The sequence below is a fragment of the Pseudomonas sp. ICMP 3272 genome, from assembly GCF_001466905.1.
In the GTDB taxonomy this organism is placed as follows: domain Bacteria; phylum Pseudomonadota; class Gammaproteobacteria; order Pseudomonadales; family Pseudomonadaceae; genus Aquipseudomonas; species Aquipseudomonas amygdali.
The window spans coordinates 57,349-113,852 of the sequence record NZ_LKEK01000038.1 but is presented as its reverse complement, the minus strand read 5'-3'; the positions used below and the strand labels follow the sequence as shown (position 1 = coordinate 113,852).

General features: G+C 57.7%; 52 protein-coding genes, 2 tRNA genes and 2 pseudogenes (1 of these 56 running past the window's edge). 22 read left to right on the top strand and 34 right to left on the bottom strand.

Features of this window, described 5'->3' with window-relative positions; genetic code table 11:
* On the bottom strand, positions 1-761 hold the 5' portion of the coding sequence (locus AO068_RS06305; protein WP_058407931.1) for a hypothetical protein. It extends 61 nt beyond the left edge of the window; the window shows 761 of its 822 coding nt (coding positions 1-761); it begins with the start codon at positions 759-761; the stop codon falls past the left edge of the window.
* 175 nt (positions 762-936) lie between these two features.
* Between AO068_RS06305 and AO068_RS06300 the strand changes: the two genes are divergently transcribed.
* Positions 937-2,865 carry a RecQ family ATP-dependent DNA helicase gene (locus AO068_RS06300; RefSeq protein ID WP_058407930.1) on the top strand — a complete coding sequence of 643 codons (1,929 nt, stop codon included), beginning with the start codon at positions 937-939 and terminating at the stop codon, positions 2,863-2,865.
* 66 nt (positions 2,866-2,931) lie between these two features.
* Here the strand turns inward: AO068_RS06300 and AO068_RS06295 are convergent, their stop codons facing one another.
* The 5 genes from AO068_RS06295 to yrfG all read right to left on the bottom strand — a co-directional run bounded on the left by AO068_RS06295 (position 2,932) and on the right by yrfG (position 8,476).
* Complete coding sequence (locus tag AO068_RS06295; RefSeq protein ID WP_002551428.1) at positions 2,932-3,393, bottom strand: glycine zipper domain-containing protein; 462 nt, start codon at positions 3,391-3,393, stop codon at positions 2,932-2,934.
* Positions 3,394-3,602: 209 nt separating this feature from the next.
* Positions 3,603-5,939, bottom strand: a complete 2,337-nt coding sequence (locus tag AO068_RS06290; protein WP_005734100.1) for an FdhF/YdeP family oxidoreductase — start codon at positions 5,937-5,939, stop codon at positions 3,603-3,605.
* Positions 5,936-6,772 (bottom strand): formate dehydrogenase accessory sulfurtransferase FdhD, encoded by an 837-nt coding sequence (fdhD, locus tag AO068_RS06285; RefSeq protein WP_058407929.1) that lies wholly within the window; start codon positions 6,770-6,772, stop codon positions 5,936-5,938. The genes AO068_RS06290 and fdhD overlap by 4 nt, the downstream gene beginning before the upstream one ends.
* 103 nt (positions 6,773-6,875) lie before the next feature.
* Positions 6,876-7,757 (bottom strand): LysR family transcriptional regulator, encoded by an 882-nt coding sequence (locus AO068_RS06280; protein ID WP_002551430.1) that lies wholly within the window; start codon positions 7,755-7,757, stop codon positions 6,876-6,878.
* 47 nt (positions 7,758-7,804) lie between these two features.
* Positions 7,805-8,476 carry a GMP/IMP nucleotidase gene (gene yrfG, locus AO068_RS06275; RefSeq protein ID WP_058407928.1) on the bottom strand — a complete coding sequence of 224 codons (672 nt, stop codon included), beginning with the start codon at positions 8,474-8,476 and terminating at the stop codon, positions 7,805-7,807.
* A gap of 96 nt (positions 8,477-8,572) precedes the next feature.
* Here yrfG and nudE point away from each other — a divergent pair, with 96 nt between their 5' ends.
* Both nudE and cysQ read left to right on the top strand, forming a co-directional pair.
* Positions 8,573-9,139: an ADP compounds hydrolase NudE gene (gene nudE, locus AO068_RS06270; RefSeq protein WP_058407927.1), complete on the top strand. Its 567-nt coding sequence runs from the start codon at positions 8,573-8,575 to the stop codon at positions 9,137-9,139.
* Complete coding sequence (gene cysQ, locus AO068_RS06265) at positions 9,136-9,978, top strand: 3'(2'),5'-bisphosphate nucleotidase CysQ (protein ID WP_058407926.1); 843 nt, start codon at positions 9,136-9,138, stop codon at positions 9,976-9,978. Before nudE ends, cysQ begins: the two co-directional genes overlap by 4 nt.
* A gap of 312 nt (positions 9,979-10,290) precedes the next feature.
* Here the strand turns inward: cysQ and AO068_RS06260 are convergent, their stop codons facing one another.
* The 5 genes from AO068_RS06260 to rfbB form a co-directional block, all read right to left on the bottom strand.
* Positions 10,291-10,764 (bottom strand): thioesterase domain-containing protein, encoded by a 474-nt coding sequence (locus AO068_RS06260; RefSeq protein ID WP_058407925.1) that lies wholly within the window; start codon positions 10,762-10,764, stop codon positions 10,291-10,293.
* Positions 10,751-12,136: a sigma-54-dependent transcriptional regulator gene (locus tag AO068_RS06255; protein WP_058407924.1), complete on the bottom strand. Its 1,386-nt coding sequence runs from the start codon at positions 12,134-12,136 to the stop codon at positions 10,751-10,753. The genes AO068_RS06260 and AO068_RS06255 overlap by 14 nt, the downstream gene beginning before the upstream one ends.
* Complete coding sequence (locus AO068_RS06250; protein WP_054996741.1) at positions 12,133-13,950, bottom strand: sensor histidine kinase; 1,818 nt, start codon at positions 13,948-13,950, stop codon at positions 12,133-12,135. Before AO068_RS06250 ends, AO068_RS06255 begins: the two co-directional genes overlap by 4 nt.
* Before the next feature lie 164 nt (positions 13,951-14,114).
* A complete protein-coding gene (gene rfbC / locus AO068_RS06245) occupies positions 14,115-14,660 on the bottom strand; it encodes a dTDP-4-dehydrorhamnose 3,5-epimerase (RefSeq protein WP_058407923.1) in 546 nt (181 codons plus the stop codon).
* 80 nt (positions 14,661-14,740) lie between these two features.
* Positions 14,741-15,823: a dTDP-glucose 4,6-dehydratase gene (gene rfbB, locus AO068_RS06240; RefSeq protein WP_058407922.1), complete on the bottom strand. Its 1,083-nt coding sequence runs from the start codon at positions 15,821-15,823 to the stop codon at positions 14,741-14,743.
* A 227-nt stretch (positions 15,824-16,050) separates the two neighbouring features.
* Here rfbB and AO068_RS06235 point away from each other — a divergent pair, with 227 nt between their 5' ends.
* The 5 genes from AO068_RS06235 (at position 16,051) to AO068_RS06220 (ending at position 23,380) form a co-directional block, all read left to right on the top strand.
* Entirely contained in the window at positions 16,051-18,963 is a 2,913-nt protein-coding gene (locus tag AO068_RS06235; RefSeq protein WP_058407921.1) for an aminotransferase, read from the top strand.
* Positions 18,964-19,444: 481 nt separating this feature from the next.
* Complete coding sequence (gene aguB, locus AO068_RS06230) at positions 19,445-20,323, top strand: N-carbamoylputrescine amidase (protein WP_004654103.1); 879 nt, start codon at positions 19,445-19,447, stop codon at positions 20,321-20,323.
* 5 nt (positions 20,324-20,328) lie between these two features.
* Positions 20,329-21,435 (top strand): agmatine deiminase, encoded by a 1,107-nt coding sequence (gene aguA / locus AO068_RS06225; RefSeq protein WP_058407920.1) that lies wholly within the window; start codon positions 20,329-20,331, stop codon positions 21,433-21,435.
* A 222-nt stretch (positions 21,436-21,657) separates the two neighbouring features.
* Positions 21,658-21,891, top strand: coding sequence for a hypothetical protein (locus tag AO068_RS28940; protein ID WP_080394820.1), 234 nt, complete (start codon positions 21,658-21,660; stop codon positions 21,889-21,891).
* A 214-nt stretch (positions 21,892-22,105) separates the two neighbouring features.
* Complete coding sequence (locus AO068_RS06220) at positions 22,106-23,380, top strand: OprD family porin (RefSeq protein WP_004667253.1); 1,275 nt, start codon at positions 22,106-22,108, stop codon at positions 23,378-23,380.
* A gap of 37 nt (positions 23,381-23,417) precedes the next feature.
* On the opposite strand, the gene AO068_RS06215 is transcribed toward AO068_RS06220, so the two are convergent.
* Positions 23,418-23,912, bottom strand: a complete 495-nt coding sequence (locus AO068_RS06215) for a hypothetical protein (protein WP_058400036.1) — start codon at positions 23,910-23,912, stop codon at positions 23,418-23,420.
* 159 nt (positions 23,913-24,071) lie between these two features.
* On the opposite strand from AO068_RS06215, the gene AO068_RS06210 reads away from it, so the two are divergent.
* The 7 genes and pseudogenes from AO068_RS06210 to AO068_RS29195 form a co-directional block, all read left to right on the top strand.
* Positions 24,072-24,620 (top strand): GNAT family N-acetyltransferase, encoded by a 549-nt coding sequence (locus tag AO068_RS06210; RefSeq protein ID WP_058407919.1) that lies wholly within the window; start codon positions 24,072-24,074, stop codon positions 24,618-24,620.
* Between the two features lie 157 nt (positions 24,621-24,777).
* On the top strand, positions 24,778-25,410 hold the full coding sequence (locus tag AO068_RS06205; RefSeq protein WP_058407918.1) for a DUF4062 domain-containing protein: 633 nt from the start codon (positions 24,778-24,780) through the stop codon (positions 25,408-25,410).
* Positions 25,403-26,842: an RNA-binding domain-containing protein gene (locus tag AO068_RS06200; protein WP_058407917.1), complete on the top strand. Its 1,440-nt coding sequence runs from the start codon at positions 25,403-25,405 to the stop codon at positions 26,840-26,842. The genes AO068_RS06205 and AO068_RS06200 overlap by 8 nt, the downstream gene beginning before the upstream one ends.
* A 98-nt stretch (positions 26,843-26,940) precedes the next feature.
* A complete protein-coding gene (locus AO068_RS06195; RefSeq protein WP_058407916.1) occupies positions 26,941-27,414 on the top strand; it encodes a GNAT family N-acetyltransferase in 474 nt (157 codons plus the stop codon).
* Between the two features lie 163 nt (positions 27,415-27,577).
* On the top strand, positions 27,578-27,817 hold the full coding sequence (locus tag AO068_RS06190; protein ID WP_058407915.1) for a type II toxin-antitoxin system RelB/DinJ family antitoxin: 240 nt from the start codon (positions 27,578-27,580) through the stop codon (positions 27,815-27,817).
* Positions 27,807-28,097: a type II toxin-antitoxin system RelE family toxin gene (locus tag AO068_RS06185; protein WP_010434526.1), complete on the top strand. Its 291-nt coding sequence runs from the start codon at positions 27,807-27,809 to the stop codon at positions 28,095-28,097. Before AO068_RS06190 ends, AO068_RS06185 begins: the two co-directional genes overlap by 11 nt.
* A 74-nt stretch (positions 28,098-28,171) precedes the next feature.
* Positions 28,172-28,303, top strand: a pseudogene (locus AO068_RS29195) (GNAT family N-acetyltransferase); the annotation flags it as partial.
* 10 nt (positions 28,304-28,313) lie between these two features.
* Here the strand turns inward: AO068_RS29195 and AO068_RS06180 are convergent.
* The 3 genes from AO068_RS06180 to AO068_RS06170 all read right to left on the bottom strand — a co-directional run bounded on the left by AO068_RS06180 (position 28,314) and on the right by AO068_RS06170 (position 31,256).
* Positions 28,314-29,051 carry a hypothetical protein gene (locus tag AO068_RS06180; RefSeq protein ID WP_058407914.1) on the bottom strand — a complete coding sequence of 246 codons (738 nt, stop codon included), beginning with the start codon at positions 29,049-29,051 and terminating at the stop codon, positions 28,314-28,316.
* A gap of 145 nt (positions 29,052-29,196) precedes the next feature.
* A complete protein-coding gene (locus AO068_RS06175; RefSeq protein ID WP_058407913.1) occupies positions 29,197-30,282 on the bottom strand; it encodes a type I restriction endonuclease in 1,086 nt (361 codons plus the stop codon).
* A 551-nt stretch (positions 30,283-30,833) separates the two neighbouring features.
* On the bottom strand, positions 30,834-31,256 hold the full coding sequence (locus tag AO068_RS06170; protein ID WP_005746664.1) for a DUF1493 family protein: 423 nt from the start codon (positions 31,254-31,256) through the stop codon (positions 30,834-30,836).
* Positions 31,257-31,445: 189 nt separating this feature from the next.
* Between AO068_RS06170 and AO068_RS06165 the strand changes: the two genes are divergently transcribed.
* Positions 31,446-31,787 carry a DUF5713 family protein gene (locus AO068_RS06165; RefSeq protein ID WP_058407912.1) on the top strand — a complete coding sequence of 114 codons (342 nt, stop codon included), beginning with the start codon at positions 31,446-31,448 and terminating at the stop codon, positions 31,785-31,787.
* A gap of 101 nt (positions 31,788-31,888) precedes the next feature.
* On the top strand, positions 31,889-32,503 hold the full coding sequence (locus AO068_RS06160; RefSeq protein WP_058407911.1) for a histidine phosphatase family protein: 615 nt from the start codon (positions 31,889-31,891) through the stop codon (positions 32,501-32,503).
* 56 nt (positions 32,504-32,559) lie between these two features.
* Here AO068_RS06160 and AO068_RS06155 read toward each other — a convergent pair whose 3' ends face one another.
* On the bottom strand, positions 32,560-32,922 hold the full coding sequence (locus tag AO068_RS06155; protein WP_058407910.1) for an addiction module antidote protein: 363 nt from the start codon (positions 32,920-32,922) through the stop codon (positions 32,560-32,562).
* Positions 32,898-33,221: a type II toxin-antitoxin system RelE/ParE family toxin gene (locus AO068_RS06150; protein WP_058407909.1), complete on the bottom strand. Its 324-nt coding sequence runs from the start codon at positions 33,219-33,221 to the stop codon at positions 32,898-32,900. The genes AO068_RS06155 and AO068_RS06150 overlap by 25 nt, the downstream gene beginning before the upstream one ends.
* 672 nt (positions 33,222-33,893) lie before the next feature.
* On the opposite strand from AO068_RS06150, the gene AO068_RS06145 reads away from it, so the two are divergent.
* Positions 33,894-34,493 carry a hypothetical protein gene (locus AO068_RS06145; RefSeq protein ID WP_235592548.1) on the top strand — a complete coding sequence of 200 codons (600 nt, stop codon included), beginning with the start codon at positions 33,894-33,896 and terminating at the stop codon, positions 34,491-34,493.
* Positions 34,494-34,517: 24 nt separating this feature from the next.
* Here AO068_RS06145 and AO068_RS28985 read toward each other — a convergent pair whose 3' ends face one another.
* From AO068_RS28985 to AO068_RS06120, 3 genes and pseudogenes are all read right to left on the bottom strand, one after another.
* Positions 34,518-35,450, bottom strand: a complete 933-nt coding sequence (locus AO068_RS28985; RefSeq protein ID WP_177342346.1) for a hypothetical protein — start codon at positions 35,448-35,450, stop codon at positions 34,518-34,520.
* Positions 35,451-35,820: 370 nt separating this feature from the next.
* A pseudogene (locus tag AO068_RS29190) lies at positions 35,821-36,735 on the bottom strand (site-specific integrase).
* Between the two features lie 1,963 nt (positions 36,736-38,698).
* A tRNA-Thr gene (locus AO068_RS06120) sits at positions 38,699-38,774 on the bottom strand.
* A 152-nt stretch (positions 38,775-38,926) separates the two neighbouring features.
* Between AO068_RS06120 and AO068_RS29185 the strand changes: the two genes are divergently transcribed.
* The 3 genes from AO068_RS29185 (at position 38,927) to AO068_RS06105 (ending at position 41,295) form a co-directional block, all read left to right on the top strand.
* Positions 38,927-39,121, top strand: a complete 195-nt coding sequence (locus AO068_RS29185; protein ID WP_058407906.1) for a hypothetical protein — start codon at positions 38,927-38,929, stop codon at positions 39,119-39,121.
* A 411-nt stretch (positions 39,122-39,532) separates the two neighbouring features.
* Positions 39,533-40,540 (top strand): J domain-containing protein, encoded by a 1,008-nt coding sequence (locus AO068_RS06110; RefSeq protein WP_058407905.1) that lies wholly within the window; start codon positions 39,533-39,535, stop codon positions 40,538-40,540.
* A 431-nt stretch (positions 40,541-40,971) separates the two neighbouring features.
* On the top strand, positions 40,972-41,295 hold the full coding sequence (locus AO068_RS06105; protein WP_058407904.1) for a DUF6124 family protein: 324 nt from the start codon (positions 40,972-40,974) through the stop codon (positions 41,293-41,295).
* A gap of 295 nt (positions 41,296-41,590) precedes the next feature.
* Here AO068_RS06105 and AO068_RS06100 read toward each other — a convergent pair whose 3' ends face one another.
* The 5 genes from AO068_RS06100 to AO068_RS06080 all read right to left on the bottom strand — a co-directional run bounded on the left by AO068_RS06100 (position 41,591) and on the right by AO068_RS06080 (position 45,863).
* Positions 41,591-42,862: a methyltransferase gene (locus AO068_RS06100; RefSeq protein ID WP_058407903.1), complete on the bottom strand. Its 1,272-nt coding sequence runs from the start codon at positions 42,860-42,862 to the stop codon at positions 41,591-41,593.
* A 1-nt stretch (position 42,863) separates the two neighbouring features.
* Complete coding sequence (locus AO068_RS06095; protein WP_005730196.1) at positions 42,864-43,553, bottom strand: ABC transporter permease; 690 nt, start codon at positions 43,551-43,553, stop codon at positions 42,864-42,866.
* On the bottom strand, positions 43,550-44,245 hold the full coding sequence (locus AO068_RS06090) for an ABC transporter permease (RefSeq protein ID WP_058407902.1): 696 nt from the start codon (positions 44,243-44,245) through the stop codon (positions 43,550-43,552). The genes AO068_RS06095 and AO068_RS06090 overlap by 4 nt, the downstream gene beginning before the upstream one ends.
* A gap of 66 nt (positions 44,246-44,311) precedes the next feature.
* The gene (locus AO068_RS06085; RefSeq protein ID WP_057402191.1) at positions 44,312-45,076 is read right to left on the bottom strand and encodes an ABC transporter substrate-binding protein; all 765 of its coding nucleotides are present in this window, start codon (positions 45,074-45,076) and stop codon (positions 44,312-44,314) included.
* Positions 45,077-45,089: 13 nt separating this feature from the next.
* Positions 45,090-45,863, bottom strand: coding sequence for an ABC transporter ATP-binding protein (locus AO068_RS06080; protein WP_011169804.1), 774 nt, complete (start codon positions 45,861-45,863; stop codon positions 45,090-45,092).
* Positions 45,864-46,387: 524 nt separating this feature from the next.
* Here AO068_RS06080 and gabP point away from each other — a divergent pair.
* Positions 46,388-47,779: a GABA permease gene (gabP, locus tag AO068_RS06075; RefSeq protein WP_058407901.1), complete on the top strand. Its 1,392-nt coding sequence runs from the start codon at positions 46,388-46,390 to the stop codon at positions 47,777-47,779.
* Between the two features lie 56 nt (positions 47,780-47,835).
* Here gabP and AO068_RS06070 read toward each other — a convergent pair whose 3' ends face one another.
* The 9 genes from AO068_RS06070 to AO068_RS06030 form a co-directional block, all read right to left on the bottom strand.
* Positions 47,836-48,321: a hypothetical protein gene (locus tag AO068_RS06070; RefSeq protein ID WP_058407900.1), complete on the bottom strand. Its 486-nt coding sequence runs from the start codon at positions 48,319-48,321 to the stop codon at positions 47,836-47,838.
* A 141-nt stretch (positions 48,322-48,462) separates the two neighbouring features.
* Positions 48,463-49,809, bottom strand: a complete 1,347-nt coding sequence (locus AO068_RS29485; RefSeq protein WP_054995674.1) for a methyl-accepting chemotaxis protein — start codon at positions 49,807-49,809, stop codon at positions 48,463-48,465.
* Positions 49,810-50,121: 312 nt separating this feature from the next.
* On the bottom strand, positions 50,122-50,400 hold the full coding sequence (locus AO068_RS06060) for a hypothetical protein (protein WP_005748012.1): 279 nt from the start codon (positions 50,398-50,400) through the stop codon (positions 50,122-50,124).
* A 266-nt stretch (positions 50,401-50,666) separates the two neighbouring features.
* Positions 50,667-51,569 (bottom strand): hypothetical protein, encoded by a 903-nt coding sequence (locus AO068_RS06055; RefSeq protein ID WP_058407899.1) that lies wholly within the window; start codon positions 51,567-51,569, stop codon positions 50,667-50,669.
* Positions 51,562-52,134 (bottom strand): DUF6932 family protein, encoded by a 573-nt coding sequence (locus tag AO068_RS06050; RefSeq protein ID WP_223886377.1) that lies wholly within the window; start codon positions 52,132-52,134, stop codon positions 51,562-51,564. Before AO068_RS06050 ends, AO068_RS06055 begins: the two co-directional genes overlap by 8 nt.
* Positions 52,135-52,597: 463 nt before the next feature.
* Positions 52,598-52,673, bottom strand: a tRNA-Phe gene (locus AO068_RS06045).
* 101 nt (positions 52,674-52,774) lie between these two features.
* A complete protein-coding gene (locus AO068_RS06040) occupies positions 52,775-53,047 on the bottom strand; it encodes an oxidative damage protection protein (protein ID WP_002555777.1) in 273 nt (90 codons plus the stop codon).
* The gene (gene mutY, locus AO068_RS06035; RefSeq protein WP_003372219.1) at positions 53,044-54,111 is read right to left on the bottom strand and encodes an A/G-specific adenine glycosylase; all 1,068 of its coding nucleotides are present in this window, start codon (positions 54,109-54,111) and stop codon (positions 53,044-53,046) included. Before mutY ends, AO068_RS06040 begins: the two co-directional genes overlap by 4 nt.
* 96 nt (positions 54,112-54,207) lie before the next feature.
* Positions 54,208-56,433: an AsmA family protein gene (locus AO068_RS06030; RefSeq protein WP_058407898.1), complete on the bottom strand. Its 2,226-nt coding sequence runs from the start codon at positions 56,431-56,433 to the stop codon at positions 54,208-54,210.
* Positions 56,434-56,504: the final 71 nt, after the last annotated feature.

Here is a 56,504-nt window from a genome sequence, read left to right as displayed (position 1 = left end):
TCGCGATTTCGGGCAGCACGTTTGGTCCACTCCCGGCATTCCTCCTTGAAGTTGACCTGCGCAGCCTTGCGACACTCGCGCCGTTCGAATGAGCGAATGGCGAAGTTTTCGCAGACGCTGTCGCCGTCGATGGTGTTGCCGTAAACCCGCCACTGCGCCCGATAGCGGTTTCTGCCGTCCCATTCACGGATGGAGGCCGTTGCGACGCTGTAGGGCCGAGCCGGGCGAGCGGGGTTGCGTGCAGCGTTGGCCTTGAAGTCGGCCATGTAGTCTGCGGACACCATGCCTTTCGCCGGTTCTGCCTGAGCGGGACGAGGGACCTGGCCAAAGCGACAGTTCAACACGCTCTCATCAATGACATTGCCGCTTTTCATGCAGTTATCCAGCGGCTGCACGGCGGCGGGCTGTTCCCTGGTTGCGGCGACAGGTAAAAGGTCGGGTGCCTTGGTCGACGGCGCCGGCGCGGGGCTTGCCACCATTGTCGGTTCGCTGTCGATCATGGTGGTCTCTGGTTCAGGTGCAGGTCGCTCGACAGGTGGTGCCAGTGCCACCTTTGGGCTTCGTGCATGACACACAACCAACCCGGCCAGGCAACCCGTAACGATAAGGCCTGCCAGCCATAGCCAGTAGGACCGCGACTTGTCCGGTCGAGCGCTGAGTTTACGGCTTGGATGTGCGCCCAGAACGACATCGACCTGGCCCGGCACAAGGCGCTGAATGCGGATGATCCCGTCGTCTTCGGGTTGCTGTGTGGAATCCATTCCTGCTCCAGATCAAGCGGTATGAAGGTGAGCGCCGCGCCTGCTGACGCAGCAGGCATGAAATCTCAACGTTATCGGCCACGCGCCGTGTTTCTGTAACGCTTTGGTGGTGTATGCATTTGGCCTGTCGCGCTAAGGTTGGGACCGTTTTGTTTGACTGATGGATGAACCGCGAATGCACCAGCGTCTTGAGCAGGTTTTTGGTTACACGCAGTTCCGGCCAGGCCAGGAGGCAGCGATCAGCGCCGTGCTGGCCGGACGCTCGGCTGCGGCAATTTTCCCGACGGGCTCAGGCAAGTCGCTATGTTACCAATTGCCTGCGCTACTGCTGCCCAATCTGACGCTGGTGGTTTCGCCGTTGCTGGCGCTGATCCAGGATCAGCTTGCCTTTTTGCACCGCCACGGCATTGCCGCAGCAAGCATTGATTCGGCGCAAAGCCGCGATGACGTCGCCGACGTCATCGCACGCGCACGCTCCGGAGAGCTGAAGATCCTGATGATCTCGGTCGAGCGCCTCAAGAACGAACGTTTCCGCAACTTCATCGCCCAGGTGCCGATTTCCTTGCTGGTGGTCGACGAGGCGCACTGTATTTCGGAGTGGGGGCATAACTTCCGGCCTGATTATCTGAAGCTGCCGGACTACCAGCGCGAATTCAACATCCCTCAGGCACTGCTGCTGACCGCGACCGCGACACCGCAGGTCATTACCGACATGCAGGACAAATTCGCCATTGCCCCGGAGGACGTCATCACCACCGGCTTCTACCGCGCCAACCTGCACCTGTTGGTCAGGCCGGTCAGCGGGCGTGACAAAAGGCGCATGCTGGTCGAGTGGCTCAATGAGCGGCGCGGCCAACCGACAATCGTTTACGTGACGCTGCAAAAGACCGCCGAGCATGTCGCCGCGCACCTTGAGCAGAATGGCCTGCCCGCCAGTGCTTACCATGCCGGGCTGCCCAATGATCAGCGCGAGTCGATTCAGAAGCGTTTCATGGGCGGCAGCCTGAACTGCATCGTGGCGACCATTGCGTTCGGAATGGGTATCGACAAAAGCGACATCCGTAATGTGGTGCATTTCGACCTGCCCAAATCCATCGAGAACTACAGCCAGGAAATCGGCCGGGCAGGGCGCGATGGTGGTGCCTCGGATTGTCTGGTGCTGGCCAACCGCGACAGCCTCAATGTGCTGGAAAACTTTGTGTATGGCGACACGCCGGAGCGCGAAGGTATCGCCCGTGTGCTGGCGGATCTGCTCGATGCACGCCATGACGGGCAGTGGGAGTTTCTGCTCGGGCCGCTGGCGGATCTCAGCAATATCCGTCAGCTACCGTTGAAGACCCTGCTGGTGCAGCTGGAACTGCGCGGAATCATCGCACCGCGTTACGCTTACTTCGCCGAGTACCGCTTCAAGTTTCTGCTTCAGCCGCACGACCTGATGGCGCGTTTCGAGGGTGAGCGGCGCGAATTCGTTCAGGCGTTGATCGATACGTCCAGCCGGGCGCGTACCTGGGCCACGGTCAACTTTGACGCGATGTACCAGCAATACGGTGCCGAGCGTGGGCGGGTGGTCAAGGCGCTGGATTACTTTCAGGAAAAGGGCTGGATCGAGCTCGAAAGCAAGCAGATGACCGAGGTCTACAGCGTGTTGCGCAGTGACTTTGACCCGCAGGCGCTGAGCGTCGAGCTGCACGATTATTTCGCCCACCACGAGGCCACTGAAGTTGCGCGCATTCATGCAATGCTTGAGGTGTTCTCCAGTGATCAGTGCCTGACTCATCGATTGGCGCGCTACTTCGGTGATCACAATGCGCCCGAGCAATGCGGCCATTGCTCGGTCTGTCACGGTCAGATCGCCCATCTTCCACAGCCTCCAGCGTTGGAGCCTCTGGAGGGCCGGGATTTTCAGCAGGTGTGCGGCGATTTTATCCACAAGCATCAGGACTACACCGGCCAGCCGCCCAGCGCCGAATGCCTGACGCGCTTTCTGTGCGGCATCAGCGTGCCTTTGTTCACCAAACTCAAGGCTCGCGCCACCGGCGGTTTTGCCTTGCTGGAGGATTATCCGTATGCGCAGGTGAGGGCGTGGGTGCAGGCGATGCTCTAAAACAAACCCGGCCGCTCAAGAGCGGCCGGTTTTGATTCATCAGTAAATCAGTAAATAGCGGCTGTATCAGTCACGATGACGACGATGGCCGTGGTGCTTCGGGCGACGGTCATGATCGCGGTAGTAGCGACGATCATCACGGCCACCTCGATAACGACGATCATCGCTGCGGCTTTCGTTGCCCATGTAGTTGCCAAGTGCGGCACCACCACCGCCGCCCACCGCCGAGCCGATCAGGCTGCCGGTGCTGCCGCCAACGCTGCGGCCTACAACGTTACCGCCTGCTGCGCCCAGACCGCCGCCAATGGCTGCTTCTGTACGGTTGCGACGGTCTGCACCGACCGCACCGCCAGCTGCGCCACCCAGGCCAGCGCCAATCGCTGAACCGGTGCTGCCGCCGAGCTGTTGACCGACGACCGAGCCGAGTACCCCACCCAATGCTCCGCCTGCGCCTGATTCGAGGTTGCCTGCAGAGGCTGCACCGCTGATCAAGGCAAGAGACAACAACAGTATCGAGGAATACTTCATGTATGGAATCTCATAGGGATGACGGCGCGATCTTGGTGTCAAGTGAAGAATGTAGCAATGCAAATCCGACGAGTAACACGATTGCCACACAAACTGCTAAGTTATTGTTTTGGCTAAGGAACTTAAGTCGGAAAAGAGAGTCTGAGGTTACTTGTGAAAGGCCCGTTTCCAGCGAAACGGGCCTTTTTTGTGGGCGTCTTTTAAGGACGTCAGATGATGCGGGCGGACTCTGCCGATCGCTCAAGACGGATGGCTACGAACTTCGACGTTGGCGTGCTGCTGCCATCGCCAACGCTTTCCAGCGGTACCAGCGGGTTGACCTCTGGGTAGTAGGCCGCAGCCTGACCGGCCGGAATGTCGAACGCCAGCAGGGTGAAGCCTTTGACGCGGCGCTCGCGGTTGTCGCTCCAGATTGAGATCACGTCAGCTTTCTGACCCGGCTGAAAGCCCAGACGAATGATGTCGGCTTCGTTGACGAACAGCACATCACGCTGGCCTTTGACGCCGCGATAACGGTCGTCCAGGCCATAGATGGTGGTGTTGTACTGATCGTGCGAGCGCATCGATTGCATGATCAGGTCCGGAATCTGCCCGGTCGAGCTGATGTCTTCATGGATCAGGCTCAGCGGCAACGCGTTGGACTTGAAGTTGGCGCGCGTCGAGGCTGTGTTCCAGCGGCGTGCACCGGCGGCGTTGCCCAGGTAGAAGCCACCCGGATGTTTTACGCGCTCGTTGAAGTCCTTGAAACCGGGGATGGTATCGGCGATCAGGTCGCGAATGCGGTCGTAGTCTTCGACCAGCCACAACCAGTCCACAGGTGCCTTGCCCAGTGTTGCGTTGGCGATACCGGCGATGATCGCAGGCTCGGAACGCATCTGCTTCGACGACGGCTTCAACTGTCCGTTGGACGCGTGGACCATGCTGAACGAATCTTCCACCGTCACGGCTTGTGGGCCGTTGGCCTGGATGTCGATGTCGGTACGGCCGAAGCACGGCAGGATCAGCGCGTCCTTACCATGGAACAGGTGGCTGCGGTTCAGTTTGGTGCTGATCTGTACGGTCAGGTCGCAGTTGCTGAGGGCTTCTGCAGTGCGATGGCTGTCCGGTGTTGCCTGGGCGAAGTTGCCGCCCAGCGCGATGAACACCTTGGCGCGACCTTCGGCCATGGCGTGAATGGCTTCGACCACGTTGTGGCCATTTTCGCGGGGCACTTTGAACTGGAAGCGTTTCTCCAGAGCATCGAGCAGGAACACCGGTGGGCGCTCGTTGATGCCCATGGTGCGGTCACCCTGCACGTTACTGTGACCGCGCACCGGGCACAGGCCTGCGCCTGGACGGCCAATGTTGCCGCGCAGCAGCATCAGGTTGGCGATTTCCTGAATGGTCGCAACCGAATGGCGGTGCTGGGTGATACCCATTGCCCAGCACATGATGACGTTCTTGCCCTTGGCGTACATGCGTGCTGACTGTTCGATGTCAGTAAGCGGCAGGCCGGACTGCTCGACAATCTCGTCCCAGGACGTGTCATCGATGGCGGCCAGGTATTCAAGCACGCCTTCGGTGTGTTCGTTGAGGAACGCGTGATCAAAGACCGACGGCTCATTCGCCAGCTGTGCATCACGCTCCCATTGCAGCAGGAACTTGGCCATGCCGCGCAACAGCGCCATGTCGCCGCCCAGGGCAGGGCGGAAGTAGGCGGTGTTGGTCGGACGGTCACCGTTGGTGAGCATTTCGACCGGGTGCTGAGGGTGCTGGAAACGCTCCAGACCACGCTCTTTCAACGGGTTGACGCACACCACCTGCGCGCCGCGTTGTACCGCTTCACGCAGGGGTTCCAGCATGCGCGGGTGGTTGGTGCCGGGGTTCTGGCCGAGGACGAAGATGGCGTCGGCGTGTTCGAAGTCTTCGAACGTCACGGTGCCCTTGCCCACGCCGACGCTTTGCGACAGCGCTACACCACTGGCTTCGTGGCACATGTTCGAGCAGTCCGGGAAGTTGTTGGTGCCATAGGCGCGCACGAACAACTGATACAGGTACGCCGCTTCGTTGCTGGCGCGACCCGAGGTGTAGAACTCGGCCATGTTCGGGCTGGGCAGGTTCTTCAGGTGCTTGGCGATCAGCGCGAATGCGTTGTCCCAGCTGATCGGCTTGTAACGGTCAGTTTCGGCATCGTAGGCCAGAGGCTCGGTCAGGCGGCCCTGATACTCAAGCCAGTAGTCGCTCTGCTCCAGCAATGCACTGACGCTGTAGCGGGCGAAGAAGGCCGGATCGACACGGCGTTTGGTGGCTTCCCAGTTGACCGCCTTGGCGCCGTTCTCGCAGAACTTGACCATGCCGCTTTCCGGCGAATCGCCCCACGCGCAGCCAGGGCAGTCGAAGCCGCCATTCTGGTTGGTCTTGAGCATCATGCGCAGGTTCTTCAGCGCGTTGTCACTGCCCAGCCAGTGTTGCGTCACGCTGATCAGTGCGCCCCAGCCGCCTGCCGCACCTTTGTATGGCTTGTAGCGGGGGATAGGTGTCTTGTCGGCTTGATGATGAGTGCTCACGCTTGAATCTCCATCGCAGGGCTATAGACCCGCGGCGCACTGTGCTGCGGCAGGTGAATTAAATTGAGGTTGTGGCGGCGGGCCCATTGCAGGGCCAGGCCGGTGGGCGACGACAGGCTGACCAGGGTCTGGATGCCGGCGCGCAATACTTTCTGAATCAGTTCCAGGCTGCAGCGGCTGGTCACGATGGCGACGCCGCCTGCCAAGGGGATGTCCTGACGGATCAATGCGCCGATCAGCTTGTCCAGCGCGTTATGGCGGCCAATGTCTTCACGTCCCAGCAACAGCTGGCCGTTACCGTCCATGAACACCGCAGCATGCACAGCGCCACAATGGCGGCCAAGCGGCTGGAACTCACCGATGCGCTGACGCAGGCCTTCCAGCCACTCAATCGGCGGCAAGGTTGCGCCGGGCAACACGTTCAGCTCGGGCAGTGCCTGCTCTACCGCTTCAACGCCACAGAGCCCGCAACCGCTGGTGCCGGCCAGTTGCCGACGTTGTTGCTTGAGTTCCCAGAAGGCACGGCTGGCGATTTCGACTTCGGCCTGCATCGCCGAGTCGCAACCGCTGATTTTGAAGTCGTAGATTTCGTCCTGCGAGGCAATGATGCCGCTGCCCAGGCTGAAGCCGACGATAAAGTCTTCCAGATCGGTGGGGCTGACCAGCATGACTGCCTGGCTGATGCCGTTGTAGGCAATCGCCAGTGCCACTTCTTCGGCAAGTTCGTTACGTGCAGAGTCCGTGCCCTCGAGGTTCGAGTAGCTGTAAGACTGGCTTGCTTCGGGGGCTGGCGTAGCAAAGGACGCCGAGCTGACCTTGCGCGTAACGGGCATGGGCTGAAATACCGGCAGAATGACATCTGCAAGACTAGGCCCGTTCTGGTAAGCCGTCTAATCGCTAGTGCTGATGTGCCGATAGATGACGTCGATCAACGCTCTAGCGCGGCATTTCTGCTACCAGTGCAAAGCAGGCTTCAGCCAGTGCCGAGCGCGGTGCACTGCGGCGCATGATCAACCCCAGCCGGGCCAGCGTACGGGCGTCGGCGATCGGGTGCAGGCGCAAATGCTCGGTGAGCGTTTCCAGGCCGCCATCCAGCGGCATGATCGCGCAGCAAAAACCGCCATGGACGGCCTGCAGCAACTGATGAACGGCATCGGTCTGGATCAATGGATTGGGCTGAAGGCCACGGCTGTGGAAGTTGTGATCGATCGATTGGCGAAAATGCATGCCGCTGGTCAGAGTGCCCAGCGGCAATTCGACCAGATCGGCCCAACTCAACGGTTCGTCACCAAAGGTAAAGTGCCGACGGTCATACAGCAGCCCCATGCGCGTGTCGTCCAGGGTCAGCGAGTCGAAGCGTTCGGTGTCCAGCCGTTCCAGGTACGAAACGCCCAGATCGATACGATTGCTCGCCAGTTGTTCCAGCACCTGCTCGGAACTCAGTGACGACAGCTCGAAGCGCAGATTGGGGTGCATCTGGTGCAGCCGGTGCAGCAATGGCAGCGGATCGAAGCTCGACAGCGGCACTACACCCAAGCGCAGTGTGCCGACCAGATGCCCCCGGCAGGCAGCCGCTTCCGCCTGCAGGCCGTCGTAGGCCGCCAGTACCGTGCGTGCCCAGGCCAACACGCGTTCGCCAGGCGCAGTAAAGCCTTCAAAACGCTGGCCCCGATTGACCAGGGGCAAACCGAGCTCTTCTTCCAGATTGCGCAGGCGCATCGACAAGGTGGGCTGGGTGATATTGCAACGCGCAGCCGCATGGCCGAAGTGCCTCGTTTCATCGAGGGCGATCAGAAACTTAAGTTGCTTGATGTCCATATTCACTCCGCTGGGCCGTCCAGACAGCCGATTCTACGCGTTCAGGCTTAAGGATGGAGCACGCCCTTGATCAGCTCCCGATAATCGTCCACCGCAGCGAACTCTTCAGTGTCTTTCGGGCCTTTCTGGCTGTTGGGCTGGCTGACAGCCAGCAAATGGGCTACACCAAAGTGGCGGGCGCTGCGCAGGATCGGCAAGGTGTCGTCGATAAACAGACTGCGTGCCGGGTCGAAGGCTGTTTCGGCCTTCAAGGCGTCCCAGAAATGCTGGCTTTCCTTGGGAAAGCCGTAATCGTGAGAGCTGATCAGGCGTTCGAAATAAGGCGCCAGCTCGATTCGCTCCATCTTCAGCGACAACGAATCGCGGTGCGCGTTGGTGATCATGATCACCCGTTTGCCCGCTTGCTTGATGGCGGCGAGAAAGGTCTCGGCGTCCGGGCGCAGTGCAATCATGTGCGCAATTTCGCGTTTCAGGTCGCGAACCGACAGTTTAAGCTCGGCGCTCCAGAAGTCCAGGCAGTACCAATTGAGCGTGCCCGCGTTGTTTTCGAACAGCGGTTTCAACTCCAGCCAGGCCATGGCGAAGCTGATGCCGTGTAGCTCGGCATACCGCTGCGGCAGGTGTTGCATCCAGAAGTGTTCGTCGTAATGCAGGTCGAGCAACGTGCCGTCCATATCCAGCAGGACGGTATCGATTTCGCTCCAGGGCATGGAAAGCATTCAGGCCTCGTCAGGGGTTGAGAGCGGGTAAGCATATCCGACACAGACATCGGGAAAAGCTCGGTATAGTACCTCGTTCATGTAAAGGAGCCTGTCATGCGTCAGAAACCTACCGTACTTGCCCGTGCAATTGTCGCCAGTAGTCGTCTGTTCCGCGTTGAAGAGCTGCAACTGCGCTTTGCCAATGGCGTCGAGCGGACCTACGAGCGTCTGGCCAGCCGGGGGACGGGGCCCGGCGCGGTGATGATCGTGGCCATGCTCGATGCCAACCACGCGGTATTGATCGAAGAATATTGCGGTGGTACCGATGCCTACGAGCTGTCCCTGCCCAAGGGGCTGATCGAGCCCGGCGAAGACGTGCTGGCAGCCGCCAACCGCGAACTCAAGGAAGAAGCCGGTTTTGGTGCCCGGCAACTGGAATTGTTGACTGAACTGTCGCTGTCCCCCGGTTACATGAGCCAGAAAATTCAGGTGGTCCTCGCCACTGACCTTTATGAAGAGCGGCTGGAAGGCGACGAGCCCGAGCCAATCCGGGTCGACCGGATCAACCTGCGCGAGCTGTCGAGTCTTGCGCAGAATGCCCAGTTCAGTGAAGGCAGGGCGCTTGCTGCGCTGTACCTGACCCGTGACCTGCTAGCCCAGCGTGGATTGTTCCAGCCATGACCGATTCGTTACAAAACCTGCCACATCCGCTGCTCGCCCCGGTGATTGAACTGGCCCGCCTGGCGGGCGAGGTGATCCTGCCGTTCTGGCGAGCCAATGTCACCGTCACCACCAAGACCGACGACTCGCCAGTGACCGCCGCCGACCTGGCAGCCCACCAGGTTTTGGTCGAGGGCTTGCAGGCGCTTGATCCGAGCATTCATGTGCTCTCTGAAGAAGATGCCGACATCCCGCTCAGCGAGCGAGCGAAATGGGAGCGCTGGTGGCTGGTCGATCCGCTGGACGGCACCAAGGAGTTCATCTCCGGCAGTGAAGAGTTCACCGTCAACGTCGCGCTGATTGAACACGGCCGTGTGGTGTTCGGTGTGGTGTCGATGCCCACCAACAACCGTTGTTACTTCGGCGGTGCAGGGCTGGGTGCCTGGCGCAGCGATGACATCGACCACATCCAGCCGATTGCCGTGCGCACTCAGCCGGGCGAAGGGCAGACCTTTACCGTGGTCGCCAGCCGCCGCCATTCCAGTCCGGAGCAGGAGCATTTGCTGGCTGGCCTGTCGAGCGGGTTTGGGCATTTGCAGCTGACCAATATCGGCAGCTCATTGAAATTCTGCCTGCTGGCCGAAGGTGCTGCCGATTGCTACCCGCGACTGGCCCCGACTTCGCAATGGGACACCGCTGCGGCGCAAGGCGTGCTTGAAGGCGCTGGTGGCGAAGTTCTGCAACTGGACGGCAAACCGTTCAGCTACCCGGCACGCGAATCGCTGCTCAACCCGTTCTTCCTGGCGTTGCCTGCCAACGCCGAATGGCGCGACAAACTGCTGGTGCTTGCGCAGTCCTGAGGCCGGCTTCAAGGCCTCTGCCCGGCGGGCGTGGGAGCGAGCCGGGCGACGCTTCGCGTGCTCGCGAAGGTGATTGTTCAAGCGATGAATTTTCGCAGATTGCACTGGCCTCTTCGCGAGCAAGCTCGCTCCCACAGGTCTGCGTACAGTGCATCCAATGCGTGCAGCCTCACTGGCGCAACACGAACTGCTCGACAAAGCGCACGGCCTGTTCTTCGCTTGATACAAGTATGCAGGGGCGAGCGCGCTCCCACAGGTCTGCATATGGGGGTGAGACAGTTTCACCAGTGCATCAACTGCGCGCAGCCTCACTCACCTGTGCAACACAAACTGCCCGACAAAACGAACAGCCTGTTCTTTGCTGTCCTGCTCGCTGATGCCGGTGTGCAGGGTCAGGCGGGCGCGGCCTCGGCGTTGGTAGGTGGCGATGAATTTGTCCCACTGCGCCAGCTCTGGCGCGTCGCAGCGGACGATGGCGTCGCTGCGTACCGGCAGTGGATAACTGATCTGCCCGTCCTGAATCACGATATGCCCATCGCTGATCCCGGCCTCGCGTAGCCGCAGGTGCAGCCAGCCCCAGCCCGCCAACACTGCGCCGCAATACAGGCTGCCGCCGAACAGCGTGTTCTTGTGATTGACGTTGGGTGCCAGTGGCAGGTGCAGGCGCAGAGTCTGGTTGTGCCAGTCGATCACGCGCATGCCCATTTCGCGGGTCAGCGGAATGTCGTGGTGCAGCACCTGCTCAAGCTCGCGGGCTGCGTCATGCTCAGGCTCAATCGTTGTCATCGGAAGCTCCGCTGCTGTCGCCAAACGTCAGGCCGTGTTTACGCAGTTTGTCGTGCAGGGTTTTGCGCGGCACACCCAGCGCTTCCGCCAGGCTGCGAACCGAACTGTGCGGCCGAGCCAGCTCGGCGGCGATCAAGGCCCGTTCGAAGCTTTCCACCTGATCACTCAAGCCGCCGCCCGGCGGTGGTGCCTGCTCTGCATCGCCGCCTTCCAGCTCCAGCTCGAGACCCAGCGCAAAGCGTTCGGCAGCGTTTTGCAGTTCCCGGACGTTGCCCGGCCAGTTATGACGCAACAACAGCGCCCGCTGGCCGGGCTTGAGTTCGTGCTTGGGAATGCCGTGGCGCATGCTCGCCGCATCAGCGTAATGTTCGAACAGCATCAGCGCGTCTTCGCCACGTTCGCGCAGCGGTGGGATACGCAGCGAGGCCACGTTCAGCCGGTAATACAAGTCCGCCCGGAAGCGGCCCTGATCAGCCGCCTGCCGCAGGTCCTCCTTGGTCGCCGCAATGATGCGGATGTCCAGCGGGATCTGCTGATTGCTGCCCATCCGCTCGACCACGCGCTCCTGCAACAGGCGCAGCAGTTTGACCTGTACGTCCAGGCTCATGCTTTCGATTTCATCGAGGAACAGTGTGCCGCCGTTGGCAAACTCGAACTTGCCGATACGTCGCTTCTGCGCGCCGGTAAAGGCACCGGGCTCATGGCCGAACAGCTCGCTTTCCACCACCGATTCAGCCAGCGCCCCGGCGTTGATCGCCACGAACGGGCCGCTGCGGCGGTTGGACAGGTCGTGCAGTGCGCGCGCCACCACTTCTTTACCCGCACCGGTTTCGCCGAGGATCAACACGTCAGCGCGAGTCCCGGCCAACGCCCCGATCTGCTCGCGCAGACGCAGGATTGGCGGTGACTGACCGATCAGCCGTGTGCTCAATTGCTGGCGATCGCTCAGGGCCAGGCGCAGGCTGCGGTTATCCAGCACCAGACGGCGCAGCGCCAGAGCCCGGCGCACGCTGTCGAGCATGGCGTCGCTGGCGAAGGGCTTTTCCAGAAAATCGTAGGCTCCGGCGCGCATGGCTTTGACCGCCAGCGGCACATCGCCGTGACCGGTGATCAGCAGCACCGGCAGGTCGGGGTCCTGCGCGTGAAGCTGGTCGAGCAGTTCCAGGCCATCCATGCCCTGCATGCGGATATCGCTGACCACCACGCCTGGCCAGTCGCGGCCGATGCGTTCGGCCAGCCCGGTTGCCTCGGACAGCGACAGAACGTTCAGTCCAGCCAGGTCCAGCGTCTGGCGAAGCGCCTGACGCAGGTGCGAGTCGTCGTCGATCAGCACCACCTGAATCTGGCTGTCGATGGCTGTGTCCGAACTCATGCGGAAAGGTCCTCTGGCGGTTGAAGATTGGCCCCGGAAGCGCCGGCACGCAGGCGCAGGGTAAGCACTGCGCCGCCGCTCGGATGGTTGGCGAACAGCAATTCGCCGCCCAGCGCGCGCATCAGCGTATCGCAGATCGCCAGACCCAGGCCAAGGCCCTGAGTGCGGGTCTTGGTCGTGAAGAACGGCTCGCGGGCCCGCGCCAGTGCTTCCTGAGAAAATCCGGGGCCGTTGTCACGAATGTACAGATTGACGCCCTCGGCAGTTTGCTCGGCACTTATCCACAGCCTGCGCGGCGGGCCTTTTTCGGTGAGGGCGTCCAGCGCGTTGGCGATCAGATTACCGAGCACCTGACGCAGACGGGTTTCACCGGCCTGTACCCACAGCGTTGCGTCCGGCAGGTCTCGGATGAGTTCGACTTCCATGGCGCGCCGCCGCTTGGCCAGCAACGCCAGCGCATCGTCCAGCGCCGGTTGCAGCGCTACGCTTTCAGGGGCGTGCCGGTCACGGCGGGCGAAGGCGCGCAAGTGAGCAATGATCGAGGCCATGCGCCCGGTCAGCTCGCTGATCAGCTTGAGGTTGCCGCGTGCGTCTTCGGTGCGCTGATGATCAAGCAGCACTTCGGCGTTTTCGGCGTAACTGCGGATGGCGGCCAAGGGCTGATTCAATTCGTGGCTGATGCTCGCTGACATGGTGCCCAGCGCGGTCAGCTTGCTGGTCTGCACCAGTTCGTCCTGAGCCTGCACCAGTTCCTGCTGCGCCTGTTCGCGCTCCAGCACTTCCTGACGCAGACGACTGTTGAGCCCTTCCAGATCGCTGGTGCGCTCGATAACCCGCATTTCCAGCTCGCGACGTGCCTTGGCTTCGAAGGCGATGCGGTCCAGATAATGACGGCGACGCTGCATCATCAGCCCCAGCAACAACATCAGCACCAGAAGCGCTGCGCCGCCAATCGCCACCACCGTGCGTACCTGGCGGTCGACAAGGGCGCGAGGCGCGAGAATGTTGACGTTCCAGCCGGTTTCTTCGATGGCCTGAGTCTGGGTCAGCCAGGCGTGTTCATCAATCCTCAGCGGCCGTGGATCGCGGGTCGGGTAGGACTGAATCGCGACGATGGCTTTTTTCTCGTCATCGGTCAGGTCGCGGGTCGCTCGAAAGCGCCACTCAGGGTTGGAGGTCAGGATTACCACGCCGTTCTGATCGGTCAGCAGCAGTTGCTCGGGCGTCTTGCCCCACAGGGTTTCGGTGTGGTCCAGGTCGACCTTTATCACCAGCACGCCGATCACCCGATCACCATCGCGCACCGGGCCTGCGAAGAAGTAACCACGCTTGGCCGACGTGGTGCCAAGGCCGAAGAAGCGCCCGGTTCTGCCCGCCAGCGCATCAATGAAATAGGGCCTGAAGGAAAAGTTTCGGCCGATGAAGCTGTCTTTCTGTTCCGAGTTCGAAGCGGCCAGGGTCAAGCCGTTGGCGTCCATCAGGTACATGACGTCGGCACCGGTCTGGCGCGTTATCTCGCTGAGTAGACGATTGGCGTTTTTCAGCGTGGTGACATCGCTCGGTGCGGCCAGTGCGCCGCGCAATGCGGGCAGGTCGCCGAGAATCTGCGGCAGGGTTTCATAACGGTGCAGGGTGCCGAGCAGGTTGGCGACGTACAGGTCCAGGGTCTGGCGGTTCTGGTTGGCCAGCACGCTGCGGTAATAACGTTCGGCCAGATGCTCCAGCGGCCACAGCAGCGGTGCCAGGCACAGTGCCAGAAGGGCAAGGCTGCGCCAGCGAGGGCGAGGCGGCAGAGCAGCAGAAGTCATGGTCATGGATTGGCCGTCGCCGAAGGGTTGGCGATGCCTGTCGGCGACAAGGCCGGTACAGGCAACAGAAACACCCGGTCGATCCTGACGTGGGCATCAGGCGCGTATTATGCCCGCCGCTTGCTTGTCAGGCATCCGGACATTACGCCGGGTGGCCTGTGATCATGTGTTCAGGGAAACAGATCGGCTTCTTTCAGGCGTTTGCCTTGCTGGTCTTTGGCCGACAGATTGGGCTGGCCGTCGAATTGCCAGTCGATGGCCAGGTCCGGGTCGTTCCAGGCGATGCAACGCTCAGCTGACGGCGTATAGTAGTCGGTGGTCTTGTAGAGAAACTCGGCATTCTCGCTGAGTACTACGAAGCCATGCGCAAAACCTTCCGGCACCCACAGCTGCCGGGCGTTTTCAGCGGACAGCTCGACGCCGACCCACTGACCGAAGTTCGGCGAACTGCGGCGAATGTCCACGGCCACATCCAGCACCTTGCCAACGGTGACGCGCACCAGTTTGCCCTGGGCGTTTTCGATCTGGTAATGCAGGCCGCGCAGCACGCCTTGCTGCGAACGCGAGTGGTTGTCCTGCACGAACTCACGGGTCAGGCCAGTAGCAGCCTGAAAAGCCTTGGCGTTGAAGCTTTCATAGAAGAAGCCTCGTTCATCACCGAATACCTTGGGTTCCAGAATCAGGACTTCCGGCAATTTTGTCGCTACTACGTTCACGTGGCTTCCCCTGCAATCTTCAATAAATGGTGGCAGCTCGACAGTCTGCACTCACGCGCGTCTGCCGAAACGTAGGGCTATCAGGCAATCAGGTCCTTTGGGTCGGTAAAACCCAGTCGTTCGCCCTGATAACTGCCGTCCTGAACCCTGCGGCACCAATCCAGGTTGTCCAGATACCATTGTACCGTCTTGCGCAGCCCGGACTCGAAGGTTTCTTCGGGCGTCCAGCCCAGATCGCTGTCGATTTTACTGGCATCGATGGCATAGCGCTGGTCGTGGCCCGGACGGTCAACCACGTAGGTGATCAGGTCGCTGTATTGCGCGACGCCCGTCGGATACTGCGGGGCCAGCTCATCGAGCAGCGCACAGATACCGCGGACGACGTCGATGTTTTTCTGCTCGTTATGGCCGCCGATGTTGTAGGTCTCGCCGACTTTGCCTTCGGTCACGACTTTGAGCAGTGCCCGTGCGTGATCCTCGACGTACAGCCAGTCGCGCACCTGCAGGCCATTGCCGTACACCGGCAGCGGCTTGCCCGCCAGGGCGTTGAGAATCACCAGCGGGATGAGCTTTTCGGGAAAGTGGAACGGCCCATAGTTGTTGGAACAGTTGGTCACCACCACAGGCAGACCATAGGTGCGATGCCAGGCACGCACCAGGTGATCGGACGCCGCCTTGCTCGCCGAGTAGGGCGAGCTGGGCGCATACGGCGTGGTTTCGGTAAACAGATCATCGACGCCGTGCAGGTCGCCATACACCTCATCGGTAGAGATATGGTGAAAGCGGAACGCTTGACGTTCAGTTTCCGGGAGTTTCAGCCAGTAAGCGCGCGTGGCTTCCAGCAGGCTGTAGGTGCCGACGATGTTGGTCTGAATGAACTCGGCCGGGCCATCGATGGAGCGGTCGACGTGGGACTCAGCCGCCAGATGCATGATCGCCTGCGGCGCGAACCGCTCCAGCACCGCACTGACGCTGGCCTGATCGCAGATATCGGCCTGAACAAACTCGTAGCGCGTGTCGGTCGCAATCGACTGCAGCGACTCAAGGTTGCCCGCGTAGGTCAGTTTGTCGAAGTTCAGCACTTCGTGTTGGGTGTTGTTTATCAGGTGGCGGATCAATGCAGAACCAATGAAACCTGCGCCCCCGGTAACGAGTATTCGCATTAACTGACCTTCTTGTGTGTTTTGAAGTAATAGCAGCATAGCGCTTGAGCGCATATGGCGAGATAAGGCCATTAAACCCGAGCAGGCGGTTGAATAAAACACTGACGGGTTTCCGATAGCTGATGGGGTGTGCAGAGCAATCCCCCGGCAATGCCCTTATAGTTGCGCGACTGCCCATGACGCCTTGCTCGACGAGCCCGGGCCTTCCAACAAGATCGAGGTTCTCCATGCCGCTTGCCACGCTCATCCGCCGGTCCAGTCTGCCTTGCCCCGAGGTGAGCGTGGATCAGGCGCTGCAATTGCTTGCGCAGTATTACGGCTTGAGCGGCACGCTGAAAACGCTGGGCAGCCAGCAGGATCGCAACTTTCTACTTGAAACCGACACGCGGCGTTATGTGCTGAAAATCTGCCACGGGGCCTATTCAACCACTGAACTGAACGCCCAGCACGCGGCGCTGCAACACCTGAGCAGCCACAGCGCCGTTGGCGTGCCCGGCGTGATTGGCGCCAATGACGGCGAGCAACTGCTATCCATCAGGATCGACGGGCAGGCGGTTCACGTGCGCTTGCTTGAATTCATTGATGGGCAGTCACTGGGGCACGCCGGGCATCTGGGGCATGAAGTGGTGGTCGGGTTGGGCGAACTGTGTGCCCGTGTAGACCTGGCACTGGCAGGCTTCGAGCATCCTGGCCTGGAGCGCATTCTGCAATGGGATCCGCGCCACGCTCATGCGCTGATCAAGCACCTGCTGCCGGTAATCAAGGACGCCGACGCTCGCGCCTGTGTCATCGAGGCTGCTGAACAGGCTCATCGTCGTTTGTTGCCATTGATAGCAGCGCTGCCGATACAGGCGGTGCATCTGGACATCACCGAGCACAACGTGGTCTGGCTGCGTGATGCACAGCGCCAATGGCAATTGCAGGGGTTGATCGACTTCGGCGATCTGGTCAGCACCTGGCGAGTGGCCGACCTGTCGGTCACCTGCGCGGCGCTGCTGCACCATGCCGACGGCGACCCGCTGTACATCCTGCCAGCCATTCGCGCCTACCACGCGCTCAATCCGCTGAAGATCGAAGAATTGCAGGCGCTCTGGCCGCTGATCGTCGCTCGATCCGCAGTGCTGGTACTCAGCAGCGAACAGCAGGCCAGCATCGAGCCGGACAACGCGTACATCCAGGCCAACCTTGCCGGGGAATGGAACATCTTCGACGTCGCCACTTCGGTGCCGATGGCGCTGATGGAAGCGGCGATTCTGCAGGCCGTGGGTGTGGGATTTCCGTCTGCCGGTCAGCCCGCTTACCAGCCTATGCTGCCCACTCTAAAGGGGCTCAAGCCGACAGTGGTGGATCTGGGCGTGCTCAGTGAGCACTTTGTAGCAGGCAACTGGGAACAAAGTGGCATTGATGAGTACCTGCTCTCCCAGGCTGCGGGTGACGATGGCCTGTCTGCCAGCCGCTTTGGGGAATACCGGTTGTCGCGCACCTTGCCTGACAGCGCGAAGGAGCCCGAAACCTTCGCCCTGCACGTTGAATTGCATGTGCCCGCCGAAACGGCGCTGCATGCGCCGTTCAACGGCACTCTGCGGCTGACCGCGGATGCTGCATTGTTGCTGGTCGGGGAAGGCATAAGTCTGAAGCTGTGGGGCGTGCTGCCGGATGCTTCACTGGCTGATCAAGTGTCAGCAGGCGCGCTGATCGGGCAGGGCGGTGGTTCGCTGTTGCTGCAACTGTGCACCATGGCAGACCTCAGCCCGCCGCTGTTCACCACACCTGCCTGGGCGGCAGCCTGGCGCACAGTGTGCCCGTCGCCATCGGCCTTGCTCGGTTTTGATTGTGACGCGCCAGCGCTCGCAGACGCCGCGCAGTTGCTGGCGCGGCGTGATGCCAGCTTTGCCCGTTCTCAAAAACACTACTATCAGGCTCCGCCGCAGATCGAGCGTGGCTGGCGCAATCACCTGATCGACATGCAGGGCCGTTCCTATCTGGACATGCTCAATAACGTCGCGGTCCTCGGCCACGGCCACCCGCGCATGGCCCATGAGGCGGCTCGTCAGTGGTCGCTGCTCAACACCAACTCGCGCTTTCATTACGCGGCAATTGCCGAGTTCTCCGAGCGTTTGCTCAAGCTGGCGCCCGAGGGCATGGACCGCGTGTTTCTGGTCAACAGCGGCACCGAGGCCAACGACCTGGCAATCAGGCTGGCCTGGGCCTACAGCGGCGGACGCGACATGCTGAGTGTGCTGGAGGCGTATCACGGCTGGTCGGTGGCGACCGACGCCATTTCCACCTCGATTGCCGACAACCCGCAGGCACTCAGCACCCGCCCGGACTGGGTGCATCCGGTCACCGCACCCAATACCTATCGCGGGCCGTTTCGTGGCGCTGACAGTGCGCCGGAGTATGTGCGCAGCGTCGATCAGGTACTCGCCACGCTGGCAGAGCAGCAACGGCAGGTGGCAGGCTTTATCTGCGAGCCGGTGTACGGCAATGCGGGCGGGATTTCCCTGCCTGCGGGTTATCTGCAACAGGTGTATCAGAAGATCCGCGCAGTGGGTGGCGTGTGCATTGCCGATGAGGTGCAGGTGGGTTACGGCCGTCTGGGGCATTACTTCTGGGGCTTCGAAGAGCAGGGCGTGGTGCCGGACATCATCAGCATGGCCAAGGGTATGGGCAACGGCCATCCGCTGGGCGCGGTCATCACCCGTCGTGAGATCGCCGAGGCGCTGGAGGCCGAGGGCTATTTCTTCTCCTCATCCGGTGGCAGCCCGGTCAGTTGCCGTATCGGCATTGCGGTGCTGGACGTCATGGAGGAAGAAAAGCTCTGGGACAACGCCCGGCTCGTGGGCGATCACTTCAAGGCGCGCCTGCAGGCACTGGCCGATAAACATCCGCTGGTAGGCGCGGTGCATGGCATGGGGTTTTATCTGGGCATGGAGCTGGTCCGCGACCGTCAGACCCTCGAGCCCGCCACAGAAGAAACCGCGCAGCTTTGCGAACGCCTGCGTGAACTGGGCATCTTCATGCAGCCGACCGGCGACCACTTGAACATCCTCAAAATCAAACCTCCGATGTGCACCACCCGGCAAAGCGTGGATTTTTTCGTCGACAACGTATCGAAAGTGCTCCTCGAGCTGGAATAGAGGACGCAGAGCGTCCAGAACGGCATACCCACGCGGAGCATGGGCACGATAGGTGGCGCTTGGACACCCATCGTTCCGCACGCCCCAGCGAGGGAATGGGTACGATAGGTGGCGCCCGGGGGCCCACCGTTCCGCATGCACCAGCGAGGGAATGGGTACGATAGGTGGTGCCCGGACACCCACCGTTCCGCATGCACCAGCGAGGAAATGGGCACGATAGGTGGCGCCCGGGGGCCCATCGTTCCGCACGCTCCAGCGTGGGAATGCCGTTCGTGACGCTCCGCGTCACACCCAGCTTGGGGAATGGGCACTGTCATGAATTTTAAGCCGATTAATATCGGTAAAAATAACAAAATATAGTGAGCGGAACAAAATTTTAGCTTTTAATGCCGATTTATATCCGCTATAAAGGCGTTCATAATCGTCATCGCTCGTCTGCTATGGTGATAAGTCCTTTGCAACCGCCCCTGGAGATATTTTCATGAGCCGTATCGTTTCTGTCGCTGCTACCCAGATGGCCTGTTCCTGGGATCTGGAAGCCAACATCGAGACCGCTGAAAAGCTGGTGCGTGAAGCTGCCGCCAAGGGTGCACAGATCATCCTGATTCAGGAACTGTTTGAAACCCCGTACTTCTGCCAGAAGCCGAACCCGGACTATCTGCAGTTGGCGACTACTATCGAATCCAACGTCGCAATCAAGCATTTCCAGAAGCTCGCCAAAGAGCTGCAGGTTGTTCTGCCGATCAGCTTCTTCGAGCTGGCCGGCCGTGCACGTTTCAACACCATTGCGATCATCGACGCAGACGGCACCAACCTGGGCATCTACCGCAAGAGCCACATCCCGGACGGCCCCGGCTACCACGAAAAGTACTACTTCAACCCGGGCGACACCGGCTTCAAGGTCTGGCAGACCCGCTACGCGAAAATCGGCGTCGGCATCTGCTGGGACCAGTGGTTCCCGGAGTGCGCACGCAGCATGGCGTTGCAGGGCGCAGAAATTCTGTTCTACCCGACCGCCATCGGCAGCGAGCCACACGACAAAACCATCAGCTCTCGCGACCACTGGCAGCGCGTGCAACAAGGCCATGCCGGCGCGAACCTGATGCCGCTGATCGCCAGCAACCGCATCGGTAACGAAGAGCAGGATGGCTACGACATCACCTTCTATGGCTCGTCGTTCATTGCCAACCAGTTCGGTGAAAAAGTCGCCGAGCTCAACGAAACCGAAGAAGGCGTGCTGGTCCACAGCTTCGACCTTGACGAGCTGGAGCACATTCGCAGCGCGTGGGGCACGTTCCGTGATCGCCGTCCGAACCTGTACGGCGCGGTGAAGACCCTCGACGGTTCGCTGGAGTCCTGATCGCCATGACCACGCTCAATAGCACGCCACGCGCCGACGGTTTCCACATGCCTGCCGAATGGGCACCGCAAACCCAGGTCTGGATGGTCTGGCCCGAGCGCCCGGACAACTGGCGCTTGGGCGGCAAGCCCGCCCAGGCCGCCCACGTTGCCATCGCCAAGGCCATCGCCCGCTTTGAGCCGGTTACCGTGGGTGTGTCTGCCGCGCAGTACGACAACGCTCGCGCACGGTTGGACATGCCGAACATCCGGGTTGTGGAAATGAGCAGCAACGACGCTTGGGTGCGCGATAGCGGCCCGACGTTCGTCATTAACGAGCGTGGCGAAGTGCGCGGTGTGAACTGGGAATTCAATGCCTGGGGTGGATTCGACGGCGGGTTATATGCGCCGTGGAACCTGGACTCTCAGCTGGGCAGCAAGGTACTGGAAATCGAGCGCTGCCCGCGTTACGTCACCGAAGGCTTCGTGCTGGAAGGCGGCTCGATTCACGTTGACGGCGAAGGCACGCTGATTACCACCGAAGAGTGCCTGCTCAATCGCAACCGCAACCCGCACCTGACCCGCGAACAGATCGAAGCAGTCCTCGGAGACTATCTGGCTGTGGATAAAGTCGTCTGGCTGCCGGATGGTCTGTTCAACGACGAAACCGACGGGCATGTGGATAACTTCTGTTGCTACATTCGTCCGGGCGAGGTGTTACTGGCCTGGACCGATGATCCCGAAGACCCCAACTATTCACGTTGCCATGCGGCGCTGGGTATTTTGGAAAACACACTGGATGCAAAGGGGCGCGCGTTTATCGTTCATAAAATGCCGATTCCTGGCCCATTGTTCGCCACAGAAGAAGAATGTGCAGGCGTCGATCAGGTGCACGGCAGCCAGGAACGCAACCCTTCGGTGCGTTTGGCCGGGTCCTATGTGAACTTCCTTATCGTCAATGGCGGCATCATTGCGCCGAGCTTCGACGATCCGATGGACGAAAAGGCCCGTGAAATACTGCAAACGCTGTTTCCAGAGCACGAAGTGGTGATGGCACCTGGCCGCGAATTACTGCTGGGTGGCGGCAATATCCACTGCCTGACGCAACAGCAACCGGCACCTCACAACGCCTAGTTAGAAATAACTAGTAACATCGGATGGGCGCAACTGGTCCCGTTCTTGCTGTATCAAGCCCATCACCCGATGGGCTTTTTGTTTTTACCTGTCGAGTAACATCCTGTAACAGATGCGCAGGGCGCTATTCCTGAAGCAGGTTGGTAAACCTTCGTTTTCTTAGCTTGACTGTCATATGGCGTGAGTAGATTTAGCCCCTCATGAAATCAAGAGGTTTTCGTTATGAACGCAGGTATGAACCAGCAGCGTGCTCGTGGTTTTTCTGCTTCTCTGAGTAACGAGGCCCGCCAGCTAGTGGCGGATTGGTTAAGGACGACCAAGCCCGCGAAATCCAGACCGGATGTTCGCGCAATGTTGTTACAGCGTTACCCGGCAGGCCTGTTCAACGATGCCGAGCTCGAAGCGTTGCTCCGCGTGTTGACCGAGCGTGTTGATTGCTCCGGCAACCTTGGCTGAGCCGCTCTAGGCCGGCCATCTGCGTGTTTGACACCCCCGTGCGTCGGGACTAGGATTCGCGTCCCACCGTCTGCGGCTCAATCCTGTACGTGCATCAGCAGTCCACTGCGATGAATTCGTGTCGCCTTCTATACTGCTTGTTCAGAGGCTGGAGGCCCCGATAGCCATTGGCTGTCGCTGCAGCGCGTGTCAATTCGCAGAAAAGGAAGACAAGATGCTTAACAAACGTATGGGCATGCTCGCTTTGGGCATCATCAGCGCCAGTCAGGCCATGGCCGAAGGGCAGGCAGACTCGAAGGGTTTCGTCGAAGACAGCAGGCTGATCGTCAACCTGCGTAACGCCTACATCAATCGCGACTACAAGAACGACCGTGAAGACAAGTCCGAATGGGGCCAGGCTTTCATGGGCAACTTCGCGTCCGGTTTCACTCAGGGCACCGTGGGCGTCGGCGTTGATGCCTTTGCCCTGTACGGCATCCGTCTGGATGGCGGCAAGGGTCGCAGCGGCAATGGCGGCATCGACTTTTTCAAGCAGGGTGACAGCGGCGCTGCTGCCGATGACCTGTCCCGTGCAGGCGCGGCGGTAAAGGCCCGTATCTCCAATACCGTCATCAAGTATGGCGACCAGATGCCTCAGTTGCCGGTGCTCAGTTACGACAATTCCCGTCTGCTGCCGGAAAGCTACACCGGCACCATGATCACCTCCAAAGAGATCGACGGGCTTGAAGTGGTTGCCGGACGTTTCACCCAGGAGGCGCGTAAAAGTGCTGAGGGTCGCGACAGTGGTGATCTGAAAAGCATCAACGTCTACGGTGCCAGCTACAAGTTCACCGATGCATTCAGTGCCGCTTTCTACGCCTCCGACAACGAAGACGTGCTCAAGAAGCAGTACGTCAACCTGAACTACGTCTTTGCGCTGCCGCAAGATCAGTCGCTGACCTTCGACTTCAACGGCTACAAGACCAAGCTGGACAAGGACTTCACCACCAGCGATGCGCGTGACAACAAAATCTGGAGCCTGGCCGCAACCTGGGCTGTGGGCATCCACTCCTTCACCCTCGCACACCAGCGCAGCACCGGCGACATGGGCTATGCCTACGGCGGCTACCGCAACGATGGCGGCTTTGGTGATGGCGGCAACACCATCTACCTCGCCAACTCCTACTGGTCCGACTTCAACGGCAAGGACGAGCGCTCGTGGCAGGCTGCCTACGGCGTCGACCTGTCCGGTCTGGTCCTGCCCGGTCTGAGCTACAAAGCTGCTTATGTACGCGGCGACAACATTGACGACGGCACGCCTGGAAGCGGCGATGGCACCGAACGCGAGATCTTCAGCCAGCTGACCTACGTGGTTCAGAGCGGTCCGGCCAAGGACCTCTCGATCCGCCTGCGCAACTCGTTCCTGCGCGTCTCGGATGATGCGTTGGCGTACAACAGCGAAGGCAACGAGACGCGTATCTTCGTCGACTACCCGATCAACGTTTTCTGATCCGAGGGCGGCGGCCTGGTAAAGGCCGTCGCCTGACTCAGTCCGCGACCAACTGAACAAACACTGCGAAACTGCCGAGGAATATCCAGAAAAAGCTGAACAGCCAAGGACTGCGCTTGGAGAACAGCAAGGACTTTTTCGGCCCGGTTTCGCTGGATTCCCAATCGCTGAACAGCGGCGAGTCGTCATAGGTCAGCCCGATGACCGGCTCGCTGAGCAGCAACTGAGCCTGTTTGTGATGCCAGTGCTGAATGATGTCGCACGCTGCCCGAATGCCCGGCCAGGCGAACAGTGTACTGAGCAGCCCCAGCAAGGCCAGCATCGGCGGCACCACCAGCGTGAACATCGCGCCCCATTCAGTGTTCATGTTCGCCATGGACGACGCGTAAGCAATCACCAGAAACGACTGCGCCGATAAATAGGCGTTGGTGCGGTTGGACAGGTTGGTGGTTTCGTAATGAATTTCGCGTCGATAGAAATCCAGCCGTTCCTTGGGCGAGCCAAACAATTTGACTTGCTGCTCATCCACCACGCTTTGGGGTGTCTGATCCGTAATGATTCTGGGCACTGGCGTTACCGATTTGTAAAAGATGCTGGATAGACTCCCTTGTGCATCGAGCAGTTCGGCTTAAATCCCCGCATACGGGACCGTTCATCCTGTGAGCACGTTTCGACGATCAGGGACATAGTCATGACCATCACCCCCACGCTGCATACCGATCGTCTGCTGCTGACGCCCTTGCAGCTAGAGGATGCGCCAGCTGTCCAGCAGCGTTTCCCGCTATGGGACATCGTGCAGTACCTGAACAACCGCGTCCCCTGGCCTTATCCTGAGGACGGTGCGCTGCGCTACATTCAGGATGTTGCGCTGCCAGCCATCGCAAGCGGTACCGAGTGGCACTGGATGATCCGCCTGCAGAGCGCGCCCCAAGAGATCATCGGCAGCATTACCCTCATGACCCACCACGGCAACAACCGCGGCTTCTGGCTACACCCGGACTGGCAAGGCAATGGCTACATGAAAGAGGCCTGCCGTGTGGTCAATCGACAGTGGTTCGAAGCACTGGGCATGCCCGTGATGCAAGTACCCAAAGCCGCCCCGAATGAAGCCTCGCGGCGTATTTCGATCAACGAAGGCATGCGCATAGTGAGCACACACGAGGGTGAGTTCGTCAGCGGGCGGTTCGAAGTGGAAGTCTGGGAGATGACGCGGGAGGAGTGGTTGCGCCTACACGAATAATAGTTACCTCTGTTTTCCTTCCTGGTGATGTGTCCCTCAACCCTCTAGGCAGTCATGGCGCATGCCTGTACCTTTCTTCGCTTAAGACAATACAGCGCTGTGAGCCTGCCGCATCTGCGAGAGCCGCGAGCTGAAAACCGGAGTGGCTCTGCAAAGCATGGAAGGCAAGAAGCTCAAAATTATGGTGTCCTCGACTGTCTACGGCGTGGAAGAGTTGCTGGACCGTGTCTACACGTTGCTGACCAGCTTTGATTATGAAGTGTTGATGTCTCACAAGGGCACCATTCCCGTGTCGTCAGGACAGACCGCATTTGAAAACTGCCTGGCAGCGGTGCAACAGTGTGATTTGTTTCTGGGTATCATCACGCCTCAATACGGTAGCGGTGTGGACACCACTGGCATTTCCATCACCCATCAGGAAATGAAACTCGCTATCGAACTGAAGAAGCCGCGGTGGTTTCTGGCTCATGATCGCGTTGTATTTGCGCGGACCTTGCTCCGGGAGCTTGGTTACAAAAATCAGGCGCTAAGGCAAACCCTCACTTTGAGGCCCAAGGCCACTTCCATCTCTGATCTGAAAGTCATCGACATGTACGAAGACGCCACTATGGAGCAGTTGCCCTTGAGCGATCGCCAAGGCAACTGGGTTCAGAAATTTGATCGTGATGATGATGCCGGCCTGTTCGTTGTGGCTCAATTCTCGCGCTACCAGGATCTTGAGCAGCGCCTCATAGATCATTTGGGTGACAGTGAAATGGTCGCCCAGCGTTTGAAGGAAGACCATGAGTAGAAGCCCATCCCAACTCAAGAAACTGCTGCTGCTGGGCGAGAGCCAGAACCTTGAGCTCAAGCCGCGCGCGAGCGCTCAGATATGTGGGCCGCATGTTTGCGCCTTTCTCAACTCCCAAGGCGGCTACCTGCTATGCGGCGTCGACGATGATGGCCAGGTTCTCGGCGTGGATGACGCTCAGCGTGTTGCGCAGAGAATGGAGAGCCAGCTCAAAGCCCAGATCCAGCCCCCAGTATTATTTTCGGTTGAAGTGCAGGAGATCGATGATCGCCAAGTGCTGGTAATCGAAGTGCCCTCAGGCAAAGATGTCCCCTATGCCTTTCGAAATGATATCTACATCCGTCAGGGCGAAAGTACCGTAAAGGCCAGCGTCGATGTCATTCGCGATATGGTCCTGCGCAAGCAGATTGAGCCAGAGCGTTGGGAGCGACTGTTTTCCTCTGAACTGGACGAGCAACAGCTATCTCGCACAGCCTGTCAGAAACTACTTTCTGCACCTCGTATCCCATTGGAAGTCAGGCAGTCCGAGCAGGGGTTACTGCATCAGTTGCAGCTACTTTCACTCGCAAAATACGGTCGCCTTACCAACGCGGCCGATGTTTTACTCGCTCAGGATCCTGTGCGTCGTCATCCTCAGGCGCGAGTGCGAGCAGTTTGTTACAGCAGCAAAACCGCCAATGAGTATCAGGATCTGCAAAATTTTGCAGGCCCGATGACAGAAGTGATCGAACAGTTATCCGCATTCATCATGCGTAACACCCCGGTCAAGGCGCGCTTTAGCCAAGGCCGCAATCAGCGTGAAGACTTACCGTTGTATCCGGAGATGGCTATACGTGAAGGTATCGTCAACGCTTTCGCTCATCGAGACTACAGCAGCTTTTCCGGCGGCATCAAAGTAGAAATCAGTCCGGTCCGACTGCAGATCTGGAATTCCGGCAGCCTTCCTGACGGCGTCGATGCGGACAAGCTCCAACAGGGCCATATTTCAGTGCTGCGCAATCCTGATATTGCCCACGCACTTTATTTACAGGGCTATATGGAAAAGCTGGGTCGCGGCAGCGTACTTATTCGTCAGGCCTGCGAAGAGAACGGCCTTGCGCCTCCTGTTTGGTATAGCGAAGGAAACTCTGGAGTTACCCTGACGTTCTTTACCCCGGAAGTCGCCCCGGAAGTGACCCCGGAAGTCGCCCCTGAGGTCACCCCGGAAGTAGAAAGGCTGATTGTGCTCGTAAATGGAGATATCAAACGCATAGAGCTTCAGCACCAGTTGAAGCTGGCTGACGCGGAACACTTCCGTAAACATTACCTTTCGCCCGCGCTTGAGCAGGGCGTTCTCGCCATGACGATTCCGGAAAAACCGACCAGCAGCAATCAGCGATATCGTCTGACGAGCCTGGGGAAAATCGTTCGTAAGCGACTCGACGGGCAATGAGCGCCTTGACGATCAGGCCCGCCAACAAAAAAGCTAAAGTGGTCGCGGTTCCTGGATAGGGAACCTGACGTCGAGCCTTTGGTACGGGAGCAAACACACTGAAAAAGATTCTAGAAAATGACCCCGACATCACCCTGGCAACGGTCCAGCCCGAAGACTTCGAAACCTTGGTGGCCATACGTATCGAAGCCATGCGCGAAAGCCTCGAGCGCGTTGGTCGGTTCGACCCGGTGCGCGCCCGAGAGCGTTTTCGTGAAGGGTTTTCTGCGTCATGCACACATTACATTCAGTTCGCCGGCAGTAAGGTCGGCTTCGTGGTCGTCAAACCGAGCAGCGACGGCCTGCTGCTGGATCACCTGTATATCAAGCCGGCTGTTCAAGGGCACGGCATTGGTTCTGCCGTGCTTCGGCAGGTGTTCGCGCAAGCGGACGCAAGCGCCTCGACAGTACGGGTAGGCGCCCTGAAAGAAAGCGACTCCAACCGCTTCTACCTCCGCCACGGTTTTCAGCTCGTTGAGAGCGGCGAGTTCGACAACTACTACCTCCGCCCGCAACGTCTGCCGATGTGCTGACGTGTTGGGATATTAATCCGCAGTTGTCACGTTTTTGGCTGTACGCGCAGCTCGAGCTGACCAGCGAGAGCGTAGGGACCTAAATGATCTTTACAGCTGCTTGCAAAAATGGCGACTTTGCCTCAATGTAAATACAAATGTCATTACACTGGAGGATGCCCACATGGCGTCTATTAACGTTCGTATCGACGACGATCTCAAAGCGCGTGCTTACCTCGAGCTGGAAAAGCTTGGCGTCACCCCCTCGGAGTTGCTGCGCCAAACCCTGCAGTACGTAGCTGAGCGTGGTCAGCTGCCTTTCAAGACGGTTCTGGTGACAGAGGAAGACGAAGCGCTGTTGGCAACTGTGCGCGAGCGCCTTGCAGCTCCGCAGCGGGTCAAGGTTTCACTGGATGACCTATAACCTCGAATTCGATGCGCGGGCTCTAAAGGAATGGCACAAATTAGGGGATACCGTGCGTCAGCAGCTCAAGAAAAAGCTGGCTACGATTCTGGTTGCTCCGCGTGTTGAAGCCAATCGTCTGCATGCATTGCCTGACTGCTACAAAATCAAACTGCGCAGTAGCGGCTATCGGCTGGTTTATCAGGTTATTGACCAAGAGGTTGTGGTCTTCGTGGTTGCTGTGGACAAGCGTGAGCGAGAGGAGGTTTACCGTAAGGCTGCTGATCGGTTGGGCGGGTAAATGAGGAACGGGCTATTGCGTACTGAATGAAAACATAAGTTGCCTAGCCCGCCATCAGCTCTGGTACCAAACCATCGACAGTACGGTTGAGCGCCCTGAAAGAAAGCGACTCCAACCGCTTCTACATCCGCCATGGGTTTCAGCTCGTTGAGAGCGGCGAGTTCGATAACTACTACCTCCGCCCGCAACGTCTGCCGATGTGCTGACGGGTTGGGATCAACCCGCCGAGGCAGCTTTCCCCGCCGCACGTGCAGCGAGCATCGCCGCTTCCGTTTCCTGAGTGTGCAGCTCACCCTTGTAGGCCAGTTGATTGAAGAACATGCCGTCGATCTGATCTTTCGATGGCGTCGACGTCTTGGGAATAAACAACGCGCCCAGATCCAGCGAGCTGGCGAAGTTCTCCTTGGTCAGGTTGTACCGTCCCAGATAACTGCCGCTCCACGGTGAATCGGCATCGACCATATCGATAGCCGTCTCCCGGTAGGTGGCGGCTGCAGCTTTCAGCCCACTGGACGCATTCAGCAGCGTGTTCAATTGCTGAGTGTCCGCATCGCTCAACTCACCGGAACTGTTGGTCGCCTTCAGATTGCCGTTTGCCTCAATCGTGAAGCCAAACTTCTTGCTGGCCAGATCCGGATAGACAGACGCCAGCGTCGATTTGAACGCTTCATACGAAGTCTTCAATGCCTCCGTAGAGTTAGTATGTTGCGCCGCCTTCTGCGGGAAGTCAGGCGACTGCGAGCGGCCTATCCAGGTATCGACTGCTTCCATCGGCTCAGTGGTTGCAGGCACTTCGGTACTCGGGTGGTAAACAACGGCAGGCGTGTTGGCGGCAGCGTTCTTCAGCGCTTCTTTCTGTGCATCGGTGAGCGGCTGCGGCGTGAGCGTGATGCCGGAATTGGGCAGGGTGATGGTTGGAGAGGTGTTGTTGCCGGGGGTTAGTGAGATAACCATTTCATCGATCCATGATTGCGGGGTGTAAGGAGGGTATCGACGGGCATGGGGAGAGCTTGAGGGGAGGTCGGGGGGGCGGAAAATATCCCGACGTACTTGCAAGGCGAGCATTGCCGCGCGCGCCCTTAACGGTATTAATGCGTCTTCAGGACTCTGCGTAGCTCAATACAGTGTCCTTTAGGGCATCGGCAAAACCGTAAATATCGTCCAGGGAAGCGATCGGGTGGCGGGTCTCGCCCTTGTCCTTTTCAAAAATACCGATGTATTTCTGAGCGCGATTGAAATGCAGGCGAGTGATGGGTTTTCGGTTGTTGTCATCCAGAAGAATGCCGAAATAACTTTGTGTATCACGATGAGCAATACGTTTCGCTTCAACCACAGTGCGGATAATCGACTTGACGATATGGAAGCCTTCCATTTCTTCCACCGTCGTTACGATCCGGTCGTCTAACGGCTCTTCCTTTTCAGGCTGAGTGTTATTTTCGACGATGGTTTCGGCCACCGTGGGTGCCTGAACTCCGCTCATTGCCAGCTTCAACCGGTCGTTGACCTGATCGTTCAGAAATTGCGAGGTGGCCTTTTTGGTCAGAATCGTGAACTGCTCACGTACCTTCTGAGTGATCGCGCCCTCATAAATGCGTGACGCGAAGTAACGGACGAAATCGTCGTCCGGCTGACTGAACTGGGCCGCAATCACACGCTTGATCTGACCTACGTACTTCAACTCACCAGCGGCATTGAGAATTGACTCAACGTCGAAGGACGACTTGGTCAGCTTCTGTAATTCCGGAATGGCATGGTCATCAATCGCCAACAGGTCCAGTTCAAGAAATGGTTTTTCATCCATCTTGTTAGGCGCGTCCAGGTCTGTAAAAAACTTGTAGACCCGGCCATTGGTGAGGATCGAAATCCTTGCAGTTGTCACATGGAAATAACGGAACAGCTGGCTGGCATGATTGATGTTCAGCGGCTCGCCGATTTTCTTGGTCTCTATGAGGATCTGAATATTGCCCTCTTTAACGATGGCATAGTCAATCTTCTCGCCTTTCTTGGTGCCTACATCGCACGTGTATTCCGGCACAACCTCAGAAGGATCGAATACATCGTAGCCCAACACGGTATGGATAAACGGCATGACCAGAGCCGTTTTGGTAGCCTCTTCGGTGCGGATGGACGCAGCTTGCTGGCGGACTTTTGCGGAAAGGGAATTGAGTGCTTCAAGAAAATCCATTTTTATTGCTCCGTGCCGGGCTCATGAGCCCTCAGTCCTATCGATAGTCGATAGAGGCGCAACGCTACTACGATGGGCTGCGAAATAGCTATAGGATTTTGAGGCGTGAGCGGAGATATCTGAGGAAATCGGAAGCTTCTTACGCGTGGCGGGGCATAGCGGGAGGAGTGGTCTGTTTTGGTTCGTGCGTAATGAAGATCTAAATGTGCGTTGCTAAATCTGATGCGAAAAAAGGGCTTGTAGGCTGAAAGCACTTATTTTGTATGGTGCCGGCACCAATAGTCGAGCTTCTCGAATTGGTCCAGTCGTTGTTGATGCTACTGGTCGACACCTGCTTTCATGCCCAATGCCGAGTTGCCTTATGAGCTTTGCCTCGGGAGCTTGGTAGGTCGCGGCCTGCTCAAGGCCACGCGTACGGGAAACCTCCGTCACGCTGAAAGGAGGTTTGAATTACGTGGATTGCTGCAATCTGACGTCATCACCGAGCGCATCCACTTTTCGTAAGGCGCTTGGGGTATGACATGCATACCAAGCGGATCACGTAGGCAAGATCAACGGCTCTTTATCTTGTAGCCATCAATCGGAATATCTTCTGTGCGCTCATACAGTGGAGCATCGCTGAATGTGGCTTGTTCAAATGCTTGTGTATCCCAACGTCTCGCTTTCAAGGCTAAATACAACATGCCCACTCTCAGCGGTATGTTTCCGCGTCTGTCTTTGGCGCGTCTGAAGGAAAAGAAGTTGAAACCTTCTTCCAAAAAGTACCGATAAGGGTCGTAATCGTTAAGATCGATAGAGAACCTTTCGAAGAACTCGACCATCAGATCATTTGAATCGTCGCCATCTACACCCATGTCCCTCGCGACATCGGTCGCCAAGCTGAAGCTTTCAAATGCCTTCCTTCCAAAGCCTGCGGTATCGTGGATACAGACGACGATGCTATCCATTATTTTGTAATCAAGGGGTTCGTGCATGGCTAAAAAACCTGATCTTCGCTGCTCACAACGGAGTTATAAGTGACCACTGTCTTGTAGGCTATCAGCCCTGGCTCCGCCGCCGTATACGCCCAGCCCGCAGAGTGGGCAATAATCTTGTAATGCATCTCAGATTGTCACCTCAATTGGACTCACTGAGCGCTCACTGTACATCGACGAGGGATGCCCATGCAGTTGACCAATGAAACCATTGCCAAATACACCTTCTTGAAAGGCATGTATCAGGACGAGTATTTCCCAGATTCTGTTGTGAAAATGTGCGAAGACGTGCTGGTCAACCTGTGTCACGAAATCGAGCAGCAAAAGCCTTCCGACCTGGATGCGCTGTATGCCCTGACTCACAAAGCGACAGAGCAAATCAACGAGCTGGAGGAGGTGTTCGAAGAGAACGGCAGTGAGATCGAAACCTTCGCCCGCGAAACCATTGCTGAGGATTTCGTACGGATAGCAGACGCTTATGGTTTCGCCGACGCAGACATTGAGGAGCTGATTGCGTCGCGTGAGTGGTAATCCGCCCCATGTATGCGTTCCCTGATGTTGATGGTTTTTGCCAGAGGAGGGCGTACGCTGGAATGAGCTCAGTCTCTACCCCTCACACGAGTCTCTGATTAATGAAGCAGGTCAGGCTAATTCGTCACGGACAAAGCGCTGCCAACGCAGGCGAAGCCAGTGTGGATCACGCGACTATTCCCCTCACGTTGAGGGGCGTAGAACAAGCACAGTCAGTGGCCCGGTCATTCACACATGCGCCGGATTTGATTATCGCTTCGCAGTTCTCCCGAGCGCAGGCAACCGCGATGGCGACCGTAGCTACCTATCCTGACACCCCGTTTGAAACCTGGCCTATTCATGAATTCACCTACCTCGAACCCGCGCGGTGTGCCAACACGACCGTCGCCCAGAGAAAGGATTGGGTCGACGCCTATTGGGCCAAGTCAGACCCGGCGTTTAAGGATGGCGCAGGCGCTGAGTCTTTTTCAGAATTTATAACCAGAGCCCGGTCTTTCCTTGCTCGACTCGCAGAGCACCCCGCCCAGAACATCGCAGTGTTTTCGCATGGGCAATTCATCAATGCCGTCGCCTGGTTGATCGAGTGCAGGCCGCAGGACATTTGTGGGCGGGCTATGGCTGAGTGGCGTGAGTATGAAATCGCGAACCATGTGCTTAATGGTGGTGGATATGTGCTCTCCAGGCGCGCAGGCGATGCTGGATGGGGGTTAGGCTAAGTCAGTCGGCTCTCGAGGCGTTGCGAGTGGATGGCACTCGTCGTGAGGAGTCATAACTAGTCGGAGCTTTGGCTACCCACGTCTGCTCTGTGCGAAACGACCTTTGACATTCCCACGCCCAGTGCCTGTAGCACCTTCAGGATGGTAGAAAGCTTTGGGTCGCCGCCAGCAGCGATAGACCTGTAAAGGTTGGGTCTGGCCAAGCCAGTATTCTTTGAGAGGTTCCCCATACCGCCTCTCGCCTCGATCAGTCTACGGATGGCCGTAAGGAAAACGTCTTCACCCCCATCTTCGTCGATTTCTTCCAGCGCAACAGACAGGTATTCGATGGCAAATGCTTCGTCTTCACGGAGCATTTCCAGAACGCTTTCATCATGGGAGCGCGTACGAGTCGTCATTTCTTTTTCACCTTGTGACATTTCCATAGAGCCTTGGCTTGGTCTATGTCCTTTTGCTGTTTGTCCTTTGAGCCGCCACCCAAGAGGAAAAGTATTTTTTGGCCCTGAACCGCGTAATACACGCGAAAACCAGGACCAAAATCCAGCTTCATCTCAAAGACCCCATCACCCACCGATTCGGTCACGCCGAAGTGGCCAAGCGCCGCTCGGTCGATCCGGGTAGTGATTCTTGCTTTGGATCGCGTGTCTCGAACGGTGTCGAGCCAACCCTGATAGATATCCACTCCATTGGCAGACAGTACGTGTTCCACTTCGTACATAAAAAAATGTACCTTAAAAGAGACAGATCAGTGATTGAATATTCTTATCGATGGCAAGGATGGGGATCGGAAATGGAGAAAATCGTACTTTGGGTGCCGAAATTACAGAAGTTTTTGCTTTCGAGGGACCGATATAAAGCGGCGAGATGTTGCAGGAGGGGGGCTGAAAGCTCGCTGAGCGCAGATGCGTACGGTAAATACTCTGCCTGTGCAGTTTCTTGCCAGATATGACATCTGAAGCGCACAGAAGGGTCTGTATTGCGGCCGGCACTTTTCTGTTTTGGTGCGACAGGTGTTGTCGGTAAGGGGGCGTGTGCGAGCCATAAGGGTACTTTCCAATATCGAATTGGTAGGTTCCTTAAAGCACCCTTATTAGCGCTGGCTACTCTCTGAGTCCGATGGAGCACCAAAACGAAAAAAACCGCCATAAGGCGGGTTTTTCGGAGATTTCAGAGGCTGTGAAAACCACCTTTGAAACCTTGTATGGTGCGGCACCAAGAGTCGACCCCGGGATCTACTGATTACAAGGGAGATGCTTTTGGTATATAAATCAATTACTTAATGATTTTTCTGTTACGTGGTGATGATCTAGAATTTATACTGTACGGGAGGAATCTGGCTCTTATTACGTGGTCCATAGCCCACTACCGACTACTCCCTGAGTACCGTCCCATGAGCGATAGTGATTTGATCCGTCTGTACGAGCCCCCTCTTTCTGACAAGGAAGCGATCCTCATCGGAAGGATCATTGCCTTATGGGGGGCACTGGAGTACGTAGTATTTGAGCAAACACTTGCAACATTCGAGGTCCAAAGCCCCGAGGAGCTGCCACCAGAAATGAATAATCTTAGCTTTGTCAAAGCACTAGGCCTATGGAAAAGCCAGGTTGCCGACGTAGCAGAGGGTGAGGTTAGAGAAGTGCTCAAACAGCTATACACCAAAATCAATAATCTGAAAGACTCTAGAAATGCGATGATTCATGGTATGTGGACCTGGTCTACGGCCGAGTTAGGAGAAATATGCACTAGACGCGTGTCTAATAAAAAACTCATAAATATGTCCTTTCCAGCAGGACGCTTGGCAGACCTGCACGACGAGCTCGCTGTTATCAACTTCAATATCAGGTATCCGGGAGGATCGGAGGATTTTGTACTGGAGATAGCTGGTGAGGGAAGTTTCATAAGTCGCAGGGCGCTGCGCGCGCTTACCGGCGACTGTACTGCCGATTACTCGTTTCAATCTCAAATTAGGCTGAGAGATAGGCCCGAATGAAACTTTGAAATATTGATAATTTTACTATAGTTGATCGCGATAGATCCTTAATTGGGCGTCGACAACTTGACGCAACGCTTCCTCACTTCCAGAAAATATTGATGTCTTTTTCGTCCCTTCAAGTCGTGACGAAACCGATAGCTCAAATTGGGTGCCGCCATCCGAGTGTTCTAAAGCGCGGACTATGCAATTAGAATCTTGACCTTGTTTAATAGGTCCAAGAAAGAATGACCATCCATCAGGAGCTTTACACTTTTTTGCGATTAGCTCGGGGAATTTTCTGACGAGGAAATCATGTATTTCACCAAGTGACATGATGGTGCCCTCTCGGCTCAGCATTTGATTGAAGTACTCTTGAAGATTATCAAATTGGATGCGCGTTCTATCTACAAGAATCAGATGCTCTTCTAGGCTTTTTCCTTCGCTCTCCATATTGCTGTCCTGATTTAGAATTACACCGATGCACATCGTCTGTATTTTTAGCGAGGCGTCGGCTTTCATTGCGCTTTCCGCTACGGTACGAAAATTTGCGTTTTTTACATGTTCTGAAAGTGTCTCGTTAATTATTTTTATTTTAGGTCGAAGCACGTTGAGTACCGCATTTCCATACTTTAAAGCCTCTTCCTGAGATGGTATTTTCCCTTTGTGAATTACTTCATTTCTAAAAGTAATCAAAGATGCTGGCAGTAGCAGTGGATTTTCCTTGAAATGATTAGCCCAAAGAAATATGAAAGCGCCTAGCTGCCGCTCTGACATGTTCGAGACACTTTTCCAGACGGTTTGGAAAAGCCCGTCACTAAGGTCGTTCTTTTCGAGCAGTATTCGAATTGCATATTCATAAAAACGTTCAAGGCTCGAGGTGAAAGAAGAAACTGCTTCTCGATGGTATCCATCCAATATCGCATTGGCGCCAATTTCAAAGAGCACTTCGAATTTATGTTGTTGAAGAATGGTCAAGGTCTTATGGCCGGCTAGGCAGACTGCTGTATAGCACCCATCATCTCGAACTTCGATTTTCGAGGCACCTCCTGGGCGTCCGTTTTCTCGCAAGCACTGCATGCATGTCAGTGTTAAACGCATTAGCCATTTATTCCCTGTGAGTGATGAGTCATCCATTAGTAATGACGGGCGATTCTTTAGAATAATACCAGCATTTGCAGGTATGTAGCTTGTTAGGAGCCCGCAGCACGGCCTATGTTCAATAGGATATACAGAATGCTACTCCCATATGCCTTTGCATCGGCTGGAAACCAAATGGAGGGCACTTGCCCGGTTTTATTCAAGGTGGTGGTTTGTATTACAGCGAGTCTAGGTGGTCCCTGTGATTCTACGTCTGAGAGGCGTTGACCAGCGGGACACTGAGATCGTAGACATCCATCATTGCTCCGCCTCTGTGACCGCTCGCTTCCTGCTTGTCCGCTCGGGTGCCGGCCGTATCCGTGATACCCCGTCGTTTGAGATCATGAAGACCAAACCGTTGCTCGGCAGAAATGGTGCCGTCCTCGATAGCCGAGAGGATGAATCGTTGCCAAGCTGTGTCCAGACTGGATTTACGTAAAGCACCGCCGTGGCTGGCCACGATTATGTAGCGTCGATCAGGACGGATCGGAACGACCGTTGATTTGCTGGTCCACACCTTGGCCCGGTAGGCCTTCGCTCCCTCCCAGGCGGCCCGCAGACGTGGCGTCCAGCGGACAATGTTGTCCCGGCTGCCATTGCGCCGGTTGGTCATAATCCCTTCAGCCAGTTCATGGGCATCTGTCAGGGTGATTGTCTCAATGCCCCGCAAGCGGCACAGGTAACCGATCTCCATCACGTAGCTCAGGTACTCCGGACAGCCACCTTTCTCGTTCCTGGCCAGGCGGCCAAATGCCAAGGCGCGGTCGACCAACGTCTCCATGACCTGGTGCTCCGATAAACGCCGGCGTTTGCGCTCCATAGGCGCTTCAATACCCTGCGCCGGGTTGCTGTCGAGGTAGCCCCGGTTACGACCTCACTGCAGCACCCGGCGCAGGTATCGCAGGACATGCGCCGCTTTGGACGGCGTGCCTTCGTCGGCCAGGCGATCGACAATCCGCTGGATCAACGCTGCCGTGAATTTCTTCACCAGTAGATCCCCCAACGACTTGCCCAGCCTGGTCGGGATACCCAGCAGGACGTCCCGCGAATAGCAGTAATCGCTGTGAGTATTGAGGCTGAGTTTCTTGTAACGATCGCTCAGGTGCCTGTCGGGTTGTTCCATTGATTCCGTATGTCGTGCTGCAAGCCATCAAGTCGTTCGACCAGCATTGCGGCGATCGCGGGTATGTTCATTTCTATTCCTTAAGAGGTCATGCCTGGGGAGCAAAAGGGGCATTGTCCGGCATTTACTAAGCAGTTCAAAGACCTCATCGCAGGCATTGGGTGCTCTTCTCGCACCCAGCGGAACCGACGTGGCTTTCTGTTGGTTTATCTATTTGCTTACCTATTGGTCTTTCTATTGCCTTACCTATTACCCTATCTATTGGTCTATCTATTCATTTATCTATTGGGTTAACAGTTAACTTAACCGTTCGCATCTTGCCATGACGTTGGTTGTCCGCGTCGTTCGGAAAGCATTTGGCTTTCCGAAAGTGTTTAATGTGTTTACTAATGTTGACGAATTACGCTGATTGCGAATTCGTTTGACGGTTTTCATCTAAACCATTCGTCGGAGAGTTTCGCCACGCGGCCCAGAGTAGGAGTGTTAGGCCCATTGACCAAATTTGATCAATGCCCCAGCAATACTTGGTTTTAGGGGGCGAGATTTTTCTTAGGGATCCCTAAAACGACTCAGGCCCGCGCAATGGTGGGCCTGAGAGGAAGGTTTCGAGGGAGATTTGTTGTGTTACGATCTTCCCGTCACCCATACAGCTATGCATCTTGGGACGTCAGAATCTCCGAGCGTATGGCCAGCGCACGGGCGCGTCAACATGCGAATACGCATGTTGCATAAGTAATTCGCCTTTTAAATATTGAAACTGACACTCAACCAATGTCGTACATGTCAGCGGAAGTTTTCGTGTGCGTGTATGCGGTGACGGCTCAAACGCTTTAGCAGCAAGTTTGTGTTGCTGTCCATCCATGCAGGAGATGCTGACGTGAAACGATTTTTCCATGAAGACTTGATCCGGATCTTGCAGACGCTTTATTGGTCGCTACGCTTGTACGGCATCATCAAAGAGCTGTGATCAATCGCGGGGCGGATGTGAGGTCTGTTATCTCTGTCCCGCACCAATTAATCAATTTCTCTTCAAACACTATGGTTGTTCTAGCGTGTAATGCCGCCTCGGACTAATGTTTCCTACGCATTCAACAGCCTGGGTTTGCAGGTGTGGATCAGAGCGCTGATATCACAGGTGCCTGCACCACCAAGCCTGCGTGTAGGCACAGCCGTCGACGTATTCATTGTGGCCAACGTGACGTCCAGCCGTTCTGGTAGCCGCTGTTCCTCTTTTGGCATGCCTGCCTCAAGCCAAGCAGTGTTTGCATGCCTGCCTAAGTATTCGCAGTGAGTCGATCGGACTATCACGTTCCGGTGTATCGCTTCATAACGCTCCCTCTCTCTCTCTCGGTTCCAACGGTACGCAATACCTGCATCAGGCGGCACGTTCTGATGCAGGGAGGTACAGTTGCTCCTCAATTGCATAGGAGAGCGCTCCGTCAACGAGTTCCAGCATGTCGCTGTACTCATCTGCGTTCACGATTCTCGATGCATGCAGAGCGCAAGCACGTTGCAGCAACAATTTGTGATGGACCCCAGGACAAGCGAGCAACGCGGTGCTGTCCTCAAGCATTGAGACCCATGCATCAACCTCTGTTTTTTCTCTGTGGTAACCACTGTTCTGACCATTTTCCCTCCGAATTTAACTGTGTGTGCGTACAGTAAATTTGTGCGCTTTGGCTTAGCCAAAACTCTCCGATGGAACAACTGAATCTCAGTTGAGCCGGGCTTGTGGAAAAAATGGCCTAGGAATAAAAAAGCGCAATTAAAAGCACTTATCGCGCTCCCGCCGACGGGCTTTGTGTACTTTTTTTGTGCAAACAAGCGGTGGCGTGTAATCAGGGCTCTGGGTCAAGCCGGCTGGATCTCGAAGTGCGAGCGCGTCGTGCAGGCCTAATCGGCAGCAGTTTTACGTTTTGCGGACAAAAAAAAGGCCTGCATCGCTGCAAGCCTTCGTTTTATATGGTGCCGGCACCAGGAGTCGAACCCGGGACCTACTGATTACAAGTCAGTTGCTCTACCAACTGAGCTATACCGGCGTAATGGGCTGCGAGTATATAGCTTCTGATGCGCTTGTAAAGCCTAGCTGTCTGATTCAGTTGAAAAAAATCGACCATTGGCGCTTTGAGTGGGATGCGGACGGGTGGTGGTGCAGGACGTTTCTGTTGGTTTTGGCGGAATGGTCTGCTTGATGTGTGCGAGCACTGCGCATTTGAACGCTGATTTCGCCTCTGGCACGCGCAGCTTGTACCTGACAGGACGCTGGATTTTTAACCTGGTCGCGCAAACCAATGCGCCCAGCGTTGATGGCTATCTGGTGCGTGAACAGGCACCCATCCGACCCCACCATTTTTGGGCTGTTGCAGGGCAAGAGGGCTTTGCATAGGCTTGTTCTCAACGGCCCAGGCTACTGAGTCAGCAGCATGGGACGTTAGCTTTTCAGCCAGCAGATAAAGGACTATCTGATGAGTAATGCGATGGATCGTAACCGGGTTTGGGGTGTTGTTTGCCGCAGGCTGGTCATTCGCTGAGGAGTTGTTGAAGGATATTTGTAGTTGCGTCTGGCCTGTTGGGTCTTGCGCAAGGTGGGGCTGAGGATTGCTGTCTGAATCGCATGAATGTGCGTCTGGACGCTCACGAAGGCTTCATCGATGTTTCAAGAAATGCCCGGATCCTCTGGATTCGGGCATTTTCTTGTGGGCTGGTTCTTGTTGCGTTGCATTTGCACTGGAGATATGGGCTTTTTGGCCGATACATCTGTATCAAAAATGGCAGTCAGCCATGGACAGCAAGTGCAATGCAGAGAACGCCCACGCATTACGAGCTGCTGAGTGTTGCTCGCGATGCCTCTCCTGAGCAGATCAAGAAGGCTTATCGCAAGCTGGCGCAGAAGCTGCACCCGGACAGGAATCCCGACCCTTACGCCTCGGACATGATGGGCGTGGTCAACGCGTCTCATGATGTGCTGGCGGACCCTTCGCGGCGTGCGGCTTATGATGCGCAGCTTGCTGCCGATGAGCACAGGGCTCTTATGGACGCGTTGCGGCGTAAGCAGGCGCGTGCGGCGGGTGGGCAGGCGGTGCATGTGTACGCCGCAAACTCTGCAACTGCAACGCCCTCTCGGGCGGCTCGGACGGGCCCGGCGCCCAAGGCTTCTCCTTCCTTTTCATCGCCCCCCAGTGACAAGCGGCGCCGCAGTGCGTGGCGTTGGGCGCTGGTGTTTGTGGTGTTTTGCGCAGCCGGGGCGTGGATGGGTTACGACCCTGATGCTGGCAAGGCGTTTGTGCCAGCCGAGCCGGTGCCGGTTGCGCAGACGTGGGTCAAGCCAGCGCCCGCCGCGCCGGTTGAAGAGCCTGTGGCCAGCCCGGCCAAGCCGGTTGATGCGGTAACGTCGGAGTGTGAGGTGCCGGCGCTGGATCCGATGGGCGCGCCCTGGCCGGAAAAGGCGGGTTACGTGAAAGATATGCCGTTGCTCAAGGACAACGGCTGGTCGCAGATCACTGTGGATAACTCGGCCGGCGAGTCGGCGGTGTATGCCAAGGTCACGGATGCGGTGGGGCGCAGGGCGTTTCGGCATGCGTTTGTGCCGGCTGGCGCGGTGTTTACGTTCGCCAAGATGGACCCGGGGCTGTATCTGCTCAAGTACAAGATGATGAGTACGGGCTGTGCCTTTGCGTCGGGTCGGATCTTGCTGGAGGAGACGCCGATGGGCAGTCAGATCAAGTCCAGTGCGTACAAGCTGACGTTGCGCAAGTTGCAGAACCGCAGTGTGCCGTTTGCGCGGCTGAAGGATGATCAGTTTTAGTAGTGAGTCATGACAGGAATGCGGCGTTGCGTATTCCGCCTTCGCGAGCAAGCTCGCTCCCACGGCCTTAGGCAATCGTACGCGGAGATCATGTTTTGCAACGCTTTCAGGCCGGTTTTTGCAGGCTTGGTCTCTTTCTTTTGAAGGACATTTCCGAGAGAATCCCCGACCGCTTGCGCCTCTCGATGTGTGCTTCTAATCTCCGCCTGTCGCTGCACATCAGCGATCGGGTTTAGTCGCCCGGATTTGAGTTAAGGCGTATCGCGTCGCTGTTTTGGTCAGGTCTTCTTCCTGCACTCTATGGCGGCTGTGCGCGAGGGCACCTTCGGGTGCGCCGGTCTTAGCTCCCGGTCGACTAACCTTCGCACAGCTGCCACCTCAATCGTTTAGTCGCGACCCCAGTGGCAGTTCCATTGAGGAGAGAGCTAAGCATGGTCAAAATAACCCCCGACCCACCCAAACAGTCCAGCACCGCGCCAATCTTCGACAAGGCGGTCGTCAAGCGCGCCATGGCGTGTTACCTGCCAATCCCCCGCACTGACAAAGAACCCCACGACGGCAAGTTCGACTTCATCAGCCTGGAAGCAACCTTGGTGCATGCGCTGGACTTCATGCGTTGTGCATCGGCCACCGCCCACGAACTGGGCGATGAATTGACCGGTGCGCAACGCGACCTGGCGTTTGCCTCCATGCATATGCTGGAAATGGCCAAAGTCATGGTCGAGCGCTCGCTGGAGTGTGTCGAAGAGGTCTGAAACCTCGCACTAAACAGGTCGTGCACAGGCACTTGCATGTGCGCGATTTAGCCAGGCAAAAAGCTTGTTCCAGAGCCTTTACCAAATCTTTATGCACAATCGCTTGATAAAAAAATACGCGCGTTACCAGATTTGCGAATGTTGGCCTGGTGGTCCGCAAGGCATTGTTTTTGCGGGTTACGGAAAGGATTGCGGGAAAAAATAAGGGGCTTCAGTAACTGGCGCGCCAAGCTTTAACGCACTCATCCACATTTTCATCAACAGACTTATCCACAGGTTGCTCAATCGATTTAGGTCACGATTTTCGAGCCAGAATCAGCAGGTTGCGTGGTGTAATCCGGCTGTCACAGAAAGTGCCAACGCTGACGCTGTAGCCCTGCTCGTGGACATACATTGCCCTGTCGAGCACCAGCCACATCTCCAGCGGACGCCGAAACAGGTCGCGGACCAGTTCCAGGTTGCGCACTTCGGCCAGCCTTTTCCAGCCAGCGGCTTCCAGAGAAGCCCAGTCCTGCTGGCCCGGTGCAGGCAGATTTTTCAGTCGCGCCAGATGATTGCAGTAGTCCGCGTAGGACGCATCCAGCCAGGACGTCGGCAGCGAAGGTGTGGGCAAGTAATCGTCAATGCCGCGCAAGCTACGCTGCAGCAGGTCGAAGCCCAGGCGGCGGGCCATCGAGGTGTCGCGTTGGCGCCGCACGCGAGCGCCAGCCGTCACGGTTTCGCTGAGCGGCAGACCGAGTTCGTCTCGTGACAGCTTCAAGCCCGATGCCTTGCCGTCGCTGGACAGCGGTCGATACAGGTCGTGCCGGGTGCGGTTGTAGCAGCACGGCGCGATTGCCATGTACCGGCAGCCGGTCTGGCTGGCCAGCTCCATCAGCTGAATGTGCAGGTCGCCGCAGGCATGCAGCGCCACAGGCGTGTGCTCGGGTTGCAGGCAGCGCCAGGCGTCGTCGGCCATTACATCCTGCTGTACATGCCGCGCGTCGATGCCTTGCCGGGCACTGAGCGTCAGCCCCGCTTCGATCAGCGCCGGGTCTTGCTCCAGACAGGTCAGACGCTGGCCGGGCCCGGTCAGGCGGCGCCCCAGATGGCCTTTGCCAGCGCACCAGTCCAGCCAGTGAGTTGTGCTGTCACGCATGTCCAGATGGCTGGCAAAGGCTTCGATCTGCTGCCACTTGCGCCCCGGCACATCGACGCTCATGCGCGCCTCGACCGGCTGCAGAGCGTGCACGGGCAGTTCGGCGACGTGGCTCAGCGCGACGGCTTCGGCGGCCAGTTGCTTGAACGGGAAGGGTGCGTCGAGGTGTTCCGGGTGATTGTGCGCGGCCTCGGCCTGTTCCAGCGTGCGTTGCCGCAGCCAGTTTGCGAGGTCCGGGTATTTGTCTTCCCACGGCAGGCGCAGGTGTGTGAACGGCTTGGGCCGCCACAGGGCCTGATGCGCGAACAGGAAGCTGTCCAGCGCACGAAAGTGGCTGCCGAGGTGTTCATCCTGCAAGCAAGGTTCAGTGGGCATAGTGGCGGCCTCGCGGGGCAAGGTGCTGACTGGATCGACGCCAGCACCCTTCATATCAGCGCCCCTGACTGGCGTCTACACGCAATAGTTTTTCCAGCAGGCGGAAGCCTTGTACCAGCACGAACGTCATCACGAGGTAGAACATACCGGCGGCGAAGAAAATTTCTACTGGCAGGTAGGTGCGGGCGATGATTGTACGGGCCATGCCGGTCAACTCCAGCAGGGTGACGGTGCTGGCCAGGGCACTGGCCTTGAGCATCAGGATGACTTCGTTGCTGTACGCAGGCAGACCGATACGTGCCGCGCGGGGCAGGACGATGTAGAACAGTGCTTTCCATTTCGACATGCCCAGCGCCCTCGCCGCCTCGACTTCACCGACCGGCACGGCCTGAATGGCGCCGCGCAGGATTTCTGCGATGTAGGCAGCGGTGTGCAGGGTCATGGTGACAACCGCACACCAGAAAGGGTCGCGCAGGTACGGCCACAACGCACTCTGGCGCACCGACTCGAACTGCGCCAGGCCGTAATAGACCAGAAACAGTTGCACCAGCAGCGGTGTGCCGCGGAAGAAAAAGATGTAGGCGTAGGGCAGGGCGCGCACCGGCCAGTGACGCGATGCACGGGCGATGCCCATCGGGATGGCGAGGATCAGCCCGGCGATGACGGCAATCGCCACCAGCTCAAGGGTCAGGGTCGCGCCCTGTGCCAGGCGTGGCAGCCACTTGATGATGACTTCCCAATTCATGACGCGCTCCTCAGAAAGCCGCGACTGGCGCGTTTCTCAAGGAAGTACATGCCGGCCATGGCCAGCACGGTCAGGCCCAGGTACATGAAGGCCGCGACCATGTAGAAGGTGAATGCTTGCTTGGTGAAGCCCACTGCGATCTGCGCGTGGCGCATGATTTCTTCCAGGCCGATCACCGAGACCAGCGCGGTGTCTTTCATCAGAATCATGAACAGATTGCCCAGGCCGGGCAGGGCGATGCGCCACATCTGCGGCAGGACCAGTTTGAAGAGGATGCGCGAGCGTGACATGCCCAGCGCCAGTCCGGCTTCACGATGACCTTTGGGGATGGCCAGAATCGCGCCGCGAAACACTTCGGTCGCGTAGGCACCAAAGCAAATGCCCAGGGCGATGACCCCGGCAGCGAAGGCGCTCAGGGCCAGGTCAGGAATGTCGAACAGTTTGCCCAGAGCGCGCATGCCGTTGACGGTGCCGAAGTAAATCAGCAACACCCAAAGCAGTTCGGGAATGCCGCGTACCAGGGTCGAGTAGGTACTGCCCAGCCATTGCAGCAGCTTGTAGGGCGAGGTCTTGGCCAAGGCGCCGAGCAGTCCGAGTATCAGCCCCAGGCACAGGGCCGAGAGTGCAAGCTGGACCGTCATCAGCGCGCCAGCCGCAAGGGCCGGGCCGAATCCGTGGAGATCAATGTTCATGGGCAGGCTTTGTCAGGGCCGGTCGCCGCGCTTCTACAGGAAGCGGCGGCGACGCGGTCAGGTGAATCAGAGGATGCTGAAAGGGAAATACTTGTCGTTGATCTTCTTGTAGGTGCCATCAGCGATGATTTCTTTCAGGGCCGCGTTCAAGCGCTCGCGCAGGGCATCATCACCCTTGCGCACGGCGATGCCGATCTTGTCGTCTTCAACGACAGGCTCGCCCTTGAACTCGAAGTTCTGACCCGCTTCGCTTTTCAGCCACTCGAAGCTGACGTATTTGTCGGCCAGCATGGCGTAGACGCGACCGGCGGACAGGTCGAGGAAGGCGTTTTCCTGAGTGTCATAGAGCTTGGCGTCCGGGATCTCCAGTGTGTCTTCCAGCCAGGTGGCGGCCCGCGTCGAGCGTTGGGCACCCACTGACTTGCCGGCAAGACTTTCTTTGGCTTTTTCAGTGCTCGATACGTCGATCGAGGAAGTTTTCGGCGCGATGAATTGCAGCTTGTTCGAGTAATAGGGGTTGGTGAAATCGACCACCTGCTTGCGCTCTTCGGTGATCGACAGCGATGAGATCAGGAAGTCGAACTTGTTGGCCATCAACGCCGGGATGATGCCGTCCCAGTCTGACGTCACCGCTTCGCACTCGACCTTCATCCTGGCGCACAGGGCCTGGCCGATTTCATAGTCAAAGCCCACCACCTGGCCACTCGCGTCCTTGTTGTTGAACGGCGGGTAGGCACCTTCGATGCCCATTTTCATTGTTTCAGCAAAGGCACTGCCGCTGAAGGCAAGGGTGGCCGCTGCGATCAGCAAGATCTTTTTGTACGACTGCATGGGTGTTGCTCCGTTAGCGGTGACTCGACATGAATTGTTTGCACCTTGCCGACAGCGGATTTTCGAATACTTGCTGCGGTGTGCCCTGTTCTTCGACCATTCCCTGATGCAAAAACACCACTTCAGTTGATACCTGACGTGCAAAATTCATTTCGTGGGTCACCAGCAGCATGGTCCGGCCTTCTTCAGCCAGTGCGCGGATGACGCCGAGTACTTCCTGAACCATCTCCGGGTCGAGGGCCGAGGTCGGCTCGTCGAACAGGATAACCTTTGGTTGCATGGCCAGCGTACGAGCAATGGCGGCGCGCTGCTGTTGACCGCCGGAGAGCTGCGCGGGGTAGGCATGGCGCTTGTCGGCGATACCGACCTTGGCCAGTAACTCTTCAGCCACCTCGATGGCTTCGGCCTTGCTCTGGCCCAGAACGCGACGCGGCGCTTCGATGATGTTATCGAGCACGCTCATGTGCGGCCACAGGTTGAAATTCTGGAACACGAAGCCGATCTGGCTGCGCAAGCGGTTGATCTGCCGGTTATCGGCGGCAATCAGGTCGCCGTTGCGCGCGGCCTTGAGCTTCAATTCTTCGCCGGCCACCAGAATCTGGCCCTGATGCGGGTTTTCCAGCAGGTTGATGCAGCGCAGCAGCGTGGACTTGCCGGAACCGGATGAGCCGAGGATCGATATGACATCGCCGTCGCGAGCGGTCAGCGAGATGCCTTTGAGCACCTCAAGCTGGTCGTAGCGCTTGTGCAGGTTGCGGATTTCCAGGGCGGGCGTGGCCTCGGCCATGTGGGGTCCTCATTGAAGTGTGCGCGCTGGCTGCCAGCGAACGTCAAGCTAGCACAGCGTTTAAAGGACAACCATCAGCGTCTTTGGTCCAGCGTGGAGGGGCTCGACGGGTTGTCTCATCTGGGCAGCGGACGGTCGCATGAAGGCAAGCACGATGCCCTGCAAAACAGGGGCGTGCGCGAAAAAGGCGCGATGTTGCCAGCTTTAGCCTGGTGTTGGAAGTAGCATTTGCTGAGCGGCGGTCTGATTTGCGCACCATGTTTGCGCTTGTAAGAGGGTTTTGGGCATTTTTGGTGCGTGCATGTAGACGAATCTGAGGCGTTTGGTAACAAATCCTACAGACTGCGTATAAAACCATCGTCTTGCATGCTTCAAGCGCCACGCTACAAGCCTCGTATTCTCTAAGCGACGTCGTTTTCGAAATATTTTGGCGCAATTCTTGCGTCAATAATAAAGAACGGCACCGTAGCTTTCTTTTTACGCAATGCTTCGGTGTGCCTCGCTCGTCTTGCATAGGTGGTTTTATGAGCAGTACCGCTAACTCTTCCGAGCTCGAACAAGGGCTGAAACCGCGACACATTACGATGCTGTCGATTGCCGGCGTTATTGGTGCCGGTCTGTTCGTCGGCTCCGGCCATGCGATTGCCGAGGCTGGTCCTGCCGTGCTGCTGGCCTACGCCGCTGCGGGTACGCTGGTGGTGCTGGTGATGCGCATGCTGGCCGAAATGGCCGTTGCCTCGCCGGACACAGGTTCGTTCTCAACCTACGCCGACCGCGCTATCGGGCATTGGGCCGGTTTCACTATCGGCTGGTTGTACTGGTGGTTCTGGGTGCTGGTGATTCCACTGGAGGCCAACGCTGCTGCAACCATCCTGCACGCCTGGTTCCCCAACATCGCGATCTGGATGTTCACGCTGGTCATCACGCTGGTGTTGACGGCGACCAACCTGTTCAGCGTGAAGAACTACGGTGAATTCGAGTTCTGGTTCGCGCTGATCAAGGTCGTGGCGATCATCGCGTTCGTGGTGCTGGGTGTTGCGGCGATCTTCGGTCTGCTGCCCACCAGCAACGTCAGCGGTGTCAGCCATCTGTTCGACACCGGCGGCTTCCTGCCAAACGGCATGGGCGCGGTGCTGGCGGCGATGCTGACCACCATGTTCTCGTTCATGGGCACTGAAATTGTGACCATTGCAGCGGCGGAGTCCAAGAACCCTGGCAGGCAGATCACCAAGGCCACCAACTCGGTGATCTGGCGGATCTTCCTGTTCTACCTGGTTTCGATCTTCATCGTTGTGTCGCTGGTGCCGTGGAACGACCCGCGCTTGGCCGAGGTGGGTTCTTATCAGACCGTGCTCGATGCAATGGGCATTCCGAACGCCAAGCTGATTGTCGATCTGGTGGTGCTGGTTGCTGTGACCAGCTGCCTGAACTCGGCCCTGTATACCGCTTCACGCATGCTGTTCTCGCTGGGCAAGCGCGGCGATGCACCTGCCGTGTCGAAGCGCACCAGCAAGGGCGGTACGCCTCGCTGGGCAGTGATCATGTCGACTGCCGCGGCGTTCCTGACTGTCTTCGCCAACTACATCGCACCGGCTGCCGTGTTTGATTTCCTGCTGGCCAGCTCTGGTGCCATTGCCCTGCTGGTGTATCTGGTAATTGCCGTGTCGCAACTGCGGATGCGCCAGAAGCGCATCGCTGCGGGCGAGGCCATCGACTTCAAGATGTGGCTGTTCCCATGGCTGACCTGGGCGGTGATCGCGTTCATCGTCGCGGTGCTGACCATCATGCTGCTGCAGGAAGAGCATCGCCTCGAAATCATCGCCACCGGCGTACTCAGCCTGTTGGTGATCGGCGCTGGCCTGATCGTATCGCGTCGCCGCAAGGCCGGCCGCGTGGGCGCTGCTGCGCTGGGTTGATCGCGCCCTTAGCGGATGATGCTCGTGCCAATGTCATACATTGGCACGAGCATGCATTAGCGTGCGGCTCTGGTGTCTCTCTTCATCAGCAGGTCGGATGCCAGGGTGTAATCCTTCTGGAAGGCGGGGCTTTCGATCCACTCGATTGCACTGTCTTCGTCCTCATCGTGGTACATGGCGCGGTACACGATAAGCAGACCCATCATGAAGTCCGTGGCCGGGTCTTCGTCCTCTTCGGAAACGACCAGTGCCAGCACCGGGTATTGCAGGAAGACGACGCACAGCGCCAGTTGGCTGATGGCCTCGGCGGCTTTCATGGCCACGAAGAGATCGTCATAGTCGGCCGGGTCGAAGCCGTTCTCCACGATGTCTTTGAAGTCGAACGTGTTTAGATCAAGTTCGACGTCATCAAACGGCAGATTGACCAGCGCAGAGGCGAACACCGGGTGGACGAGGCTGGTTGTGCCCTTGCCCGAGCGGTTCTGCTTGGCCTTGATTTTTGCGCGCTTGGCACGTTTTTGCTGCTTGTCTGGCGAGGCCATGAGCGGTCCTTTGACGGGCGTGAAATGCGATGGCCGCTATTGAAGCGCAGACGGGCTGGATAACCAAGGCTTGGCCGTAATCTCTGGACAATAAAAAACCCGCAGAACGCGGGTTTTGATGTGCGGGGCGTTACATGATCGTCATCGCTTGCCCGGTTTTGCAAACGCTTCAGCTTCATCCATGCGCGTGGCGAACATGTTCACGGCCTCGACCGCATCGCTTGCGCCGTCGCGGATCTGGACGATGACCTGTCCGGCCTGATCTGCCAGTGTCACACCTCTAATGGCACCTTCCTGCGTGGCATCCATGCTCGCCACAGCCTCACGTGTTTCGGCGAGGATCTTGCCGATCATTTCGGCAATCTCGGTGGTCGAGCCGCTGGTACGTCCGGCCAGTTGCCGGACTTCGTCTGCCACCACGGCAAACCCGCGACCCTGATCACCCGCCCGTGCCGCTTCGATGGCAGCGTTGAGCGCCAGCAGGTTGGTCTGGTCGGCGATGCCGCGGATGGTGTTGACGATGGCGGTGATCTGCTCGGAGCGATCGCCCAGCTGGCTCACCAGCTTCGCCGACGCGCCGATGTTTTCGGCAATCTGGCGCATTTCCCGAGCGGTTTCCTGAATGACCAGGGTTCCTTGTTCGGCCACTTTCTCGGTTTCTGCCGAGATATGGTAAGCACGCGACGCACCATGCGCATCGGCTTCCTGCTTTTCGACACGCTGGGTAATGTCACTGGCGAACTTGACGATCTTATAGAGCTTGCCGTCGACATCAAAAACCGGGTTATACGTTGCTTCCAGCCAGACAACCCGGCCATGTTTGCCGAGGCGTTTGAACTGATCGCCAATGAACTCGCCCTGATTCAACTTGCGCCAGAATTCGGCATATTCCGGGCTGTTGACCAGTGCCGGTTCGCAGAACGATCTGTGGTGTTTACCTTTGATCTCGTTCAGTGCGTAACCCATGACGTTCAGGAAATTACTGTTGGCGGTTATCACATTGCCATTGGGCTCGAATTCGCAAACAGCCATGGCCCGGTCTACTGCTGCCAGCTTGCCGTTGGTCTCGTTTTCGAGCATTACGCGTTTGGTAACGTCCAGAGCATATTTGACCACCTTGAACACTTTGCCCTGCGTATCGGTCACCGGGTTGTAGCTTGCCTCCAGCCAGACGCTACGGCCATTCTTGTCGATGCGCTTGAAGGTGCCGGAGATGAACTTGCCAGCCTTCAGAGACGCCCACAGGTCCGCGTATTCACGGCTGCGGAGCATCTCCGGCTCGCAAAAGTCGCGGTGCGTCTTGCTGGCCAGCTCATCGGCCCGGTAGCCCATCGTTGCAAGGAAGTTATCGTTGGCACGAAGGATCTTGCCGTCGAGACCCAGCTCGACCACCGCCATTGATTTTTCCAGTGCGTTTGTCAGTCCTTTGAGTCCATCTACCTCGGCCTTCATGGCTGTCAGTTCAGCTTTGTTCTTGTTTCCGAACATAACCTGCCCCTTGGTGTGTTTGTGGACTTGCTGTGATTAGAGTATCGGCTCGAAAAGCTGAGACATGAACGGGTCATCGCAACAATCGACTGGATAAATGAAGAGATTTATTGGCGTCAAAAAAGTGCAGTTTTTGGTCAAAGAAAAATACATTGACCATAAGTGCACAGATATCTGGAAAAGCGGTCTGCCCGTCAAATTCCGGACAAAGAAAAGCCCGCGATGGGGGAGCGGGCTTAAGGATTCACACTTGGGAGCAGCTCTACAATGACGCGGTCGCTGTGAAAACTTTGTGAAGAGTATTCACTGTTTTCACTTTTTTTCCGGCTGGATGGTGTTGGTCACTTCGGACGTCGGCACGAAGGTCTTCGACTCTTCGGCAGCCGCTTCCTTGGACGCCGCTTTGTCCTTGGCCGCTTCGGTGTTCTCTTTGGCAGCCTCGTTCACTTTGTCCTGAGCAGACTCCATCTTCTCCTGGGATTTCTCCTGATGAGCCTGAGCGTCCTGTGCTTTCTGTTCGGATTTGCTGTCGCAGGCAGCCAGACCCAGAGTGGCGGCGAGGATGAGGGCGGAGGCAGTTAACTTGAGCACGGAATTTTCCTTGTGGAAGCAAATGTATGGCTTCGAGGGTGGGCGGGGAAAATTAGTTCAATGGGATGGGGGCGGCAGGGCTCTGGATGGGTGGTCTTGAGGGGCTCGAAGCATCGTTTCGCACCTGTGGCCGAGCGCTATCTGGAAGTGATTCGGGTTGATACCTTTCTTCGCAGATTGACTGTACATGACCTCGGCAGGTCGATATCCAAGGATCGGATCAGGGAGGGAGAAATGAAAAGCCCAGCTGCAGGCTGGGCCAGCATTTACCAAGGAAGTTTGGAAATTGTGTACCTTGGCCTGCCATTTCCCACTGTTCTCGCGCTTACGCCAATAGTGAATGTCTGATTTAGCCGGGTGTTAATTATTGCCGGGTTCTCAATTGCGGCAGCAATCCGTCCGTGGATAATTGTGCCTTCCTGGGTTTTGAATTCGAAGCGACGTTCGGCAGGAAAGGCGCCAAGAAATTCGCCACTGAACTCGATATCGGTTTCAGTGATGTTTTCCACGCTCAGGCGCGATCTGCTAATGCGAACCTGATCAACGCTGGTAAAGGAAAATACGTGGTCTCTGGTTGTTACGGAGCAGTAGGCTTCATAGGCTATTAGTTTGTCCAGGTACTCTGAGACCGTGGCAATAGCCCTTGTACCAAGCCTAGACGCTGGCTCTGACAACTCCTCATCACCTTTGGTGGATGCCTCAAGAAGTTCTGCAACCAGCTCGAAAGCTTGCGAGACGGGCGTAGTCCCCTCCAGTGAGAGCTGAGGGTCACCACTTGGCGCCTCCTCAAACTCAAAACCAAATGAGCCCAGTGCCGTCCCTGTGATCAGTATCTGGTTTTGAGCTTTGTTTGGGATTGGCCCAAAATCATTCAGAACACCGCTTATAGAGGCTGCAATAGCCGATACGGCATCGGAAAATTTTGTGGTTACCGCGGCCCCAAACTCAGCACCTATACCGTGTACCCCTCTGACTGGAGTTCCGCGGTAAGTAACCACTGCTTTAGCGGGTGAGAATGCGCCGCGGCCAGGCTCTAGAAGACCTGCGCCTACCTGATTCTTCCTGGCTCGCAGCGAAAGACGTGAAAGGTTGCTCAGACCTGGCTTCTGAGCGATGCGGTCCAGGAAACCGATTTCTGCCTGTGCGTGAGTGAATTCAGTTCTATTCATTCTGGAGCTCCCGCTTTCGAATCCCCAAAAGGTCGGCCGCAGCTTGGTCATGCAATGGATCGAGTTTCACGCTCAGAAATCCTTTCCATTGCTGAGATCTTCTGTGCGACCACATACTGTACCAGTACGCCGCAAGCTCAATGAGTGTTTCGGGTGGGTCAGAGAGCAGATTTATATAAAAATCGACTCTATACGATGTCTTGATCCATTCTGTGTCTGTCAGCTTTTGAACATCATCAGCGGTCAATGATTGCTGAATGGCGGCTGACACATCGGCGAATGTCACAACATCCATATCATTGGGCGGGCGGCCCTCCAGCATCTCCACGTTCTCCATGAAGCTGCCGTTAAGCCACTGAATGCCCGAAACGATACCCATGCGATGGATTTCAGATCGATGAGACAGGAAGCCCTCAAGCACCTCGCATCTTTCTAAGGTAGTCGAGAAGCGATCAATCAACCGCTTTACGTCTGTCGGATAGGGCGCTCGCTCAAAAGATGTTGGATTCCGCTCGTTGATCGGCGGAATTACCCCCTGATGATCCCATAGTGGTATCAACTTCACCTCCGTGTGCCATGGTCCAGCCGAGGAAGCCAGCTGCGTTGTTTATTGCAGTACACCCCCGCCGGTTCGTTGGTTTGCCTATAACCTAAGCTTGCCAGATGACTTGGCTTCCCCCTTCGGAAGTGCATGTGTGCACTCTGTCATGCAACGCAAAATGTGGGCAAGCGCAAACGTTGTACGCAAAGTTTCGAGCGCTCGCGCGTCAGCAGATTTTCAGGGCTGGATAGAAGATGTCTGCTTCAGCGAGCATAGCGCCCAACGACCATAGGTATCAGCCGGTACTCAGCAATTTAGCTACGTGCTGAATGATTGGCATCGTTCAGTGGTCGAGCTTGTCAATGGACGGGTTGTGTGCCGAGCTTTGGGGATACGAGGAAGGTTAGGCCCAGACAACAAAAAGCCCGCATGAGGCGGGCTTCTTGTGTGCTTTCAGGTGTGCTTGGCATCACCTGAAAACGAAAGGTGGTGCCCAGAGACGGAATCGAACCGCCGACACGGGGATTTTCAATCCCCTGCTCTACCGACTGAGCTATCTGGGCAACGGGGCGCATTAGACGTGTTTTTCAGGAGGTCGTCAAGCGTGTTTTTTAAAAAATTTGAATTATTACCGACGCTTACGACCTTCACTGCGTGAAACGCTTTATTTTTCGGGGGGAACGTAGCCTTCGGCCTGGGCGTATTCTTCGCCGGAGAGAAACTTGTCCATCTCGGTCTGGAGGAATTTACGGTCTTCGGCGTTCATCATGTTCAGGCGACGCTCGTTGATCAGCAGGGTCTGGTGTTTCTGCCAGTCGGCCCAGGCTTTCTGCGAGACGTGGTTGAAGATGTCCTCGCCCTTGGCGCCCGGATACGGGGCGCGTTCCAGGCCGGGCAGTTCTTCTTTGTATTTGCGGCACATTACGGTGCGGGTCATGACGACTCTCCTGCGTTCAATACGTCGGCTGCGCGTTTGAGCAGCTTTTTCACCGGGGCGGCAAGGCCCAGGCGTGGCGGGGTGGCGAGGTTATACCAGAGCCAGTCAGCCTCGGCCACGTGATCGGTGGACTCCTGGACCTTGACCAGCCAGGGTTCGATGCTCAACTGGAAGTGGCTGAAAGTGTGGATCAGCCCCGGCAGTTCATGGTGCTCGCCCAGTTGCAGCGCGTGTTGGGTGGCCAGGTGCTGAAGGTCATCGAAGTCATCCAGTTCCGGCAGGCTCCACAGGCCGCCCCACAAGCCGCTGGAAGGGCGACGATAAAGCAGGATCGCGCCGTCTTCGTTGGCGAGCATCGGCATGAGCGTGCGTTTCTGCGGCACGGTCTTGCGCGGCTTGGGGATCGGGTAGCGCGTTTCCAGGCCCAGCATGTGCGCCTCACAACTGCGCTCCAGCGGGCAGAGCAGGCAGCTCGGTTTGCTGCGGGTGCAGAGCGTGGCCCCCAGGTCCATCATCGCCTGGGTGTAGTTGTTGACCCGGCGGTGCGGCGTGAAGCGTTCAGCGGTGGCCCACAGCTGCTTGGCCACCTTCGGTTCGCCAGGGTAGCCCTCTTGCGCGGTGAAGCGCGCCAGCACGCGTTTGACGTTGCCATCGAGGATCGGCGCGCGAATGCCCATGCTCAGGCTGGCAATCGCGCCTGCGGTGGACAGGCCGATGCCGGGCAGCAGAATGAGTTTTTCGACATCGCGGGGAAACTCGCCGCCATGGTCGGCGACCACGATTTTTGCCGTTTTCTGCAGGTTGCGGGCGCGGGTGTAGTAACCCAGCCCGGTCCACAGGTGCAGCACTTCGTCCTCGGGCGCGTCGGCCAGCGCCTGCACGGTCGGCAGGGCCTCCATGAAGCGGTCGAAGTAATTCAGAACGGTGCTGACCTGGGTCTGCTGCAGCATGATTTCCGACACCCAGACCCGGTACGGCGTGATGTCTTGTTGCCAGGGCAGGTCATGTCGGCCATGACGGTCGTACCAGTCCAGCACGGCGCTGGAGAATTGTTCGGGTTGCATGGCCTGAAGGGCTCTCGTCGTCGGGGTATGAGTCGGGATAGGAAAGGTTGCGCCAGTGGAGCGCCGCGAGGGCGCTCCTGAGCTATTCACATTGCTCTAGCGCTTGAACAATCCCTTGAGGGCGTCCTTGAGTTCGGGGCTGACCTTGTCACCGAGTTTTTCATTCAGCTTGTCCTCAAGCTTCTCGCTGATCCGGTCGCCCGCCAGCTTGGCAGCGATCTGACCGACGCCTTCCTTGTCCAGGCGGCAGGCTTTGGCACCCAGTTCCAGCGGGCCACGGCACTGCACCGGCCATTCGATGCCGACGTAGCGCGGGTTGATCTCGCAGGCCGGGTCCGGCATGTCGCTCTTGTCGCCTTCGATGATGATACCGACGCGGTAGTTCATGCCCAGAACGCGCAAATCGATATCGCCGTTACCGTTGACGGTCAGGCCTGGAATACGCACTTTGAGGTCCGGGTTGCTGGCCACGCCGTTGCGTACCACCAGATTGCCGTTGAGCTGCTGGAACGGGGTGTCCTTGGCGCGCGGTTCGCCGGTGAGCGGTTTGCGGTTCAGGGTCGAAATACCCTTGCACAGTTGCTGCTCCAGGTTGGCATTGACCAGCACGCCGTTATTGAGCGCGAAGCTGGCGGTGCCGTTCAGGCTGTCGATCAGGGCTTTTTCGCTGTTGCCCGCACCGGTCAGGTTGCTGTCGAGCGTCAGCAGGCCACGTACTGGCGGCGTCTGGCCCTGGCTTTCCAGGATGCGTTCGACCGGCACTTTGGCAATGCGCGTTTGCACCGTTGCTACAGGCGTGTCCGGACGCGCGTCCAGATTGCCCTTGACCTCGAAGTTGCCGTTGTAGAGATCGCCACTCAGCGTATCAACCTTGATGACGCCACCACTGGCCTGGGTCTTGAATGCTGCGTTGTCGATGGGCAGTTTATTCAGGGTCAGCTTGCCAAAGCTCAGGTCAGCCTCGATATCCAGCGCACGCAGGCGCTCCAGTGGCAGCAGCTTTGTGGTGCTCCAGGCCGCCTTGGTCGGTTGCTCGGGCAGCGGTGAGTCGCCCGCAACGGCTGCGGCTTCGCCCGACTGCACTTCGGATTTGCGTGCCGCCTTGGCGCCTTTGCTTTCTTCACTTTCAGCCGGACGATAGCGGTCGGCGTCGAAGGTATCGCCCTTGAGCTGGACACGCAGCGCCTGCTTGGCGAAGTCGTCCACGGCGATCCGACCCGTGAAGGTGCTGTCGTCGACTTTCAGGTTGAGGTTATCCAGCGCAAGGCTGGTGGGCGTGCCTGCGAGGCGTGTGACCATTTCAACCTTGCTCAGCGCGCCCTCGGACATGGCGGGCAATGGCTGGCCGATGTTTTCGAAGAAGGTGCGCAGGTCGAGCTGGGCGATGGACAGGCCGCCGCTGATCTGTGGCGTCTTGTCCAGATCACGGGCACGCAGTTCGCCCAGTGCGCGCAACTGATTGGCTGACACTTTGAGGCTGTTCCATTCAGCGATATTAGCGGCCAGGTCAACGAGCAACTGGCCCTGCGCCGAAAAGGTCACGGTCTTGCCTTGCAGCGGCTCGCCGGCGACTTCACCGGACAGGCGCATGTCTTCGAATTGATAACGCTTGAGCGCGCGGTCCATGCGCAGCTCGCCGACCAGCTCGGTCTTGGCGCGCACGACGGGCTGGTTGGTGCTTAGAAAGGCCGTCAGTTTGATCGGGATGTCGGACGCTTCACGAATCGGCCCGGTGCTCAGTTGAATGCTCTCGGCTGTGAAAGTTCGGCCTTTGCGGGCATCGCTGTAATCCACGCGGGCGTTGTTGACGGTCAGGCTGTCGATATCCAGCCGGATTGGCTGGGAAGGGCGGTCGGCCTTGGGCGCGTCCGGGGCTGGCGCAGGAGCCGCTTCGCCAGGCGCTGCGGTGGTTGCGACAGCGGGCTTGCCGATGTCTTCCCAGTTGCCATGACCGTTTTCGTCACGGTGCAGGGCCAGGTTAAGGCCTTCGACGCGGATGTCGCTCATCTGCACCTGACGACGAAGCAGCGGCAGGACACGCACGGACAGGCCGAGCATCTGCACATCGGCAAACGGCTGATCGGGGGCGGTCAGGGTGGCGACATGGGCGTCGTGCAATTCCAGGCCGAGCCAGGGGAACAGGCTCCAGCCGATATCGCCGTTGAGCGTCAGCTCGACGTTGGCCTTGTCGCGTGCCAGCTGGCGAATCTCGTCTTTGTAGTCGTTGGGATCAAACAGGTGGGTCAGGGCGAAGCCGAGAGCCACGATGATCAGCAACAGCCCGAGAATAAACAGCCCCAGGATTTTGCCGAACGCTTTCATGGGCGAGTCCTTGTGTCGATGTTCAAAAATAGCCCGTGAGTATACCGCTCTGACGCGCGTACCGGGCTGCG

What these genes read in the sequence shown, in the direction of transcription:
- AO068_RS06095 (WP_005730196.1), bottom strand. Translation starts at nt 43,553, where the DNA reads ATGAATTGGGAAGTCATCATCAAGTGGCTGCCACGCCTGGCACAGGGC.
- AO068_RS06090 (WP_058407902.1), bottom strand. Translation starts at nt 44,245, where the DNA reads ATGAACATTGATCTCCACGGATTCGGCCCGGCCCTTGCGGCTGGCGCG.
- AO068_RS06180 (WP_058407914.1), bottom strand. Translation starts at nt 29,051, where the DNA reads ATGGTTATCTCACTAACCCCCGGCAACAACACCTCTCCAACCATCACC.
- AO068_RS06190 (WP_058407915.1), top strand. Translation starts at nt 27,578, where the DNA reads ATGGCGTCTATTAACGTTCGTATCGACGACGATCTCAAAGCGCGTGCT.
- AO068_RS06145 (WP_235592548.1), top strand. Translation starts at nt 33,894, where the DNA reads ATGAGCGATAGTGATTTGATCCGTCTGTACGAGCCCCCTCTTTCTGAC.
- yrfG (WP_058407928.1), bottom strand. Translation starts at nt 8,476, where the DNA reads ATGCTTTCCATGCCCTGGAGCGAAATCGATACCGTCCTGCTGGATATG.
- AO068_RS29185 (WP_058407906.1), top strand. Translation starts at nt 38,927, where the DNA reads ATGTGTGCGAGCACTGCGCATTTGAACGCTGATTTCGCCTCTGGCACG.
- AO068_RS06210 (WP_058407919.1), top strand. Translation starts at nt 24,072, where the DNA reads ATGACCATCACCCCCACGCTGCATACCGATCGTCTGCTGCTGACGCCC.
- AO068_RS06255 (WP_058407924.1), bottom strand. Translation starts at nt 12,136, where the DNA reads ATGAGTTCGGACACAGCCATCGACAGCCAGATTCAGGTGGTGCTGATC.
- AO068_RS06185 (WP_010434526.1), top strand. Translation starts at nt 27,807, where the DNA reads ATGACCTATAACCTCGAATTCGATGCGCGGGCTCTAAAGGAATGGCAC.
- AO068_RS06250 (WP_054996741.1), bottom strand. Translation starts at nt 13,950, where the DNA reads ATGACCATGACTTCTGCTGCTCTGCCGCCTCGCCCTCGCTGGCGCAGC.
- AO068_RS06055 (WP_058407899.1), bottom strand. Translation starts at nt 51,569, where the DNA reads ATGAATAGAACTGAATTCACTCACGCACAGGCAGAAATCGGTTTCCTG.
- AO068_RS06205 (WP_058407918.1), top strand. Translation starts at nt 24,778, where the DNA reads ATGGAAGGCAAGAAGCTCAAAATTATGGTGTCCTCGACTGTCTACGGC.
- AO068_RS28940 (WP_080394820.1), top strand. Translation starts at nt 21,658, where the DNA reads ATGAACGCAGGTATGAACCAGCAGCGTGCTCGTGGTTTTTCTGCTTCT.
- AO068_RS06165 (WP_058407912.1), top strand. Translation starts at nt 31,446, where the DNA reads ATGCAGTTGACCAATGAAACCATTGCCAAATACACCTTCTTGAAAGGC.
- AO068_RS06260 (WP_058407925.1), bottom strand. Translation starts at nt 10,764, where the DNA reads ATGACAACGATTGAGCCTGAGCATGACGCAGCCCGCGAGCTTGAGCAG.
- AO068_RS06150 (WP_058407909.1), bottom strand. Translation starts at nt 33,221, where the DNA reads ATGTACGAAGTGGAACACGTACTGTCTGCCAATGGAGTGGATATCTAT.
- AO068_RS06220 (WP_004667253.1), top strand. Translation starts at nt 22,106, where the DNA reads ATGCTTAACAAACGTATGGGCATGCTCGCTTTGGGCATCATCAGCGCC.
- AO068_RS06300 (WP_058407930.1), top strand. Translation starts at nt 937, where the DNA reads ATGCACCAGCGTCTTGAGCAGGTTTTTGGTTACACGCAGTTCCGGCCA.
- AO068_RS06295 (WP_002551428.1), bottom strand. Translation starts at nt 3,393, where the DNA reads ATGAAGTATTCCTCGATACTGTTGTTGTCTCTTGCCTTGATCAGCGGT.
- AO068_RS06105 (WP_058407904.1), top strand. Translation starts at nt 40,972, where the DNA reads ATGGTCAAAATAACCCCCGACCCACCCAAACAGTCCAGCACCGCGCCA.
- AO068_RS06200 (WP_058407917.1), top strand. Translation starts at nt 25,403, where the DNA reads ATGAGTAGAAGCCCATCCCAACTCAAGAAACTGCTGCTGCTGGGCGAG.
- AO068_RS06235 (WP_058407921.1), top strand. Translation starts at nt 16,051, where the DNA reads ATGCCGCTTGCCACGCTCATCCGCCGGTCCAGTCTGCCTTGCCCCGAG.
- aguA (WP_058407920.1), top strand. Translation starts at nt 20,329, where the DNA reads ATGACCACGCTCAATAGCACGCCACGCGCCGACGGTTTCCACATGCCT.
- rfbB (WP_058407922.1), bottom strand. Translation starts at nt 15,823, where the DNA reads ATGCGAATACTCGTTACCGGGGGCGCAGGTTTCATTGGTTCTGCATTG.
- AO068_RS06280 (WP_002551430.1), bottom strand. Translation starts at nt 7,757, where the DNA reads ATGGACATCAAGCAACTTAAGTTTCTGATCGCCCTCGATGAAACGAGG.
- AO068_RS29485 (WP_054995674.1), bottom strand. Translation starts at nt 49,809, where the DNA reads ATGTTCGGAAACAAGAACAAAGCTGAACTGACAGCCATGAAGGCCGAG.
- nudE (WP_058407927.1), top strand. Translation starts at nt 8,573, where the DNA reads ATGCGTCAGAAACCTACCGTACTTGCCCGTGCAATTGTCGCCAGTAGT.
- AO068_RS06030 (WP_058407898.1), bottom strand. Translation starts at nt 56,433, where the DNA reads ATGAAAGCGTTCGGCAAAATCCTGGGGCTGTTTATTCTCGGGCTGTTG.
- AO068_RS06080 (WP_011169804.1), bottom strand. Translation starts at nt 45,863, where the DNA reads ATGGCCGAGGCCACGCCCGCCCTGGAAATCCGCAACCTGCACAAGCGC.
- AO068_RS06040 (WP_002555777.1), bottom strand. Translation starts at nt 53,047, where the DNA reads ATGACCCGCACCGTAATGTGCCGCAAATACAAAGAAGAACTGCCCGGC.
- AO068_RS06085 (WP_057402191.1), bottom strand. Translation starts at nt 45,076, where the DNA reads ATGCAGTCGTACAAAAAGATCTTGCTGATCGCAGCGGCCACCCTTGCC.
- AO068_RS06100 (WP_058407903.1), bottom strand. Translation starts at nt 42,862, where the DNA reads ATGAAGGGTGCTGGCGTCGATCCAGTCAGCACCTTGCCCCGCGAGGCC.
- fdhD (WP_058407929.1), bottom strand. Translation starts at nt 6,772, where the DNA reads ATGCCCGTTACGCGCAAGGTCAGCTCGGCGTCCTTTGCTACGCCAGCC.
- mutY (WP_003372219.1), bottom strand. Translation starts at nt 54,111, where the DNA reads ATGCAACCCGAACAATTCTCCAGCGCCGTGCTGGACTGGTACGACCGT.
- AO068_RS06155 (WP_058407910.1), bottom strand. Translation starts at nt 32,922, where the DNA reads ATGTCACAAGGTGAAAAAGAAATGACGACTCGTACGCGCTCCCATGAT.
- aguB (WP_004654103.1), top strand. Translation starts at nt 19,445, where the DNA reads ATGAGCCGTATCGTTTCTGTCGCTGCTACCCAGATGGCCTGTTCCTGG.
- cysQ (WP_058407926.1), top strand. Translation starts at nt 9,136, where the DNA reads ATGACCGATTCGTTACAAAACCTGCCACATCCGCTGCTCGCCCCGGTG.
- AO068_RS06170 (WP_005746664.1), bottom strand. Translation starts at nt 31,256, where the DNA reads ATGCACGAACCCCTTGATTACAAAATAATGGATAGCATCGTCGTCTGT.
- AO068_RS06070 (WP_058407900.1), bottom strand. Translation starts at nt 48,321, where the DNA reads ATGGCCTCGCCAGACAAGCAGCAAAAACGTGCCAAGCGCGCAAAAATC.
- AO068_RS06175 (WP_058407913.1), bottom strand. Translation starts at nt 30,282, where the DNA reads ATGGATTTTCTTGAAGCACTCAATTCCCTTTCCGCAAAAGTCCGCCAG.
- AO068_RS06110 (WP_058407905.1), top strand. Translation starts at nt 39,533, where the DNA reads ATGCAGAGAACGCCCACGCATTACGAGCTGCTGAGTGTTGCTCGCGAT.
- AO068_RS06160 (WP_058407911.1), top strand. Translation starts at nt 31,889, where the DNA reads ATGAAGCAGGTCAGGCTAATTCGTCACGGACAAAGCGCTGCCAACGCA.
- gabP (WP_058407901.1), top strand. Translation starts at nt 46,388, where the DNA reads ATGAGCAGTACCGCTAACTCTTCCGAGCTCGAACAAGGGCTGAAACCG.